The following is a 57671-nucleotide window of genomic DNA, read 5'->3' as shown; positions in this document are numbered from 1 at the left end:
CGCGCGGATCCTGAAGGTCGACGACGAGGGCCTGGACCTCGAGGTGCCCGGCGTGAAGGGGCGCAAGCCCACCGCCCGCAGGCTCACCTTCGACGACATCGCCAAGGCGCGTGTCCAGGTCGAGTTCAACCGTAAGAACAAGAACGAAGAGAATGCAGAGGAGGCGTAGCCGTGGACATCGACATGAGTGCCCTGCGGGGTCTGGTGCGGGAGAAGGAGATCTCCTTCGACCTGCTGGTCGAAGCGATCGAGTCGGCCCTCCTCATCGCCTACCACCGCACCGAGGGAAGCCGTCGCCACGCGCGCGTGCGCCTCGACCGTGAGAGCGGACATGTGACGGTGTGGGCGAAGGAGGACCCGGCGGACCTCGAAGAGGGCCAGGAGGCCCGGGAGTTCGACGACACCCCGTCCGACTTCGGCCGTATCGCCGCGACGACCGCGAAGCAGGTCATCCTGCAGCGGCTGCGCGACGCCGAGGACGACGCGACGCTCGGCGAGTACGCCGGCCGCGAGGGCGACATCGTGACGGGCGTGGTCCAGCAGGGCCGCGACCCGAAGAACGTGCTCGTCGACATCGGCAAGCTCGAGGCCATCCTGCCGGTGCAGGAGCAGGTCCCGGGCGAGGAGTACCAGCACGGCATGCGCCTTCGTTCGTACGTGGTGCGCGTCGCGAAGGGTGTGCGCGGTCCTTCCGTGACCCTGTCGCGCACGCACCCGAACCTGGTGAAGAAGCTGTTCGCGCTCGAGGTCCCCGAGATCGCCGATGGCTCCGTCGAGATCTCCGCCATCGCGCGCGAGGCCGGGCACCGCACGAAGATCGCGGTCCGCTCGACCCGCTCCGGCCTGAACGCCAAGGGCGCCTGCATCGGCCCGATGGGCGGCCGTGTGCGCAATGTCATGGCCGAGCTCAACGGCGAGAAGATCGACATCGTCGACTGGTCCGACGACCCGGCGGACATGGTGGCCAACGCCCTGTCCCCGGCGCGCGTGTCCAAGGTCGAGGTCGTGGACATGGCCGCCCGCTCCGCGCGGGTGATCGTGCCGGACTACCAGCTGTCGCTCGCCATCGGCAAGGAGGGCCAGAACGCCCGCCTCGCCGCGCGCCTCACCGGCTGGCGGATCGACATCCGTCCGGACACCGAGCAGCAGCCGGCGGAGTAGCCACCACAAAGATCACGACAACAACCGTTCGATTTTTGCCCCAAAGGGGTGAGGTCGGTACGGGGAGGTAGACTTAAGCGTGTCTGGCCGGACGCATGCCCGTGCATGCCCAGAGCGCACGTGTGTGGGGTGCCGGGAGCGAACGGCCAAGAGCGATCTGCTGCGCATCGTGGTGATCGAGGGTGAATGTGTCCCCGATCATCGCGGTACGCTGCCCGGCCGGGGTGCGTATGTGCATCCCGCCCTGGTCTGTCTCGACCTGGCGGTCCGCCGCCGGGCGTTCCAGCGGGCGTTCAAAGCCCCTGGACCGTTCGATACGGAGGCCCTGCGCCACCGCGTCGAGCAGGTAACACCGTAGAACGTGCCGTACGGGACCCCGTGCGGTCCTGGTACCCCCGCGAGTTGGAAGTAGGTCGAGATTGCGATGAGCACTCGATGAGCACGCGATGAGTACGCCCATGAAGTAGCGACGGTCCGGCGTAACCCGGACCTAAAAGGAGCGAAGTGGCTAAGGTCCGGGTATACGAGCTCGCCAAGGAGTTCGGGGTGGAGAGCAAGGTCGTCATGGCCAAGCTCCAAGAACTCGGTGAATTTGTCCGTTCGGCGTCCTCGACGATCGAGGCGCCTGTAGTACGCAAGCTGACTGACGCCCTCCAGCAGGGCAGTGGCGGCGGCAAGCCCGCCGCCCGCAAGGCCGCGCCCGCGAAGCCCTCGCCGGCCCGTCCGACCCCGTCTCCGGCGCAGGCCGCAAAGCCTGCTGCTCCGCGCCCGCCGGCTGCGCCTTCTCCTCGGCCGTCCGCCGCGGAGAAGCCCGCTGCCGCCGCCCCGGTGACCCCGGCCGCCGGTCAGCGTCCGACGCCCGGCCCGAAGCCGGCTCCGCGTCCCGCGGCTCCGGCCCCGGCCGCGCCCGAGTTCACGGCGCCGCCCGCGGCTCCGGCCGCTCCCGCTGCCCAGGCCCCCGCGGCCTCCCCGGCAGCCGGTCCGCGTCCGGGCGCCCGTCCCGGTGCCCCCAAGCCCGGTGGCGCCCGTCCGGCCGGTCCCGGCCAGGGTGCTCAGGGCCGCGGCGACCGCGGCGACCGTCAGGGTGCCCCGCGCCCCGGCGGCCAGGGTCAGGGCCAGCGTCCCGGCGGTCGTCCCGCAGGGCCGCGTCCCGGTAACAACCCGTTCACCTCTGGTGGCTCCACCGGCATGGCGCGCCCCCAGGCGCCCCGTCCCGGCGGTGCCCCGCGTCCCGGCGGCGGCCAGGGTGGCCCCGGCGGCCCGCGTCCGCAGGGCGGCCCCGGTGGCGCCCCGCGTCCGCAGGGTGGTCAGGGCGGCGCCCGTCCGACTCCGGGCGGCATGCCCCGTCCGCAGGCCGGCGCTCCGCGTCCGGGTGGTGCCCCCGGTGGTAACCGTCCGAACCCGGGCATGATGCCGCAGCGTCCCGCTGCCGGCAGCCCGCGTCCCGGTGGTGGCCCCGGCGGTGGCCGTGGTCCCGGCGGCGGCGGTCGCCCGGGTGGCGGCGGCGGTCGTCCCGGTGGCGGCGGCGGTTTCGCCGGTCGTCCCGGTGGTGGCGGCGGCGGTTTCGCCGGTCGTCCGGGTGCCCCCGGTGCCGGTGGCGGCGGCGGTTTCGCCGGTCGTCCCGGTGGCGGCGGTGGCCGTCCCGGCTTCGGCGGTCGTCCCGGTGGTCCGGGTGCCCGCGGTGGCACACAGGGTGCGTTCGGCCGTCCCGGCGGGCCCGCCCGTCGTGGCCGCAAGTCGAAGCGGCAGAGGCGCCAGGAGTACGAGGCCATGCAGGCCCCGTCGGTCGGCGGCGTCATGCTGCCTCGCGGCAACGGACAGTCCGTCCGTCTGTCGCGTGGTGCCTCCCTCACCGACTTCGCGGAGAAGATCAACGCCAACCCGGCGTCGCTCGTCGCCGTGATGATGAACCTCGGCGAGATGGTCACTGCCACGCAGTCCGTCTCCGACGAGACGCTGAAGCTGCTCGCGGATGAGATGAACTACATCCTCGAGATCGTCAGCCCCGAGGAGGAGGACCGCGAGCTGCTCGAGTCCTTCGACATCGAGTTCGGCGAGGACGAGGGTGGCGAGGAGTTCCTCGTCGCGCGTCCGCCGGTCGTGACCGTCATGGGTCACGTCGACCACGGTAAGACCCGACTGCTCGACACCATCCGCAAGACGAATGTCGTCGCGGGCGAGGCCGGCGGTATCACGCAGCACATCGGTGCGTACCAGGTCGCCACCGAGGTCAACGACGAAGAGCGTCGCATCACCTTCATCGACACCCCGGGTCACGAGGCGTTCACCGCCATGCGTGCCCGTGGTGCCAAGTCGACCGACATCGCGATCCTCGTGGTGGCGGCCAACGACGGTGTGATGCCCCAGACGATCGAGGCGCTGAACCACGCCAAGGCGGCCGACGTGCCGATCGTGGTCGCGGTCAACAAGATCGACGTCGAGGGTGCCGACCCGACCAAGGTGCGCGGTCAGCTCACCGAGTTCGGTCTGGTGGCCGAGGAGTACGGCGGCGACACGATGTTCGTCGACATCTCCGCCAAGCAGGGTCTGAACATCGACTCCCTGCTCGAGGCCGTGGTCCTGACCGCGGACGCCTCGCTCGACCTGCGGGCCAACCCGGAGCAGGACGCGCAGGGTATTGCGATCGAGTCGCACCTCGACCGTGGCCGCGGTGCCGTCTCGACGGTCCTGGTCCAGCGCGGCACGCTGCGCATCGGCGACACCATGGTCGTCGGCGACGCGTACGGCCGTGTCCGCGCGATGCTCGACGACAACGGCAACAACGTCGAGGAAGCGGGTCCGTCGACCCCCGTCCTGGTCCTGGGTCTCACCAACGTCCCGGGCGCCGGCGACAACTTCCTGGTCGTCGACGAGGACCGTACGGCCCGTCAGATCGCCGAGAAGCGTGCCGCTCGCGAGCGCAACGCCAACTTCGCGCGGCGTGGCGTCCGGTTCTCCCTGGAGAACCTGGACGAGGCCCTCAAGGCCGGTCTGGTGCAGGAACTCAACCTCATCATCAAGGGCGACGCGTCCGGTTCGGTGGAGGCTCTCGAGTCCTCGCTGCTCCAGCTCGACGTCGGCGAAGAGGTCGACATCCGCGTCCTGCACCGCGGCGTGGGTGCCGTCACCGAGTCGGACATCGACCTGGCGACCGGCTCCGACGCGATCGTCATCGGCTTCAACGTCCGCGCTGCGGGCCGCGCGGCGCAGATGGCGGACCGCGAGGGCGTCGACGTCCGTTACTACTCGGTGATCTACCAGGCCATCGAGGAGATCGAGGCGGCCCTCAAGGGCATGCTCAAGCCGGAGTACGAAGAGGTCGAGCTCGGCACGGCGGAGATCCGCGAGATCTTCCGCTCGTCCAAGCTGGGCAACATCGCCGGTGTGCTCGTCCGGTCCGGCGAGGTCAAGCGCAACACCAAGGCGCGCCTGCTGCGCGATGGCAAGGTCATCGCGGAGAACCTCAACATCTCCGGTCTGCGTCGTTTCAAGGACGACGTCACCGAGATCCGCGAAGGCTTCGAGGGCGGTATCAACCTCGGAAACTTCAACGACATCAAGATCGACGACGTCATCGCGACGTACGAGATGCGCGAGAAGCCGCGCGCCTGATCCGCGCACGGCTCAAGGTCGGGGCCGGTCGGCGGGACGAAATCCCGTCGATCGGCCCCGGCCGTTCCGTGTACGGTTCGAGTGTCCCCGCCAAGTGGTTGGCGGGGCCACGAACCCGAACCGGCGGGACATCCGGACATACATGTATGTGGGGACTCTGTCCTTTGATCTGCTCCTCGGCGACGTCCACTCGCTGAAGGAGAAACGCTCCGTGATCCGCCCGATCGTCGCCGAACTCCAGCGCAAGTACGCGGTGAGTGCGGCGGAGACCGGGAATCAGGAACTTCACCGCAGGGCCGAGATCGGCCTGGCGATGGTCTCCGGGGACACGGGGCACCTCACCGACGTACTGGACCGGTGCGAGCGTCTGATCGCCGCCCGTCCCGAGGTGGAGCTGCTCTCCGTTCGACGCAGGCTCCACGGCGACGAAGACTGATTTTCAAGAGCAAGGCGAAGAAGGAGACGGCGCAGTGGCCGACAACGCGCGGGCGAAAAGGCTGGCGGACCTCATCCGAGAGGTGGTGGCCCAGAAGCTCCAGCGCGGGATCAAGGACCCGCGGCTCGGTACGCATGTGACCATCACGGACACCCGGGTGACGGGTGACCTGCGGGAGGCGACCGTCTTCTACACGGTCTACGGCGACGACGAGGAGCGTGCCGCTGCCGCGGCCGGCCTCGAGAGCGCCAAGGGTGTCCTCCGTTCGGCGGTGGGCCAGGCGGCCGGTGTGAAGTTCACGCCGACCCTGGCCTTCGTGGCGGACGCCCTGCCGGACAACGCCCGGGCCATCGAGGACCTCCTCGACAAGGCCCGGATCTCGGACGAGAAGGTCCGGGAGGTGTCCGCCGGTGCCGAGTTCGCCGGGGGCGCGGACCCGTACCGCAAGCCCGAGGACGACGACGCCGCCGGCGCGGACGAGGACGGCGAAGCCTAGGAATGACGCAGAAGAACACCCCGACGCCCGACGGTCTTGTCATTGTCGACAAGCCGTCGGGCTTCACTTCGCACGACGTGGTGGCCAAGATGCGCGGGATCGCGAAGACCCGCCGCGTCGGCCACGCGGGCACGCTCGACCCCATGGCGACCGGTGTCCTGGTCCTCGGTGTGGAGCGGGCGACCAAGCTGCTCGGCCATCTCGCGCTGACCGAGAAGGAGTACCTGGGCACGATCCGGCTCGGCCAGAACACGCTGACCGACGACGCCGAGGGCGACATCACGTCGTCCACCGACGCGTCCGGCGTCCGGCGCGAGGCGGTCGACGCGGGCATCGCCAAGCTGACCGGCGCCATCATGCAGGTCCCGTCCAAGGTCAGCGCCATCAAGATCAACGGCGTGCGTTCCTACAAGCGGGCCCGCGAGGGCGAGGAGTTCGAGATCCCGGCGCGGCCGGTCACCGTCTCGTCCTTCACCGTCTACGACATCAGGGACGCGGTCGCCGAGGACGGCACCCCGGTCCTCGACCTGGTCGTCTCGGTGGTCTGCTCGTCCGGGACGTACATCCGGGCCCTCGCCAGGGACCTGGGCGCCGGCCTCGGCGTCGGCGGTCACCTCACGGCGCTGCGGCGCACGCGGGTCGGCCCCTACAAGCTGGACTCCGCGCGCACCCTCGACCAGCTCCAGGAGGAGCTGAGCGTGATGCCCGTCGCGGACGCCGCGACCGCCGCGTTCCCCCGCTGGGACGTGGACGCGCACCGCGCCAGGCTGCTGCTCAACGGGGTCCGTCTGGAGGTGCCCGGCGAGTACGCGGGCGCCGGGCCGGTCGCCGTCTTCGACCCCGAGGGCGTGTTCCTCGCGCTCGTGGAGGAGTCGAAGGGCAAGGCGAAGAGCCTCGCCGTCTTCGGCTGATCTCTTCGCCGGCCCCCCCGCCGTGGAGCGGCGCGCAGTCAGCCGCGTGCTGCTCCACGATCCCCCTCCCCAAGGGTCTATCCATCACCCCCGATCTGTTCACCCCTTCGGGCGGGCGCTCGGAGTGAACCGAGGGAGTGGAAGGGGGCGCGTTCGCTCTGACGCCTGTTCCGCTGATCATCACGCGCCTACCGTCGGTCCTACGGGGCGTGGCGGGAGGTTCGACGATGGCGGGACTGGGCCCCTGGGCCGGAGACGGGGACACGACGGGTCCCGGGACCGGTCCGCCCCTCGTCCATGTCTTCGATCTGGCCGGACGCCCGCGCGGCGCCGGCTTCGTCGCAGACGACCACGGGACCGTCGTCACGAGCCATGAAGTCGTGGACGGACTCGGCCGCGTCGTCCTGCGCGCGCCCGGCGGGATCACCCGTGTCGTGGGCGCCGCCGATGTCGTCCCGCTGCCCGAGTCGGCCCTCGCGCTCATCCGCACCGACGCGACGGAGGGCCTCGGCATGCGCCCGCTGCCGGTGGCCGTCCGGGGCCCGGCCGGGGCCGGGGCGTACGTGCGGATCGCCGCCGGGGGCTGGCGTGAGGCGCGCGTCCTCGGCCGTGCCGACGTCACGTACACCGCGACCGACGGCTTCCATCTCGTCCCCGGGGCCATGGAGCTGGCCATCGGTACGGACGGCCGCGACGCGCTGCGGCTCGGGGGAGGGGCCGCCGGGGGGCCCGTCGTCGACGCCGCTTCAGGCTCCGTCCTCGCCGTTCTCGGCACGGCGCTCGATGCCGGACACCGCGCCGCCGGGTTCGCCGTGCCGCTGCGGGAGGCCGCTGCCGCCGACCCGGACGGGCCGCTCGCCGCACTCCTCGCGCGGAACGCGGCCACCGTGCCCGTGTACGGGGACGCACTCAATCTGGCGGGCGCACTCCAGCTGACGGCCACGTCGGTCGGGTCCGACGGGCCGAGTGCGGTCCTCGACCCGGAGCCGGTCGAACGGCCCGAAGTGGCAAGGGAGTTCGCCGAGTTCGAGGTGTCCGACGCGGCGGTCCTCGCCCTCGTGGGAGCGCCGGGCAGCGGCCGTACGACGGAACTCGCCGCGTATGCCGCGCGACGCGGACGGGGCGCCCACCCCGCCCCGACCCTCTGGCTGCGCGGCGCGGATCTGCAGGGCGATGACCGGAGCGTGGCGGACGCCGCGCGGCGGGCGCTGGTCAGGGCCGGGCGCATCGTCGCGGCGTCACTGCCCGGGGCCGTCCCCGTACGGACCGGGGAGCCCGACGGCCAGGAGCCCGGCGGCGCCGGCGTCGGTGATGTGTCGCCGGAGCGGATCGCGGCGCCCGCACGCGCCGCCGGCCGGCCCCTCGTGCTGCTGCTCGACGGGCCCGAGGAGATGCCGCCCGTACTGGCGCACCGGCTGGCGGAGTGGACCGAGGGCACGGCGCGCTGGCTGCGGGAGACCGGCGTGCGGCTCGTCGTGGCGTGCCGGGGGGAGTACTGGGAGCGCGCGGGCGAGCTGTTCCCGGCCCGTGTGCTGTACGGGCGGACGGGGCGGCTGCCCGCCTGTGTTCCGCTGGGGGAGCTGACCGGGGACCAGGCCCGCGTGGCGTGTGAGCGGTACGGGCTGCCCGAGGAGGCGCTCGCCGGCCGCGACGCACGGCATCCGCTCGCGGTGCGGCTCCTCGCCGAAGTACGGGCCGCGCTGCCCGGACCCGTGCCGGGCAGCGCCGACCGGGACGCCGTCTTCGCCGCGTATCTCGACCTCATGTGCCTGCGCGTGGCGGTGCGCCTCGCCGCTGTGAACGGGCTGCGCGGCACGGCCGTGCGCAGGCTCGCGGCCCGGGTGTCGGGGCAGGTCCACGAGGCGGCGCGGCGCTGCCTGGGGCCGGGGCAGGGGGAGTTGGACCGCGAGGCGTTCGAGGAGGTGTTCCCCTGGGGCGCGCTGCCGGGGCGGCGCGGCGGGGGCGTCACGGCGTGGGCCCCGGCCGTCCTCACCGAAGGCGTACTCGTCCCCGCGGGGCGCGGCTACCGGTTCGCGCACGAGGAGGTCGCCGACTGGATCCAGGGTATGCACCTGGACCTGGACGAGGCGCTGCGGGCGCTCGTGTACCGCGACCGGGAAGCCGGCCGGGCCGCGCGCGCGGTGCCCGTCCCCCGGCACCGCGCGGGCCCCGTCGTCCAGGCCCTCCTCCTCGTCGAGCGGCAGCAGGGTCCGGCCCAGCTCGGCGGGCATCTGGCCGAGTTGGTGCTCAGGTCCCTCACCCCCGGCGACGCCGACGCCTCATGGTGGGCGGCCCACCTCGTCGAGGAGGCGCTCCTGCGCGTGCCCGACGCCACTCCCTATCTCGGGGTGCTCGAACCGCTCGCCGACCGCGGACGCCTCGACCCCTCGTTCTGGCGCCGGATCCCCGTCACGGACGCCGACCGCCTCGGTCTCCTGCGCCGCCTCGTCGTGCACGATCCGCCGCCCGGGAGCCACGCCCGTCACCTGGACACCGTCGCCGACCTGCTGGCCGCCGACCCGGCCGGCGTCCAGGTCCACCTCACCCGCTGGTTCGACGACACGCGGCCGCTGCCCGCCCTGCCCGACGCGACCGTCGCCACCGCGGCCCAGGCTCTCCTGCACACGCACCGGCACCGCGCCGTGGACGACCTCACCGAGGCCCTCGCCGACTGCGCGCACCCGCACGCCGACGAACTCCTCGCCGTGCTCGCCGACGAGGAGCCGTCCGCGCTGTGCCGCGCCGTCGACCGCTGGGCCCACGACGAGCGCCCCGCCCGCCGCGCGTCCGCCGTCGCCTGCGCCCTGCGGGTCGCCCCGCACGTCACCACCGACGCCGACCGCAGCCTGCTGCGTTACGCCGCGCTCGCCCTGCTCGCCCGCACCGCCGACGGCGCCCGGCACGGCACCGCGCTCGCCCTCCTCGTGCGCGACCCGCAGACGCGTGGCACCTATCTGGCGCGCGCCCTGGAGCGGTTCGCGGACGGCGATCCGCAGCTGCCCGTGAGCGCGCTCGCCGCCGCCCTGGCCACGCACCCCGAGCCCGTCCTGCGCGCCTTCCGGGACCGCGCGCGGGAGCCGGGCGGTGCGGGCGGCGTGCTGGAGGCCCTCGCCGACGTGACCGCGCCCGCGCTCGCGCGGCGGTCGGCCGCCCTCGTCGAGGACCTCTCGGCGGACCGGCCCGACGCCGCTCAGGACATCGCCGCGTACGTCGACCGGTGCCTGGAGCACGGGCCGGCCGGGCGAGCTGTCCTCTTCCCTCTCGTCACGGGGCTGCTCCGCACCTGTCCGGGCCCCGGGCGGGCCGCGCTCGCGCCCGTCCTCGCCGGACCCGGCACCGGCGCCTCACGCGCCCTGCGCGGCGAGCTCCTCGACGTGCTGCTCGCCCACGAGGACGACCCGGACGTGCTCGACGCCGTCCTGCGGACCGCCGCCCGCAGCGCTGAGGGAGCCGGGGCGACCCGTACCCGTGACCTGGTGCGGCGCACCGGACAGCGGCTGGTCCGCACCCCGGAGGGAGCCGCACGCTTCGACCGCGGGCTCGTCGAGGCCGCCGACGCGGTGCCGGGGTTCGCCGCCCTACTCGTCCAGTGGCTGGAGGGGGCGCCGCGCGAGTGGGCCGCCCTCGTCGGGCCGAGTGCCCGCCGCGTGATCGAGGCCCTGGCCGGAGTACGCGTGCCCGCCTGACCTGCACATGCCGGTACGGCGCCTCCCGATGCGGGGCGTGGGCGCTCGGCATGGCACTCTTAGACCTGCGTATTCGGCAAAGAGACGTAACAGTCGTACACAGGTTCGCGAGGAGCAATCACCGTGCAGCGCTGGCGTGGCTTGGAGGACATCCCCCAGGACTGGGGGCGCAGCGTCGTCACCATCGGCTCCTACGACGGAGTGCACCGCGGCCATCAGCTGATCATCGGCCGGGCCGTCGAACGGGCCCGTGAGCTCGGTGTGCCCGCCGTCGTCGTCACCTTCGACCCGCACCCCAGCGAGGTCGTGCGCCCCGGCAGCCACCCTCCGCTGCTCGCCCCGCACCACCGGCGGGCGGAGCTGATGGCCGAGCTCGGCGTCGACGCCCTGCTGATCCTTCCGTTCACCACCGAGTTCTCGAAGCTGTCGCCGGCCGAGTTCGTCGCGAAGGTCCTGGTCGACAAGCTGCACGCGCGCCTCGTCGTCGAGGGGCCGAACTTCCGCTTCGGCCACCGCGCCGCGGGCGATGTCGCGTTCCTCGCCGAGCAGGGGACGACGTACGACTTCGAGGTCGAGGTCGTCGATCTGTACGTGAGCGGCTCGGCGGGCGGCGGCGAGCCCTTCTCGTCCACGCTGACCCGGCGGCTCGTCGCCGAGGGCGACATGGAGGGCGCGCGCGAGATCCTCGGCCGCCCGCACCGCGTCGAGGGCGTGGTTGTGCGCGGCGCCCAGCGCGGCCGCGATCTGGGCTTCCCGACCGCCAACGTCGAGACGCTCCCGCACACCGCGATCCCGGCGGACGGCGTCTACGCGGGCTGGCTGCACGTGGGGGACGAGGCGATGCCCGCCGCGATCTCCGTGGGCACCAACCCGCAGTTCGACGGCACCGAGCGCACCGTCGAGGCGTACGCCATCGACCGGGTCGGCCTCGACCTGTACGGCCTGCACGTGGCCGTGGACTTCCTCGCCTATGTGCGCGGGATGGCCAAGTTCGACTCGATCGACGCGCTGCTGGTCGCCATCGCGGATGACGTGAAGCGGTCTCGGGAGCTTATTGAGGCGTACGAGGGGGAGTAGGCGGGGTCTGGGTAGGCGTCGCGGGGGCGCTGCCCCCGGAGCCCCTGGTCCTCAAACTCCCCCAGACTCCGTCCGGGGGGACCCCCACGGGCTGGGTTTGCCCGTCGTGGTTGCGGTCGCCCAGTGGCAGGCCACCTGTGTCGTGCTCGCGCCCGACAGCACCGGCAGGTCCTCCCCGCGGCAGCGGTCCGCCACGCCCGACCGTTCCGCCTCGCCCGACGCCAGGATCTGGCAGCGGGCGTGGAAGCGGCAGCCGGACGGGATGCGCGACGGGTCCGGCGGCTCGCCCGTCAGGACGACCGGATCACCCGGCGCTTCCGGCAGAACCGACAACAGGGCCTGCGTGTACGGGTGTTGAGGTGCCGTCAGAACCTTCTCCACCGTTCCCGTCTCCACGATCCGGCCCAGATACATCACCGCCACCCGGTCCGCGATGTTCCAGGCGAGACCCAGGTCGTGCGTCACCACGAGGGCGGACAGGCCCAGTTCGTCGCGCAGCCTGAGCAGCAGCGCGAGGATCTCGCCGCGCACCGACGCGTCGAGGGACGCCACGGGCTCGTCCGCGACGATCAGTTCGGGGTCGAGGACGAGCGCGCCCGCGATGACGACACGCTGCCGCTGGCCGCCCGACAGCTCGTGCGGGTAGCGCAGGAAGAAGCGCTCCGGGGGGCGGAGTCCGGCGCGCGACAGGGCGTTCGCCACCGCCTCGCGCTCGTCGCCCGCGTACCCGTGGATGCGCAGGCCCTCGGCCACCGCGTCGTACACCGTGTGCCGCGGGTTCAGCGAACCGCTGGGGTCCTGGAGGACCAGCTGCACGCGCTTGCGGTACGCCTTGAGGGCGCGCGTGGAGTAGTCGAGGGGCTTCCCGTCGAACGTGACCCGGCCGGACGTCGGCGGTACCAGGCCGAGCAGGGAGCGGGCGAGCGTCGTCTTGCCGCAGCCCGACTCGCCCACCAGCGCCACGATCTCGCCGGGCGCGATGTCGAGGTCGACGCCGTCCACGGCCCGCGCGGGGTCCGCGCCACGGCGGCCGGGGAAGGTGACGTGCAGCGCGCCGGCCGCGAGCAGGGGGGACGTACTGGTCATGCTGTGGTGCTCCTTGCCTCGGCGCCGGCGGCGTCGTCCGGATCGGTGGCGCCGCCCACGTGCACACAGGCCGCCAGCCGGGCCGTGCCCGCGTTCCGCAGCTCCTGGTCCTCAGTGATGCAGCTGTCGAGCGCCACCGGGCAGCGCGGGTGGAACGTGCAGCCCGGTGGCAGCGCCGACGGGTCGGGCGGGTCGCCGGGCAGACCGCGCGGCGCGAACCGGGACGCGATGTCGCCGATCCGCGGGAACGCCGCCGACAGGGCCTTCCCGTAGGGGTGTTGCGCGTTCTCGTAGACCTCGCGGGCGGGGCCCTCCTCGACGACGCGGCCCGCGTACATCACCGCGAGGCGGTCGCAGGTGTCCGAGAGGACGGCGAGGTCGTGGCTGATCATGATGAGGCCGAGGTCCTGGTCGGAGACGAGCTGCTCGATCAGGCGGAGGATCTGCGCCTGGATCATCACGTCGAGGGCCGTCGTCGGCTCGTCCGCGATGATCAGGCCGGGGTCGCAGGCGAGCGCCATCGCGATCATCACGCGCTGGCGCTGGCCGCCGGACAGCTCGTGCGGATACGCGTCCGCGCGGGCGGCGGGCAGGCCGACGTGCTCCAGGAGCTCCGCGACCTTCTTCTTCGCGCCCGCCGGCGTCGCCTTCCTGTGCAGCAGGATCGGCTCGGCGATCTGGTCGCCGATGCGGTGCACGGCGTTGAGCGAGTGCATCGCGCCCTGGAACACGATCGAGGCACCGGCCCAGCGCACGGCCCTGACCTGGCCCCACTTCATCGTGAGGACGTCCTCGCCGTTCAGCAGGATCTCGCCGGAGACCTTCGTGCCGGCCGGCAGGAGACGCAGCAGCGCGAGGGCGAGCGTGGACTTGCCGCAGCCTGACTCGCCGGCGATGCCGAGCTTGTGGCCCGCGTCGACACTGAGGTTCACGCCGCGCACGGCCCGCGCCCCGCCCGCGTACGTCACTTCGAGGTTTCTGACGTCGAGAAGGCTCACCTGGCCACCCCCAGCTTCGGATTGAGGACGGCTTCGACGGCACGGCCGCACAGCGTGAACGCGAGTGCGACCAGGGCGATGGCGAGTCCGGGAGGCGCGAGGTACCACCAGTCGCCCGCGCTGACCGCGCCCGCCTCGCGCGCGTCCTGGAGCATGCCGCCCCACGACGTGATCGTCGGGTCGCCGAGGCCGAGGAACGCGAGCGTGGCCTCGGTGAGGATCGCGCTGGAGATCACGAGGGTGGTCTGCGCGAGGACGAGCGGCATCACGTTCGGCAGGACGTGGCGCAGCATGATGTGCCCGTGCCCGCCGCCGAGCGCGCGGGCCCGCTCGATGTACGGCCGTGACTCCACGGCGAGCGTCTGGGCGCGGACCAGGCGGGCCGTCGTCGGCCAGGTCGTCACGCCGATCGCCAGGATGACCGTCCAGATGGAGCGGGACATCACGGTGGCGAGCGCGATCGCGAGGACCAGCGTCGGCATCACCAGGAACCAGTCGGTGACCCGCATCAGGACCGTCGCATACCAGCCGCGGAAGTGGCCGGCGACGATGCCGACGACCGTGCCGATCGCCACGCACAGGAAGGCGGCAAGGAGCCCCACGGTGAGGGACACACGCGCCCCCCACACCAGGAGGGCCAGCACACTGCGGCCGAACTGGTCGGTGCCGAGCGGGAATTCACCGCTGGGAGCTTCGAGCGCGCCGCCGGGTGCGTCGGTGACGCTCTGGGAGTCCGCGCCGACCAGCAGGGGCGCGCAGATCGCGATGAGCGCGATGAGGACCAGCCCGGCGAGACCCCACAGCCCGCTCCGGTGGGCCCGGTACTCGCGCCAGAAGCGGGCGGCGGAGCGGCGCTTGCGGGCGCGCGCCAGGGCCCGCGCGCTCTTCTCGGCCGGCGGCGGGAGCTGGGCGGTGTCGAGATCGGTGTTCATGTCGGCAGTCATCGGCCCACCCGGGGATCGAGCAGCGGATACAGTACGTCGGCGAGGGTGTTCGCCAGGATCACCGCGGTGGCGAAGACGAAGAACAGCCCTTGGACGAGTGGCAGGTCGGGCACGCTGAGTGCCGAGTAGAAGAGGCCGCCGAGGCCGGGCCAGGAGAAGACCGTCTCGACGAGGATCTGACCGGCCACGACGTGCCCGAGGTTCACGAACATCAGCGTGAACGTGGGCAGCATCGCGTTCGGGACGGCGTGCTTGCGGCGTACGACGTCGTCGCGCAGGCCCTTCGCGCGCGCCGTCGTCAGATAGTCGCTGCCCATCTCGTCGAGCAGCGAGGAGCGCATCACGAGGAGCGTCTGCGCGTAGCCGACCGCCACCAGCGTGATCACCGGCAGGACCAGATGGTGCGCGACGTCCATGACGTACGCGAACCCGCTCTCGCCGCCCGACTCAAGACCGCCTGTCGGGAACAGACCCGGGATCGGGCCGAGCCCCACCGAGAACACGATGATGAGCAGCAGACCGAGCCAGAACGACGGGATCGAGTAGAGCGTGAGCGCGAACGCGGTGTTGAAGCGGTCGCTGCGCGATCCGTTGCGCCAGGCGGTGCGCGTGCCGAGCCAGATGCCGAGCGCGGTGTAGAGGACGTACGCCGTGCCGGTCAGGAGCAGCGTCGCCGGGAGCGCCTCGGTGATCTTGTCGATCACCGGGGCGTGGAACTGGTACGACGTGCCGAAGTCGCCGGTCAGCGCGTCACCGATGTAGTTGGTGAACTGCTGCCACATCGGCAGGTCGAGGCCGAACTGGTGGCGGAGCGTTTCGAGCTGCTGCGCCGAGACCCGGCGGCCTCCGGTCATCTGTTTCACCGGATCGCTGGGGATCAGGCGGAACAGGAAGAAGCTGGTGACCAGGACCGCGAAGAGCGAGACGACCGCCCCCGCGATCTTGCCCGCCACGTACTGGAGATAGGCCTTGGTGTTGCGCGCGCGTGGACCGCGGGCCGCCGACGGCCCGGCTTGTGCCGGGCCGTCGGTGTCCGCACTCTGCACGAGCGCCGGAGTGCTCTCTGCTGTCATGTGGAACTCTCGTTACTCGTGCGGTACTTGCGACGCCTGCGGACGGACCTGACGCGCCTTCTTCTGACCGGGTGCTGCTACTCGCGGTCGTCCGCCGAGGTGCGGCGGCGCCGCGCGAGGAGCAGCCCGCCGCCGCCGAGGATGACGACGGCCGCGACGATACCGATGATCACGCCGGCCGAGCCGGAACTGCTTCCGCTGTTCTTCGCGTCGCTCGTGTCGCCCGCCGGAACGGCCGACCACCAGCTCCAGTACCCGTCCTGGCCGTAGATGTTTCCGGCCTCGGTCGGCATGGTCTGGATCGACTTGATCTGGTCGGTGCGGTACGCCTCGACGGCGTTCGGGTACGCGATGACGTTCATGTACCCGGAGTCGTACAGCCACGACTCCATCTGCTTGACGATGTCCGCGCGCTTGACCGGGTCGTACTCGGCGAGCTGCTTCTTGTACAGGTCGTCGTACGTCTTGTCGCAGATGAAGTTGTCCGTCGCCGCGCTCTCCTTGGCCTTGACGGGCAGGGCGGCGCAGGTGTGGATGCCGAGGACGAAGTCCGGGTCGGGGTTGACCGACCAGCCGTCGAACGCGAGGTCGTACTCACCGGCGTACCAGGGCACCGAGACGTCGTCTAGGCAGTCGACCTTCAGGCCGATGCCGAGCTTGCCCCACCACTCCTTGAGGTACTTGCCGATCGCCTTGTCGTTCGGGTCCGTGGCGTGGCACAGGATGCGGAAGTTGAGCGGCTTGCCGTCCTTGCCGACGCGCTCGCTGCCCTTCATCTTGTAACCGGCCTCGTCGAGCAGCTTGCCGGCCTTGTCGGGGTCGTACCCGAGGGCCTGGCTGCCGGACGGCTTCCAGAAGTAGTCGCCGAAGCGCGGCGGGATGTAGCCCTCGCCCTCGACGGCGTGACCCTGGAAGACCTTGTCGACGATCGTCTTGCGGTCGATCGACAGGAACAGCGCCTGGCGCACCTTCTGGTCGAGAAGGGCCTTGTTGCCGTTGCCGAACTTCTTGCGGTCCTTGGTTTGCGCGCCCGGGTTGGTGGCGAGCGCGAAGAAGCGACGGCCGGGGCCCTCGTTGACCTTGATGTTCTGCTCGCCCTTGAGCGACGCCGCCTGAGCGGGCGTCAGGGCGGGGGAGCCGGCCACGAAGGAGACCTCGCCCTTGCGCAGGGCGGCGACCGCGGCGTCCTGGTCCTTGTACGTCTTGAAGACGACCTCGTCGAACTTGGGCGCGCCGCGCCAGAAGTCCTTGTTGGCCTTCAGCTTCACGTACTGGTCGACCTTGTAGTCGGTCAGCACGAACGGGCCGTTGCCGACGACCGGGAAGGTCTTGTCGTTGTTGAACTTCGAGAAGTCCTTGACGTTCTTCCAGATGTGCTCCGGAACGATCGGGACGTCGAGCGCGGCCATCGTGGCCTGCGGCTTCTTCAGCTCGATGACCAGCTGGGTGGCGCTGGGAGCGGTGACCTTCTTGAAGTTGGAGACGAAGCTGCCGTTCGCGGTCGCGGCGCCCTCGTCCGTCATCATCTTGTTGAAGGTGAAGGCGGCGTCGGCGGCGGTGGCCTGCCGGCCGTCGGACCACTTCGAGTCGGACCGGATGGTGTAGGTCCAGGTGAGCTTGTCCGCGGACGGCTTCCATTCGGTGGCGAAGCCCGGGACGGTGTGGTTGTCCTTGGGGTCGTAGTTGGTCAGGTACTCGTACATCATCCGGTGGATGCTCGTACTGACCAGTCGCTGAGCGAGGAACGGGCTCAGCGAGTCGACGCTCTGGGCGAGGGCGACGGTGAGGACCTTCTTGCCGCCGTCGGCCGCCTTGGCTTCGTGGGGTGCGGGGTTGAGCGGCGTGGCGAGGCCGGCCGTCAGGGTGAACGCCGCGGCGCCGGCGGCCAGGAGGACCCGCAGGGTCCGGCGGGGCGCGCGCCGTGGGGAACGGGAGAAGAGCGGAGCGTGTGCTCTCTGGGGCTGATCTTTTGTGTCCATGGGTCGGTGACCTCGCGTCGTTGCTCGCGCAGGAGTGGCAGGTTGATCATGGGACGCCAGCTGGTTGATGTGTGTGTCTATCAGCGGCGGTCTGCGCACGTCAACGACACATGAACCCCATGTGGCCTGCGGAAATAACGAGTTGACCCGGAATTCACGCACATTGGTCGAGACCTCTGACGCTTTGCAGGCCAGGGCGTGATGCCCGTACCGCACAACAATGCGTATCCAGTGGGTATTTGAGCGGTTTTCGGCGGACACGGGAAAGGCCCGCACCGTGGTGTCGGTGCGGGCCTTCTGTGTGTCCTGGAGGCCGGGGTTCGGCGCTGTTACTGCTGAGGCGGCTGGGGCTGTGCGGTGTACGGGGGGAGGGGTTGGCCGGGGGCGGGCTGGGCCGGCGCGGGGGGTTGCTGCTGCCACATCTGCGGGGGGCCGGGCTGGCCCGGCTGCTGGGGCTGGCCGGGGGCGCCGGACTGGGCCTGGCCGGGCTGCTGCGGATATGGCTGGCCGGGGTACGGCTGGGCCGGGAACTGCTGCCCCGGAGCGGGCTGTTGACCCGGCGCGGGCGGCTGGGGCGCGCCCGGCTGCCCCGGATACGGCTGACCCGGATACGGCTGACCCGGGTAAGGCTGCTGCGCGGGGTACGGCTGCTGCTGGTGACCCGGCACCGGGGGAGCCATGGTGGGCGGCGGATTGCCGTCCGACGTCCACAGGCCCTGCTGCTGCTGGGCCCGCGGGAAGTCCTCCGCGACCATCGCCGAGAGGTTGAAGTACGCCTCGCGCACCTTGGGCCGCATCATGTCGAGGTCGACCTCGGCGCCGGCCGCCAGGTGCTCGTCGAACGGCACCACGACGACGCCGCGGCACCGCGTCTCGAAGTGCGACACGATGTCGTCCACCTTGATCATCTTGCCGGTCTCGCGGACCCCGGAGATGACCGTGATGGAACGCGACACCAGATCCGCGTACCCGTGCGCCGACAGCCAGTCGAGCGTCGTACTGGCGCTGCTCGCGCCGTCGACGGACGGCGTCGAGATAATGATCAACTGGTCGGCGAGGTCGAGGACGCCGCGCATCGCGGAGTACAGCAGACCGGTGCCGGAGTCGGTCAGGATGATCGGGTACTGCTTGCCGAGCACGTCGATCGCGCTGCGGTAGTCCGTGTCGTTGAACGTCGTCGAGACCGCCGGGTCCACGTCGTTCGCGATGATCTCCAGGCCGGACGGCGCCTGCGAGGTGAACCGGCGGATGTCCATGTACGAGTTGAGGTGCGGGATCGCCTGCACCAGGTCTCGGATGGTGGCGCCGGTCTCACGGCGCACACGGCGGCCGAGCGTGCCGGCGTCCGGGTTGGCGTCGATGGCGAGGATCTTGTCCTGGCGCTCCGTGGCGAGCGTCGAACCGAGCGCCGTCGTCGTGGTCGTCTTGCCCACGCCGCCCTTGAGGCTGATGACGGCGATCCGGTAGCAGGACAGGACTGGCGTGCGGATCAGGTCCAGCTTCCGCTGCCGTTCGGCCTCCTCCTTCTTGCCGCCGAGCTTGAAGCGCGCGTTGCCGCCGCCGGGGCGGGTGCTCTTCGCCTTCTGCTTCTTGTTGCTGAGCAGCCGGTCGGCCGACAGCTCCACGGCCGCCGTGTAGCCGAGCGGCGCACCGCCGACGTTCGTGGGCGTGCGCTGGTCGTGCTGAACGGGCTGCGGCCAGGCGCCACCGGCACGCGGGTCGGCCGTTCCCGGGGGCACCTGCCCCGGGTACGGCTGGCCGGGCTGGCCCTGGAACTGCTGATCGGGCTGCGGCTGGCCGGGGTGGCCGGGGTGGCCCTCGGGGTGCGGGGCCGGGGCCTGCGGCGCGGGCGGCTGCGGGTGCGGCTGCTGTCCGACGGGGGGCTGGGGGCCGGGCTGCTGTGTGTGCGGTGCCGGCGGCTGCTGGGGGTGCTGCTGCGCCGGGAGGTGCGGGGCCGGGGTGTTGGGCGCGGCCGGGTGTCCCTGAGCCGGGGCTCCGGGCTGCGGCTGCGGGAACCCGTAGCCCGCGCCGGGCTGGGGCTGCTGCTGCGGGAACCCGTAACCGCCTTGCGGGGCGGGCTGGTTGGGTGTGCCGGGCTGGGACTGCTGCGGGAATCCGTAACCGCCTTGCGGGGCGGGCTGGTCCGGTGCGGCGGGTGCGGGCGGCGTCGGCTGCGGGAACCCGTAGCCCTGCTGCTGCTGCGGCGGTGCCGGAGGCGCGGGTTGCTGCGGGTCGCCGGGGACCGCTTGCTGCGGGAATCCGTAACCACCCTGCTGCGATGGCGGGGTGTTCTGCGCGGGCCAGGCCGGCGGGGCGGGCGTGCCCTGGGCCGGAACCGGCGCGCCGGGTTGCGGCTGCTGCTGCGCGGGCCACTGGGGGGCCGGCGTGGGGGCGGCGGGCTGGAACGCCGGGGGGAGCGGCGGAATACCGTCCTGCGGCACGGGCGGCGGGGCCCAGGCGGCGGGGGTGTTCTGCGCGTCGGCCGGTGCGTTCTGCGCGTCGGCCGACGAGTCAGAGCCGGCGCTGGTGCCGGTGTCCGCACTCGCTTCGGCCGGTGTTTCCGCAGGAGCGGCTTCGGCGGTCTCGGGGCCGGTGTCGCCCGAGTCGTCCGAACCGGTCGGCCCTTCCGCCTCGGACGCGTCGTCAGAAGCGGCCTCGGGGTCGGTGTCATCGGTCGAGGCCTGAGTGGCGTCGGTGTTGGCGTTGGCGTCGGTGTCTCCGACGCCCGCAGCGTCCCCGGAGGGCCCGGCAGCGGCGACCACGGGGAAGTCACCGGACTCACCGGAGCCGGCGTTCTCGCCGTCAGCACCCGCCTGCGCGTCGGCAGACGCGGCGTCCCCGCCCTGCTCCTCGGTCGTCGGCTCGGTCGTCGGATCGGCCTTCTGTTCGCCCTGCGCGGCCAGCTCGGCGAACTCCCGCTTCAGCGCGGCCGCGGAGAACCGCATCGTCGCGCCGCTCTCCAGATCCCCGTTCCCGGAACCCGCGTCCGGCTCGACGGCCGAAGCGGCGGGCGTGTACGGCGTGTAGGGCGCGGGCGGCGCCTGGGGCGCCACGGGTGCGGGCGCCGGTGGCGGAGGCGTGGCGGGAGTGGCCGAGGGGGTCTCGCCCGTGCCCGACGACGCGTTCTGCGTGTACCAGGCCGGTGGGGCGTAGTCGATGGTGAACTCGCCCGTCGTCTCAGTGGCGGACTCCGCGTCGGAGTGATCATCGACGGGTGTGTCCCAGCCCCCGCGGATCTCGTCCCGATCGCTGTTCACAATGCCTCCTGGTGTGGTCGAGCACCCTCGTGCCGTGGTGGGGGGCGACCGTTCCTGTCGTCCGATCCGCCGCGCTCTTCCCCTGGGACGCGTACGAGCCGTTCGTGGGTTCACGCGCGCGTCCTTGTCCCAGCCTAATCACCAAAACCACGTGCACGGCAGGCCCGTCCGTCCCCCCGGCGCCGTCCGATGGGTCACACCCGGCCAACAAGTGATGCCCAAGCGATACGGAAGTGACGAACACCCCCCGGTCCGCCACGCGCAAACTGCCCGAATAAGCCGCAAAGGGGAACGAGTTCGATCGCCGGAACGCTCCGCGGCAGACTGCGGGCCGGCCTCAGTCCATCCGGCGCGCGTAACCCAACAATCCGGTCTCGGCGTCCGTCGCCTGAGTCATCACGTACTGCCGGTCGCGGTCGGTGCACCACAGAGTGACGCCGTCCGCGAGCGTCGGCAGGGACTCCCACTCGCCGCGGGGCAGTCCGATGACGCGGCCGATCTCCGCCGCCTCGTCCGGCGAAACGCGCTGGACCCCGACGAGCCGCGCCTGACGCATCAACCGGGGCGCCACCGGGCTCAGATAGGGCAGCAGCGTCAGTACGGACTGCCACGGCGCGGACGCCACGCGCCCGCGCGGCGGACGCATGCCGCAGTCCCGCACCACGAGCACCGGGCCACCGGCGGACGCGCCCTGCGGCGGCACCCGCCCGACGTCGTGGACCGTCATCCCGGACTGGCCGCCACCGACCGCCTGCACCAACTGCGCCCAGGCCTGCGCCCGTCCGGTCTCCACCGCGACCCGCGCGCCGGTCGCCGCGGCCCGCAGCGCGAGCACCTGGGCCGTCCACAGGCCACCGATGAGCACCATGTCGTACGGCGTCGGCCGGTTCACCCCGAGCACGGCGGGCTGGCCGTCGGCATCGACGCCGACGACGACACCGTCGTCCCCGATGGGCAGCGCGAGGGTGTCCAGCTGTTCGACGGAGAGCGTGTGGCGCTGGTGGCGCGGCCCGAAGAGCCCGAACCCGGTACGGGAACGGTCACCGGCGGCCGGCGCGGGAGCCCCGCCCGGATTGCCGTTCGCGTTCCCGTTGCCGTTGCCGTTCCAGGAACTTCCGTCCCAGGATCCTGCCCCGGCCGGGGGAGATGACGTCATGGCCATCAGCGCGCACCTCCGAGGGGCAACGTGGCGAGAACTCCGGGCAGTTGTTCGCGGTCGAGCCGGACGAGACCCGTCTTGGCCTGCCGCGCCGCCGTCTCCAGGGACCGCCGCGCCGTGGTCAGCTCGCTCTCGCTGCGTCCCGTGATCCGCATGTGGCCGCAGAGCTGGATGTCCCGCTGGTCACCGCGGGACAGCGTCAGGCTGAACGTCGTGGCCAGCGCGGGCACCGTGGTCAGGAGTGCGACCAACTGGTGCAGAGCGGGCCCGGATCCGCCGAGCTGCGGCCAGCGCCGCACCCAGTACGTGGTGTGTCTGCGGTTGTCGCAGCGCCAGCTGCGGCCGGACTCCTCGGTCCTGCGCTGCGGCAGCTCGCTCCGCCCGGCCTGCGCCGTCACCATCGGGTTGGCGCACGCCGACGTGGCGACGGCGGCCGTGAGCTCCTCCTCCGTCAGCACGCTGGCGCGGAATCCCGCACCGGTCAGCCGGCTCGCCAGATGCTGGGCCGCGCGGGCCACGCACTTCTGCGCTCCCACGGTGCCGCCGCCGCGCGCGGCCACGGCCTCCGGGCACAGCTCCGGGTCGAGCTTCAGGGCGATCCACGTGATGCGGACGGCGGGGGAGCCGGTCTGGGCCTGCAGCGGCGCGTAGTTGCTCACCGCCACGGACTGCTGCGGCAGGTGCAGCGCGGGCGCGGGCTGCGTGTGCAGCACGATCTGCGCCGACTCGAGCTGGATCCCGTCGACGTCGAGGGCGTCCCGCACGATCCCTATGGGCAGCGGCCGCCGGGAGCGCTCCGCCCGCAGGGCGGTGGCGTCCGACTCGACCTGGAGCACGGCGGTCAGGAAGCCGCCGTCGCCGACGATGCCGATGGGCCGCTGGTCGCGGTCGTCACCGCGGCTGTAGCTGTACGTCCGCAGCGAGGGGTCGCACTCGACGGCGGGCGCGAGGCCCGGCTCCGTGCCGGGCGGGACCGGCGTGCTCGCCGCACGGCGCTTGCGCGCGCGCAGCGCCAGGACGGTGCCGAGCCACTCGGGCAGCGACCGCCCCCGGCGTCGTACGAGGGCGAACAGGACGAGGATCACGGCGACGACGCCCGCGGGCACCAGCGCCAGCTTGTCGACGACCGCGGCGCCGACGACCAGCGCGGCGGCGACCTCGATCATCACCATCTGCTGGAGCCGGAACGACCCGGCCCGTCCGGAACGCGACTTCAGATGAAGTGAGACCGGACCGGCGGGCGCCGCCGGAGAGCCGGCCCCACCGCCGGACCGAGCCGCCGGCGCACCGTCTCCAGGTCCCGGCCGACCGCCCGACCGCGACCGGGATTGCGACCGTGACCGTGTCCGCGTTGCGGAAGCCATCACTCCAAACCCCCCGAACTCTCCCGAAAATCCCTGACGCACAGGGTCTTTGAAGGCCCCAGCACCCTACCCGTCCCACACGCACAACCACGCAACAGGCATAGTAGGGGCCGGGTCTGACAACGGAGGGCGGGGGACGCAGGTACCCCCGAGCGCTGCACGGGGAGAAGCGGACACAGATGGCATCACGGCGGGACGAACTCAACGCCTACACCTTCGCGAAGCGTCGTACGCTCGCGTCCTTCCTCCAGCCCTCACCCTCCGGTTCGGAGGAGGGGGCGCCGAAGCCACTGCGTGCGGTGCTGCCGGGCGTCATCGTCGGCATCGTCGTCCTCGCGGTCTTCGGGGCGTGGGGGATGTTCAAGCCGACGGCGCCGCCCAAGTGGGATGAAACGGCGAAGAACGTGATCGTCGCGGACAAGTCGACGACGCGCTACGTGGTCCTGAAGACGGACGGCAAGGTCCAGCTGCACCCCGTCCTCAACATGGCGTCGGCCAAGCTCCTCGTGGCCCCGAGCGACAACCCCATCGTGACGGTGTCCGAGAAGGTGCTCGACAGCGGCAAGATCCCGCACGGCGCCACGATCGGCATCCCGTACGCGCCCGACCGCCTGCCGCCGGACTCCGAGGCGGAGTCCGCCAAGCGCTGGGCCGTCTGCGAGCGCCCGGGCGAGGGCGGTCGTGCCATCCAGAAGGCGGCGTTCGTCCTCGCGAAGCGGGACGAGATGAGGACCGAGGGCAGGGACGCGAAGCTGCGCCGCGGGGACCTGATGTACGTCGTCGGCCCGGACAAGGCCAAGACGGAGTACGTCGTCGACGCGAGCGGCACGGCCTACCGCATCGCCGCCCGGCAGGACGACAGCGAACAGCTCCTGCGCGCCCTGCGCATCGACCAGGCGAACCAGGAACCGCAGCGCGTCTCCAGGAACTGGCTGGACACGCTCCACAAGGGCACGGCGATCTCCTTCCCCACGCTGCCGGGCAAGCCCGGTGACCCCGCCGGCCTGAACAGCACGCTGCTGGACGACTCGGCGAACAAGGTGGGCATGGTCCTCAAGACGCCGGACCAGTTCTATGTCGTCCTGCCCGGCAAGGTCGCCCCGATCACCGACTTCACCGCGCACCTCCTCCTGGGCAGCCCCGACCTGGTGTCCCTGGGACAGCGGGGCGAGGCGCTCAAGGTGAGCCCCGGTGCCGTAGCCGCCAGTCAGCCCTTCGGACCCGCCAACTGGCCGAAGTACGAGCCGAAGACGGTCAACGAGGCCTCCACCGCGGCCGGCAGCCGGAACACCGTGTGCAACGTCCTGAACAAGGTCGACAGCGACAACGGCCGCACCACCCTGAGCACTTGGGCGGGGACGAAGTTCCCCGCGCCCCTGCCCACCGGCTCCTCCAGCGCGTACGTCACCGCCGGATCCGGCCAGCTCTACCGCCAGTTCCAGGGCACCGAGACAACCGCGGGCCCCGTCTTCCTGGTCACCGACACGGGCCTGCGGTACGCGATGCAGTCCAACAGCGACAGCGGTGCGGACGACGCAGGCATCGGCACCACGGAGAAGCAGCGCAAGGCGCAGCGCGAGGAGGCCAAGCTGGCGGTGACCAGCCTGGGCTACGACAAGGTGGACCCGGCGCCGATCCCGTACGCCTGGTCGCAGTTCCTGCCCACGGGCCCGCGCCTGTCCACGACAGCGGCCCGCCAGCCGCAGGGTTCCTAGGGCCGGGGGAACCACGATGGCGTACGCATCCAGGGAATCCGCAGCCGCATGGACACGTAAGGCGGCACTTGTCGCCGCGCTGGCCGTGACGGTGACGACCACCGCGCTCCTGCCCGCGGGGCCCGCGGCCGCCGACGGTGAGCAGTGCACCTTCGGCCCGAAGAACCCGAAGTACGCGGGCCGTCCCTGGTCGCTCCAGCGCGTCCTCCTGGACGACCTGTGGAGCGAGACCAAGGGCAAGGGCGTCAAGGTCGCCGTCATCGACACGGGCGTCGACGTCAAGAACCCGCAGCTCACCCATGCCGTGGACACGTCCAAGGGCAAGAACGTCCTGCCCAAGAACCTCAAGGACGACAACGGCGACAAGATCGCACGCGGCAAGGAGAACGGAACCACCGACACCGTGGGCCACGGCACGCGCGTCGCCGGCATCATCGCCGCGCGCCCGGCCGCGAAAACCGGCTTCGTCGGCCTCGCCCCCGAAGCCACGATCATCCCGATCCAGCAGAACGACGCGGAGGGCCACGGCACGGCCGAGTCCCTCGCCGACGCCATCCTGTACGCGAAGTCCGTCGGTGCCCAGGTCATCAACATCTCCCAGGACACGGCGAACGCGGTCAAGCCCGCCCCGAGGCTGGAGGCGGCGGTCAACTCCGCCCTCGCCGCCAAGATCGTGGTCGTCGCCTCGGCGGGCAACGACGGCCTGGACGGCAAGGTCAAGGAGACGTACCCGGCCTCGTTCCCCGGCGTCCTGGCGGTCGCGGCCTCGGACCGGAACAACGAACGCGCCTCGTTCTCCCAGTCGGGCGACTTCGTGGGCGTGGCCGCGCCGGGTGTCGACATGGTCTCCACGGTCCCGGGCGCGGGCCACTGCTCGGACAACGGCACCAGCTTCTCCGCCCCCTACGTGGCCGGAGTCGCGGCCCTCGTCAAGGCGAAGCACCCCGACTGGACGGCGGCGGAGGTCGTCGCCCAGATCGAACAGACCGCGGAACGTTCGACCTCCGGCCACGACCGCCTGGTCGGCTGGGGCGTCGTCGACCCCGTCCGCGCGGTCACGGAGGACCCGGATCACCCGATCGAGTCCCCGGCCCCCGACGAGGGAGTCACCCGGGCGAAGGCTCCTACGGCGGCGAAACTCCACTTCGGCGAGACGGCGGAACAGCGCAACACCCGCCTGGCCACCTACACCGTAGTCGGCACGGCGGTACTGGTGGCGGGCCTGGGCGGGGCGGCCGTCGCCGTACGGGACGCGCGGCGGCGGGGCCGGAAGTCGGCGAGCGGGGCGTGAACGCGATGCTCGTGATCAGCTTCGGTATCGCCACCGCGCTGTTGTTGGCCGCATGCGTCAAGGCGGACCGTGTCCGCGGCTGGCGCCAGAGCCTCAACCCGTCGGCGCCCGAGGTCCCCGACGCGGCCTTCGTCGTAGCCCGCGTGATCTTCCTCGTCCTGGCCGGCGTCATGGTGTTCGAGGGTTTCAACCTGCTGAAGGTCTCCTCCGACTCCGACTGGAGCGACGACGAACTGACCAGAGCGGCACGCCAGGCCACGGACGACCTGGACGGCTGGATGTACCGCGACGACGGACTCACCACGGACTCCGCCTACTTCGACGACTACGCGTCCCTGCTCGAGGACAAGGTCATCCGCTACGGCGGCGGAGGAGCACCCGAGTCCGGCGTGGCCGCCGACCCAGCCGACGCGAACACGGACACGGACGCGTACTTCACGGTGCAGGCGAACGGCGCGGACGCGGCCTTCTGCACCCACATCGAACGCACCCGCCAGAAGAAGGACGACTACACGCCCCCGGGCATCGCGGGCGGCGAAGGAACGATCACTGAACGCGCGTACCGGTTGGCGGTGACGACGAGGGAGGGCGCGTGCTGATGTGTCAGGCCTCGCCGCAACCGCCGTTCCGGGCCACGGAGTTCGCGTACTCCTTGATGAACCGGAGCATGTCCGCCGCATCCGCATGATCCGAAACGCGGGCCGTCACCCAGAACGAGCTGTCCGCACCGGCCGGCTTCGTGCACTCCACACGACCGACAGCCCCGGTCTTCGAGTAGATGAACCGCCCGCCGCCCGCACCGGTGTCGTTCGGATTGACCCCCAGCGCGGACGTGGCGACATCACGCGCCGAGGTGTCGCCGCCCAGCTTCTCCACACTGCTGGAGAACACGACCTTCCCGTCGACCTCAAGACGACAGCGCTTCACACCGACCGCCGACGCGGGCTGGGCCGAGATCTTCTTCCCCGGCGGCAGCAGGGGCTGCAAGGAACCGGCGGACACCTTGGTCCCGCACAGCTCCTTCGGAGTCGCGTAGCCACGCTCGGTCGCGGACGAAGAACAGCCGACCGCCGAAGCGACGAGCAACGCCGCACCGAGTACCGCCGTCCAGCCCGAACGCGCTCTGCCCCGCGGGAGTTCTTGCATGACGTCTTCCATCGCCTTCGGTGATCGTGCCGGTGAGTCGCGCGGCATCAGTCGGGGATCTCGGTGTCGAGGTCCTTGGCCATCGCGTGAATATCGGTGTTGGCGTCGTTGAAGCCCGTCGCGGTGCCTTCACTCACCCAGGTGTCGATCTGGTCCGAGTAGCCCGCGTGGTGCGCCTTGGCGGCCTCCGTGGCCGCCGCGTAGTTGACGTTCGTGGTGGTGTCCTTGATCGTCTCCCACCGTGTCGCGATGTCATGACCGGCTTCCGAGCGGTACTGGCCCGAATCGTCCTTGAAGAACGCCTCCATCACCACCGATGTCACCGTGCCGGCGGCGCCGCCCGCGGCCGCGCCGACCACGGGGGAGGCGATGAAACTCGTACCGATGCCGACGCCCGTACCGACGATGCCCGAGATGACGTTCTTCTTCTGGCTGACCGCGTAGTCGAAGTCGCCGTCCTTCTCGTTCGCCGGGCCGAGCACCGCTTCCTGCCGGCCCTGGGCGAGCAGACCGCTGAACTCCCCGGACTTGCGCGACAGGCTGGTGATCGTGTCCTTCGCGTCGTGCGGGTAGCGCTGGTCGTCGGGGAGGTCGGGGTTCAGGTGATAGTCCATCAGGTTGGCGGTGTACGCCTTCTCGCCGACGCTCAGCGCGCTGTACCCCTCCGGGTTCTGGCTCGCGGTGACCAGGAAGCGGGACACGGCGCTGTGATCGAGCTTCGCGTCCGCGCCGTCGTTCGGGTACAGCAGGTTCCAACCGGACTTGTCGCCGTCACCGACCGTCGGGCCGTCGGCCATCGCCCGGTGGATGTCGGGCAGGTACTCGGACCCGATCTGCCCGATGCTGTCCGACATGTAGTCGTGGTCCTTGAGGCGGTTCGGGTCCTCGGAGATGGAGTTGACGAGGTCCCGCATCAGCCCGGCCTGATCGGCGGTGTGCGCCGGAGTGTCCGCCGTCGGCAGTTCGCCCGCCGGATGCCCGGTCGTTCCGGCCTCCAGCGCCAGGGCGAGGTTGTTGCGCCCGGTGTTGAGGTCGTCGCCGTGCATGTCGGACTCCTGCGGCCACTCCCGGTCCTCGAAGAGGTACTTGAAGTTGCTGGCCGCCGCCTTGTCGCCGTCCTTCGGCGTGTACTCCTCGTTGAAGAACGAGGTAGCCGCGTCAGGGCTGTTGGACAGGCCCTTCAGGTAACCGGTGAGCGGATCGGAGCCGCTGTCCTCGCCGATCCGGTTGAGCCAGGGGTCCATGCCCATGTGCTGCCATGCCATGTTGCGGTGCTCGCCGTCGCCGGTGAGCTTGCGCTCGGTGGCCATGAGCTTGGTGCCATAGTCCTCCATGAACCGGTCGTCGTAGTCGCCGGTCCGCATCAGGTTGCTCATGACCTGGAAGCCCATCGGTCCACCACGATCGCCGTACAGCGGCTTGTCGCCCAAGTCGATCATCTTGGACTTCCACTCGTACATCGCCGTCGAGTCGCTCTGCGTCGCGTGAGCCAGCGACAAGCCGAGGTTGCGCTGGAGGTCGTCGAACTGGTCGAGCCGCTCGTGACCCAGCTCGTAGTTCCCGCGGGCCGGGTCGTTGATCCCCGTCCAGAACTCAAGGATCTTCTGCGGGCCGACCTTCGTGGCGAACTGCTCGGAGAACAGCTCGTCGTTGGCGTACTTCTTGAACCCGGCGTTGAGCCGGTCGAACTCCTCGACCGACAGGTCCTTGGGGTCCTTCTGCGCGAGTTTCGCCAGCTCGTCGGCTTCCTTGACGGCGGCGGCCGCGGAGTCGCGGTCCGAGTAGGTCGCGTCGGAGAAGCCCATGGACGTCTGGTTGACCAGCAGCCTCAGGACTCTGGTGGCCGTGTCGTCGCTCTCGCTCGCCCCGTCGACGATCTTCTGGATCTGGTCGCGGACCCCCGTGACATCGCCGTCGGTCGGCTTGGGGTCCTTGGCGTCAGGCTTGGCACGGACGGTGAAGCTGCCCTTGCCCGACGCCGTGACACTGATGTCCCTCGTGCCCGCGTTCTGTATCGCCGTCGTGAGATTGCCGTGATACGTCCTGAGTTCACCCGCGGTGTCCCGGAGAATGTCGTAGATCGACTTCGCCTGGGTGTGCGCGTCGTCGAATTCACCGACCGTCTTGCCGATGAATTCCTTGGAGACGGTCGCATTCGCCCCGGCCCAGACGGCCTTGGCCGCGGAGGCCTTCATGCCCGTACGGGCTTCCTTCGCGAGCGCGTCGAGATTCTTGACCATCGTCGACCAGTCCTCGACGGCATCGTCGAGGAGCTTGAAGTTGGCGTGGAGGAGCGCCTCGAAATGCATCAGTCGTCCTTCTTCTTCGGCTCGCCGTACACCGGGTTCTTCTTGCCGGGGTCACCGACGCGCTCGTCGAAACCGGCGTCCAGCATGTCGATGCTGCTCATCTGACGCTGGATGAAGTCCTCGTCGTCCCCGTGCAGTTTCTTGGTGCGGTGCATGTGGTTGGCGATCTGCGCGGTGGCGTCCATCAGCGACCGGAGCTGCTCCTCCCAGCGGTTCGACACCTCCTGCAGGCCCCCGCCCAGCGCGAAACCCTGCGCGGACAGGTCCGACGCAGCCGAGTCGCTGGAGGGAACGGCCACCCGGGCCTTGTCCCACATCTGGCTGTAGAGCTTGTGGGCATCCGAACCGACCTTCTCGAGGTCGCCGTGCCCGACCGCGAGGTCGCCGTACTGGGAAGGGGGCGGCCCGCCGCCCTCGTCGTCCGGTACGCGGTTCAGCTGCATCTGCGTCGACTGACGCCCCGCCGCCTCGGCCTTCAGTTGCTCCCACTCGTCCCACGCCATGAGTGAGCTCCTTCCCCCGCGTGCGCATTGTCCGGCGCCGATGGACGGCAGCCGTCCGGTTCAAGTTAGCAACTCGGCGAGTCCGAGCCACTACTCGGACCGGCACCAAGAGGCACGCGAAGTGAAGATGTTGTGGAATTCGCGGACTGCGTGCGTGTGTGCGCGTGCGCGCTTTCTCAGGCGGACGCCGGTGCCCATGCCGTCTCGGGAATCCGGTCGAGTACGTCGCACAGGTAGTTCAACCGATCCTCGATCTCCTGCCGGGACAGCGTGCCGGTGTACCACGTGAACAGTTGGTCGTCGCGTACCCGGAGCGGGTTCTTCTCGCCACGCGGATCCGAGAGGAGAAAGGCCCGTACGTCGTCAGTCAGGACGTTACGGACGAACGTTTCGTCATGTGAGTCAACTCGGAACTTCTCATCGAATCCCGGTACGCCGAGCAGGGTCCTGGGTCCTCGACCCATCACCCTGTCCAGCTTGCTCGGACGCCCCACCTGCATGAACGGCGTACCCGAACCGGGTGCCGAGACGAGGAACACCGACTCGAAAGTGAGCTTCCTGCTCTCGTCGATCCCGGCGCCGCCGGACAAGGGATTGTGGTAGCGGTACTCGAAGCATGTGAAGGAGCGGCCGCGGAACTCTCCCGTGGTGTAGTGCCACGCGGTCAGGTTCGAGCCTTTGCCCGGCATGGGACCCACGCCGCAATACTCGGTGGCGCGTCCACGCGCGCGACGCTCATAGGTCCAGCCACGCGCAGGGGCGCCCACTTCGAAGGCCGCCCATTCCGTCCGGATCCGCTCGTCCTCTCGTTTACCGCGTTTGACCGTCCTGATGGCCAGTACGATCACTCCCGCAATGAACGCGGCCATCAAGACCTGCACCAGGATTCCCACCATCTGTCCCATGGGCCGAGATTATTGCGGGCGCCGTGTGCACCTGTGAACCGAGTTCGAACTCGTCACCGGCCTTGTGGTGCAGCACCAGGCACAGGGAGGGCGAGATGGGGAGTTTGCCCATGTAAGACCGGTACGGGGAGCGCGTTTCGTAACTGACCTAGCACATAGGTCAGTTGGTTCCGTCGTACAGCGTGACTACAGTGGTAAAGGCGCGATGAGGGACCCTCGCGCCACCGCGCTCCGGGCGCGGACTGATGGACCGACGGGGAACGGGGAAGGGGACACGTCGTGCTTCCTGCTGACATGGCGATGGGCGGGGTGTCGGCTGCGGCTGCCGCAGACCTGAAGGTCGGTGCGGGAGTACTCCAGACGTTCAAACAGCGCGTCGACAAGCTGTTGAGCGAGTTCGAGGGCTCGGACGGAGCGCCGTCCAAGGTCGGTGGCCAGCGGATCGCGCCGACCTCCCTGCGTGGTGCCGGTACGACTTTCCCCGAAGCCGACGGTCTCTACCACCAGTACAACGTCGTTCACGAACGGCTCACCTCGCTGGCGAAGACGCTCAGCCTGCAGATCGAGGCGATGGGTATCGCCGCGCATGGCGCGGAGGTCGGCTACGACAACCTCGAGGACGAACAGCGACGCCGGTTCTGGGCCATCCAGTCGAAGATCGAGCATGACCAGCTGGCTGCCGAGCGCGAGAAGGCCGGCGCGCCTGAACAGCCGCGGAACGACAAGAAGCAGTCGAAGAAGGGATTCGGGCTGTGACTGGGAAGGACGACTGGAACGAGCTGTCCGGCCAGGAACAGGCCAACGTCCAGGTCGGCGTCACCGATATGACCAGTCGGGTGTCCGAGCTCATGCACGACGCGTTCGGGTTCGGCAGGTTGCGGGCCTCTGGACAGTCCAACTTTGAGGGCCATGACCTCAACGACATGATCGACATCGTCGAGAACACGAACCCGTCAGACCTTGAGAGCGCCGGCGAGGCCCTTTGGAAGGCGCAGAAGGCCATCTCGGACGCGGCGACCGAACTGCGCGGTCACTTGACGGCCGCCGAGGACGACTGGAAGGGCGAGGCGGGCAAGGCCTTCCAGGTCTGGGGCAAGGGACTCGCCGGACACGCGGACGATCTCGCCGACTACGCGAAGGCCGCAGGCGTTCAGATCACGTCCGCCGGCACGGGCCTTGCATCTGTGCGCAGCGCCATGCCGCCCCGGGACAGCCGTCTCGTGCGGAAGTCGGTCGACGACATCCCGGTGGTCGCGCGGGTCGAGACCAACGACGACTACACCGCGGCTACGAAGGTTGAGGGCCATCGCCAAGAGGCCATCAACCAGATGAACCGGCTGTCGTCGTTCTACACCGTGTCCGAGGAGTCGCTGAAGGGGCTGGAACCTCCGACGTTCGAGGCGATGCCCAATGTGGGGGTGCCGAAGCCCACGGGCGGAGGGTGGAGCAGTCTTCCGAGTGAATCTCAACCAGGGACATTCCAGCATCACGCGTCGAGCACCGAGGGCACGACTGAGCAGCGCCACACGACCGTCGCACCGCACGCGGACATCGGCCTGCATCCGGTCAAGGACGTTCCCGACTCGACCAGCCATCCGGTCCGAGAAGTCGGAACGGCAATCGACAGCGTCGACACGCTCCCTCAGCAGACGCCGACGAACCCCGTGACCGCCACCACTCACCCGACCACGACGCCGACAACCGGCCCGCAAGGAGTCCCCCTTCCTTCCTACGCCCAGGGTGTTCCGAATCCCCTAGGTAAGGGTCCGGTGGGACGGGCCCTCGGTACGACCGGCGTGCCGAGGAATCCCGCGACCGCAAAGGGGCGAGCCGGAACCCCCGGACCCGCTTCAGCTCGAGGCCTGGGCCAAGGCGGCACGAACCCGATGGGACGCCCGAACGCGACCGGCCAGCCGGGTGTCAAGGGCGGCATGCCGGGCGGCCGTCCGACCTCGGGAGTCACCGGAGGCACGCCCAAGCAGGGAGGCACGTCGGCCGGTCGCCAAGGCCTGGGGCCGAGGGGCGCGGGTCGGAGCAACGGCGGCGTCATAGGCGGAAGGCCCACCTCGACCGGTGCGTCCGCGAAGTCGGGCCCCAAGATGCCGAGGGGCACCGTCATCGGAAGCGAGGGAGCTGCCGGTTCACGGACTTCAAGTGGTGGGATCAGCCAGCGAGGAGTCATGGGGGCGCCGAGTACAACGAACGGCGCCGCCAGGAACCAGACGCCCGGGCGCGGTTCCATCGGTAACCCCGACGGCGTGACGGGTGCTCCCGCAGGGCGCAACTCCGCCTCCCGCGCGGGCAGGAACGGCTTCACCGCCGGCGGCTCCGGTCTCGTACGAGGTTCCGAGGGCAACCAGAGTTCCGATCAGGAAGAGGGCGCACAGCGGCCCGATTACCTGGTCGAGGACGAGCAGACCCATCTCCCCAAGAAGCCGCAGCGCGATGTGCCCCCGGTGATCGACCAAGCATGAGCGAGGACAGACGAAGCATGAAGTCAGGGACCAGCCGACGCGGCAGCTGGACTATGCCCTTCCTGGGGCGGGTCGGGAGACGCGCGTCAGTGGTGGGCGCAGCAGTTGGCGTTCTTGCCGTCATGTCCACCGGGCTGGCCCCAAGCGCCTTTGCCGACGATGTGCACGCCAAGCAGTGGTACTTGGACGACATGCTGGCCGAGCGGTTGTGGAAGGTGAGCACGGGCAAGGGCATCAAGGTTGCGGTCATCGACAGCGGCGTCAACCCGTCCACTTCCTCGTTGACCGGGAAGGTGCTGGAGGATGAGGTCCCTGCTGCTGCGGCTTATGGAGCGACAAAGGACTACGGCGGTCACGGTACGAGCATGGCGGAACTCATTGCGGGTTCTGGGGCCGGCGGAGGTTTGCAGGGCCTTGCGCCAGGGGCCCGGATCATTCCGGTGCGCGCAAAGCTGGACCAGCTCAAAGACAAGGCCGAGCGCAAGAAGACCGCTTCGATTCCCCAGGCGATCAGGGCTGCTGCCGACACGGACGCACAGATCATCAGCATGTCGTTCGGCTCCGAGTTCCAGAACGACGAAGAGACAAGCGCGATTGAGTACGCGGCCAAGAAGGGCAAGCTCATGTTTGCCGCGGTTGGGAACTCCGGCGACAAGGACAACTTCATCGGTTTCCCGGCCGCACTCCCCGAAGTGGTTGGGGTCGGTGCCTCCGATGCGACGGGAACGGTAGGCAAGTTCTCGCAGTCCGGTGACTACATCGATCTGGCGGCGCCTGGCGTTAACGTACCCACCTGGTGCGATGCGACCTTCAAGCAGTACTGCCAAGGCAAGGGAACGAGTCAGGCAACCGCCATTGCCTCGGCCTCGGCCGCCCTGATCTGGTCGGCACATCCCAAGTGGACGGCGAGCCAGGTCCTCCGGGTCCTGATCGACACTGCCGGTCGTGACTGGCCCAGGAATCAGCCGAGCAAGTATCTCGGCTACGGGCTGATCAGGCCCGCCCAGAACTTGATCGCCGGTAAGGGAAACCCGGGCGCCCCCGATGTGGATCCGATCACCAACGAAAAGACGTCGGTTGCCGGGTCCACTACCGGCGCTACCCCCTCCGCCTCCGTACCAGCCTCGTCACAGCCCTCGAAATCCACTTCAGGTGGTGAGACCTCGGCGGCAGGATCTAGTGCGAAGTCCTCGGACGGCAATGACCAGTTGTGGATTGTCCTCGGTGCCGCTGCCGCGGTGGTGGTGATCGGAGGCGGGGCGTTCGCGGTGGTGCGGGCTCGGCGTTCTGGCTGAGCGGCAGTTACACGACGTTTGTCGAGTGAGGGAAGAGTGCTTCCCCGCGAGACAGTATCGGGAAAGTTCCAGTAGTAATCCAGGAGAGGAAGGCCGAACATGGCAGACGGACAGCGGCTCTCAGACGATGAGATGGTGCGGCTCGAGCGGAAGATCGCCGAGAAGTTCGAAAACATCAAGTCCACGGTGCACCGCCTTCAGGGGACGATCGACAGCCTGGAAGGCAACTGGAAGGGCATCGGCGCGAACGCCTTCAACACGAAGCAGCACGAGATCAACACGTCGATGAAGAACATCGGCAACATCCTCGTGAAGTTCCTCGACGCGATGAGCGGTACCCGGAAGATCAAGGACGACTCCGAGGACAAGGTGCGCCAGGCGGTGAACGCCATCAACGTGTACGACGGCGCTCCGAAGTCCACGCTCAGCAGCTACTGAGCGAACCAGCCGTGCGCCAGCAGTAAAAAAACTCAGGGGAGATGGAGTAGATCATGGGTCTCAATCACGACGAGATGGTCGTCAAGTACGGCGCTCTCGACACCGCGGCCACCGAAATCGGAACCATGGCCAAGCAGCTCGAGGCCGACCTGCAGGAGATCAAGCAGCTGGTTGCCGGCACCGTCGCCTACTGGGAGGGTGAGACGCAGAGCACCTACGGGGACGAGCAGCGGAAGTGGGACAAGGAAGCCCACGACATCCACCTCGCGCTGCAGGGCATCGGCCACGTGGTACACCAGGCCGGCGGTGACTACATGGGTGGCGACAAGAAGGCCGCCAGCTTCTTCCTGTAGAGCGAGAAGTACGGATGCGGGGTGGGCGCGCGCGGGAGGCGCCCACCCTGTCCCATTGGTCCGGCGGGTGGAACACGAAGTATCGGTTCGCGCTCGTCGTTGAAGGGAAAGCAGTTCATGTCATTCGGGCCGGCGCCCTCTCCGTTCACACAGTCTCTGCGTGCAGCAAAGGATCGCAAAAAGCAGCGTGTGAAGCGTTGGCTGTCCATCTGCGGCGTTCTAGTCGTAGTGATCGGCGTTGGCGGGTGGTTTGTGTGGGGTGGAGGCCCGGCGGAGAAGGACGCCAAGTCGACCAACGCGCCGAGTTCTCGCCGGCAAGCCCCGGATGAGGTGAGCGAGGCTGATGGAAAGACTCCGGTCAATCCTGAAGCCCGCATGGCAGTCGAGTACAACGACAAGAAGCTGAAGCCGGACGAAACCTCCTACCTGCCGGGTACTTGGGCTACGTCCAAGACTTTCGCCATGGCACAGGGAAGCACACTCACGGGGTACCGCTTCAGGCAATGGGAGCCCGCCTGGAGCACCAGGTTGAGCGGTGCCATCTGCTCGACGACGCGGCATGTGACAGTCGATGGCCGAACTGCCGTCGTTGCTCAGTCTGGTCGCGGGGGCAAGGTAAACGCCAAGTCCGCATGTAACTTGCTCGTGGTATTCAACGTGGACACCGGCAAGAAGATATGGCAAGTGACGCTGCCCCACTCCGACAATGCGTACGCGACCAATATGAATGTGACGCTGACGCGAGGCGTAGCCGTGACGGCTTGGGGGTCGGGTTCGGCAGCGTACGACCTGCGTCAGGGCAAGAAGCTCTGGGAGGCTCCAGGCAAGGAAGCCTGCAACGACAGCGGTTTCGCAGGCGGACGTGACTTGCTGGCGCTGCAGACCTGCGGAAGCAGTGATGACGACACCTCATACCGCGTCCAGAAGATTGACCGACGTACAGGAAAGCCCGAGTGGACGTACAAGGTGGGCCGAGGTATCGGGGCAACCTACTTGGTGTCTTCGAATCCGCCGGTAATCGCTGTCGCCGCAGGTGCGGACTCAGTGACGGACCTCATCGTTCTTGACGCGCACGGCAAGCACAGATCGACGGTGGGGCTGGGAGTTGACCGCTACGTCACGGACTGTGGCGGCTCACTTTTCGGGACTGTAGAGTCCTGCGGCTCGGTGATCGTGGGGAGCCGTCAAGTATTCGTGGGAGGAAAGCCGTCCATCGACGCCCTCTTCACCGATCGTCCCGCGAACTCGATTACATCTTTTGACCTGCGTTCGGGGAAGCCTGTTCGTAAGTTTAAGTCCAAGGCCCGTCGTGCCATGTATCCCGTCCAGATGGGCGGTGACAGGCTCCTGGCGTTCCGGGCAAGTGACGACAACCGAGCGCCGTCGGCGGTCGTGAGTATCGATCCGAAGACGGGCAGGGAACGTCCTTTTCTCCTGTTCCAGATGCCTGCCGCCATGTCGGCGCTCGGAGAGCCGGAGTCGCTGGACGTGATCGTCAGCCACGGCCGGGTTTTCTTCGCGTTCAAGCAGATTCAAGTGCATGACTCGGCCGCCGATTCAGGTCTCGTTCCCGGCGCTGTCGGTTACGAAAGCGCCGGCTAGGAGCGGCAGGCCTCCTCTACCCGGCGTCCGACCCCGCCGCATCCTCCAGATCGAACTCCCCGTCCCGAGCCCCCAGCACGAACGCAGTCCACTCCGCCTCCGTGTAGCGCAGCACCGTCTCCGGTTCCATCGAAGAACGCATGGCCACGGCGCCCGCCGGCAGGTACGCGATTTCGACGCGTTCCTCGTGATCCTCGGTGCCGGGGGCGCTGTGCCAGGTGACGTCGGAGATGTCGAGGGCGTAGAGCTCGTTCTTCTCCCGCTCCTTGCGCGCCGCGACGTCCTCGGGGGACTCCCCGGCCTCGTTGGTTCCCGCACCCTGCTCGGCGTCCTGCGCTGCCTCGGCCATGATCCGGGGCCCCTTCCCGATATACGTACCTGCCGTGCGGCAAGCCTACTTGGGGCGGCCGGGGGCGCGCGGCGCGTCACGCGACTTGCACCCCCACGGGTACTCGGCTTCAGCCGCAGCCCACGTCCTTCATCGCCGCCGGAAGATACGCCTTCAGGAGGGCGCGGAGCGCGTCGCGCCGCTTGGGTACGTCGTCGGTCGCCTGTTGCTTCAACTCGATGTTCGCGACGAACTGCTGTTGTTTCCCGCCGTACACGCATCTGTCCACGGCCAGGGCTCCGCGGTCCGCGATGCGGGCGGTCCGGCCGATGTCCGCGCCGGCGGGGTGGCCGAGGCCCCGCATGCCCCGCTCGTTCACGGCGATGACATCGGTGCCGGCCGGCACCACGTCGCCGGAGAAGTACACGACGAGGTTCCCGTCGACCTTCAACTGGCAACGGGACTGCGTGGGACCGAAGTTGTAGTCCCGTTCTGTGAGTTTCCCCCCGTCGGGGAGGAGAGGGGACAGCAGGCCGGACCTCACCGGGACTCCGCATACGGCCTTGGGCACCGCGTAGTCCTTCCCGGACGAGCCCGTGCAAGCCGAAGCCGTGAACACCGCCAGGATCGCGACGGCACCCAACGCCTTGGACAGACCACCCTGCCTCACTGATCGCCCGCCAGTCCCCGAGCCCGCGCGTTGCCGTCAAAGGCAGCCGCGTTGATCTCGTTGGTCAACGTGTAGGAATTGTTCTCGGTCTGGCCGGGGTTGGCCGTGGCCCAGATCTTCGCCAGGGATTCCAGCTGGCCTTCACGGCCCGTGAACGTCTTGCCGTTCTGCTGGTGGTTCTCGTCGTCGATGCGGCCCTGTTCGTCCTGCTGCCACTGATAGGTCAGTGCGTCGACGCCGCGCTGTGCGGCGTCGCCGACCACCGGAATGAAGTTCACCGCGCCGCCGATGCCGTGGTAGGCCCACTTCGCCTTCCAGGACGGGTCTTCCTTGTCGGTGTCCAGCGCCTGGTAGCGCGCCTCCTCCAGGAAGCCGACGGTCGCACCGGCCCGCTGCAGCGTCTCCTTGGGATCACTCGGGTGATCGGTGTTGATGTCGTGGACGATCTCGCGGTTCAGCCCGTCGTTCAGCAGTCCGTAGGAGTCCTGGTCACGGGAGATCTGCTTGGTCACTTCGAGGAGCTGGTGCCGGTCGAGCTGCCTGGGGTCGTCGGGATGGTCGGCCTGGGAACTCATCGTGTTGTGCGTTTCGTCCCCGTAGTTCACCAGGACCTTCGCCATGTCGTCGCGCATCTCACGGGGGAAGTCGTCGCCGGTCTCGGACAGGTACTTGAGTGACCGGTCGAGGGCCTGGCGGTTCTCCGGAGTGTGCTCCACGTACGTGGCATTGGGGTCGTTCGGATTCATGCCGCTCGTGGCCGCGAGGAGAGCCTTGCCGGTCGCGTCCCGTGAATGGTTCCCGTCCCCGTCGTCGAGCGGGGTGTCGTCGAACGTGTGCCGCTCCTTCAGTACCCATTCCGCGTTGTCCTGCGGATGCGTCTCGTTGAAGAACTCGGTCGCAGCGTCCGGACTGTTGGAGAGACCGGTCATGAAGCCCGTCATCGGATCACGGCCGAAGTCCTCACCGATGAAGTTCATCTTCGGCATCGGCGGCCCGCCGGCTCCCTGCCAGTAGTGGTCGGGGAGCTTCATCTTCTTCTCGGTCGCGACCAGCGCGTTGCCGTACTTGTTCATGAAGTCGTCGTCGTAGTCACCGGTCCGCATGATGTTGCTCATCAACTGGAAGCCGTAGACGTTGCTGCCCCTCGTCTGGACCGTCTGGCCCCCGAGGTCGACCATGCGGTCCTTCCAGGACTGCATGTCGGCCGAGTCGGACTGCGTCGCGCCGGCGAGCGTCATGCCGAGATTCTTCTGGAAGTCGCCGAGCTGGTCGTGGCGGGCTCGCTGCAGGTCACCGCCGTCCGAGGGGTCGGAGAGGTCGGCCCAGAAGTCGAGGGTGCCCTTGGGCCCGAGGGTCTTGGCGAACTCTTCCTGGAACAGCGGGTCGTTCTTGTACCTGGCCATGGAGGCGTTGAGCCGGTCGAACTCCTCGGGGGACATGTCGTCCCCCTTGTTCTTCATCAGGTTGGCCAGGTCATCGGCTTCCTTCATGGCCTTCGCGGCCCCGTCCCGGTCGCTGTAGTCAGCCCCGGAGAAGCCGTACGTGGCCTGGTCCACGATGAGATTGAGGGCCTTGGCGGCAGTGTTGTCGCTCTCCGTGGCGCCACTCATGATCCGCTGTACCTCGTCGCGGAGGTCGGTGACGTCCTGCACGGAGTGCTCAGGAACCGACGTGCCTTTCGCGGCGCGGTCGGGATGGATGTTCATGGTGACGGTGAACCCGCCGTTCCCGGAGTCCACCACCGTGAGGTTCTTCTTCATCCCGCGGTCTATCGCGTCGTTCAGCTGCTGCCGGTAGTCGATCAGTTCGCCACGGGTGTCGCCGAGGATTTTGGCGATGGAGTTGGCCTGCGTATGCGCATCGGCGAACTCCCCGGCGGTCTTGTCCACGAACTCACGCGACACCGTGGCGTTGGCGCCGTGCCAGTTCGCTCTGTCGGCCTTGGCCTTGAGATCACGCTCGGCGTCGTCCTGGAGGGACTTGAGGTTGACGACCATTTCCTCCCAGTCGCCGACAGCCTCACCCAGGGCGGAAAAGTTGCCGTAACGGAGCGCATCGAGGTCCATCAGTTGCCTCGCTTCTCGTCAAAGCCCTTGTCCAGGGTGGAGATGCTGCTGATGACGCCGTAGATGTGCTCCTCGTCGCCCTTGTGCGCGCCCTTGGTGTAGTCGAGGTGGTTCGAGATGTGGGCGCAGGCGTCGAGGAGGGACTGCACCTGGTCCACCCAGCGCTCAGCCACATGGTCCAGGGCCTTGCCGACGGCGAACTCCGACTTGAGCCCCCCGGCGGCCTTCATCGAGGAGATCCGGGCGTGGTCGCTCTCCCGGTCCATGCGGGTACGCAGCCGGAACGCGGCATCTCCGATCGCGGCCAGATCAGGGAAGTCGACCGTCAGGTCGCCCTGAGGACTCCCCCCACCGCCGCCGCCCGGGTCGGCAAGCTGGTTCAACTGCATCTGGGCGTTCCCCTTGTGCAGGGCTTCCGCCTTGAGCTGTTCCCACTCGTCCCAGGCCATCTGCTGACCCCTTCCCCGTGTCACTGTTGTGCTCCCCTTGCGCCCGTCTCCCTCGTGGAAGGAGACGGGCACTTCACAGCACATCCAACTGACCAGAGCGACCTGGTCAGTTCAAGCGACCTTGCCCAACCATGACGATCTCAATACATCACTGGTCGGACGGGACCAGTCCCGTCTGGACCAACGGCTTCCCCCGCTTGCGCGAGACGAACACGCCACGCCCCGCCGGCATCGGCCGGGGCCGCACTCCGCCGATCAGGTCGCCCTCGCCGGGGTCGCCCGCGAGGACGAGGCCCTGGGCGCCGAGCTCCTTCATCCGCTGGATGAACGGCTCGTACGCGGCCCGGCCGCCGCCCGCCGAGGAGCGGGCGATGATGAAGCGGACACCGACGTCCCGCGCGAACGGGAGCAGTTCGGTGAGGCCCGACAGCGGGTTCCCGCTCGACGTGGACACCAGGTCGTAGTCGTCGATGATCACGAAGACGTTCGGACCGCGCCACCAGCTGCGGTCCCTCAGCTGCTGCGCCGTCACCTCGGCCGTCGGCGTACGCCGCTGCATGAGGTCGGCGAGCGCGTCCATGTGGTGCCCCATCGAGTTCGACATGGGGATGTACTCCGCCAGGTGCGAGGGCGGGGTCACGTCCAGCAGGGCGCGGCGGTTGTCGACCACGAAGAGCTTGCAGGAGTCGCCGTCGTAGCGCTCGGTGAGGCGCTTGATGAGCAGGCGCAGCAGGTTCGACTTGCCGGACTCGCTCTCTCCGAAGATGAGGAAGAACGGGTCCTGTTCGAAGTCGAGGAACACCGGCTCCAGGTTGTCCTCGTCGAGCGCGAAGGACACGCCGCGGTCCGGGAACAGGTTCCCCGGGGGCAGCCGGTCCGCCGCGAACTCACGTGGGAGCAGCCGCACTTCGGGGGCGCCGGGCGCCGTCCAGTGCCGGGTCACCTCGGCGGTCAGCGCCGCCGTGGCCTCGGCCAGGTCCGTGTCCGACGAGAGGCCGTCGATCCGGGGGACCGCCGCCATGAAGTGCTGCTTCTGCGGCGACTGGCCGCGGCCGGGCACGCCCGTCGGCACGTTCGCCGCGACCTTGCGGTCGAACTCGGAGTCCATCGTGTCGCCGAGCCGCAGCTCGAGGCGGTTCATGAGGTGGTCCTTCATGTTCGCCCTGACCTCCATGGACCGCGAGGCCGTCAGCACCAGGTGGATGCCGTAGCCCAGGCCGCGGGCCGCGATGTCGAGCACCGCGGGCTCCAGACCCTCGTAGTCCGTACGGAAGTTGCCCCAGCCGTCGATGACGAGGAAGACGTCACCCCACGGCTGGTCGGTGACGGAGATGTCGCCGCGCGCCCTGCGTGCGCGGAAGTCGCCGATCGAGGCGATGCCGGAGGAGCGGAAGTACTCCTCGCGGCGCATCATCACGCCGTAGACCTCGGCGACCGTGCGGCGCACCTTCTCGGGGTCGAGGCGCGAGGCCACCCCGCCGACGTGCGGCAGCCCGGCGACGGCCGACAGACCGCCACCACCGAAGTCGAGCCCGTAGAACTGCACTTCGTACGGGGTGTGCGTCAGGGCGAACGAGGCGATGAGTGAACGCAGCAGTGTCGACTTGCCGGACTGCGGGCCGCCCAGGATCTGCATATGGCCGGCCGCACCCGAGAAGTCGCACCACAGCGGGTCGCGCCGCTGCTCGTACGGCTTGTCGACGAGGCCGGCCGGGACGATGAGCCGCCCCGCGCCCTCGTAGCCGGGCTGCGTGAGCCCGCGGCCCTGTACGGCGGCGAGGCCGGGAAGGAGGCTGTCGAGCGACGGCGGGCTGTCCAGCGGCGGCAGCCACACCTGATGGGCCGCCGGACCCTGTGCCTCGAGCCGGCGCACGATCACGTCGAGCACGGTGTCCGAGAGCGCGTCGTCGGTCGTGGGCGTGGTCTCGGCGCGCTGCTGGGGCACGGCCACGTACTGCACCGGCACCTCGGCCGCCGTGAACAGCACCGGGCGCCGGTCCACCGGGAGCGGCCCGCCCGCCACCGCGGTCTGCGCGGAACCGGAGCGATAGGTCCCGGACACGTACGCCGCCTTGAAGCGGACCATCTCGTCCGTGCCGTACTTCAGGAAGCCGGAACCCGGCACGTTCGGCAGCTCGTACGCGTCGGGCACGCCGAGCGCCGCGCGGGACTCGGCGGCGGAGAACGTCCGCAGACCGATCCGGTACGAGAGGTAGGTCTCCAGGCCGCGCAGCCGGCCCTCTTCGAGGCGCTGAGAGGCGAGGAGCAGATGCACGCCCAGGGACCGGCCGATGCGGCCGATCTGCACGAACATCTCGATGAAGTCGGGCTTGGCCGTCAACAGCTCGCTGAACTCGTCGATCACCAGGACGAGCGACGGGATCGGCTGGAGCGGGGCGCCGGCCGCGCGCGCCTTCTCGTAGTCGTGGATGTTCGCGTAGTTGCCCGCGTCGCGGAGCATCTCCTGGCGGCGGTTGAGCTCACCGCGGATGGAGTCGCCCATGCGGTCGACGAGCGTCAGGTCGTCCGCGAGGTTGGTGATGACCGCGGCGACGTGCGGCATCTGGGCCATGCCCGCGAACGTCGCACCGCCCTTGAAGTCGGCGAGTACGAAGTTCAGCGTCTCGGAGGAGTGCGTGACCGCGAGGCCGAGGACGAGGGTGCGCAGGAGCTCCGACTTTCCGGAACCCGTCGCACCGACACACAGGCCGTGCGGGCCCATGCCCTCCTGGGCCGCTTCCTTGAGGTCGAGCATGACGGGCCGGCCGTCCTCGCCGACGCCGATCGGCACGCGCAGCCGCTCCGCCTGCGAGCGCGGGCGCCACGTGCGCTTGGTGTCCACGGACGCGGCGTCGCCGAGGCTCAGCAGATCCGTGAAGTCCAGGTTCGCCAGCAGCGGCTCGTCGTCGTCGCCGCCCGAGGCCATGCGCAGGGGCGCCAACTGCCGCGCCAGCGCGTCCGCGGCCTCGTACGACAGCAGGTCGGGCGTGCCCTCGTAGACCATGCCGTGCGCCGACTCCAGCGTCAGGGAGCGGGGCTGAACGACGATCGAAAGGTCGCCGCGGCCCGCCGTCAGGTCACCGGGAACGACCTCGACCACGGACACACCCTGCAGGCCCTCGGGGCTGGCCAGCATCGACATCGGCGGCAGGGACACGCCGTCGAGCACGACGACGAGGTGCGGCTGCTCGGGGACGGGCGCACCACCGGGATGGAAGCGCGGACGGCCCTGGAGGCGCGTGGTCAGCATCGCCTCCAGCTCCATCGGGTCGGTGGTGATCAGACGGCGGCTGCCGGCGCCGTCCGTCTGGCCCGCGGCCTGGCTGTGCGGAAGCCACTTGGCCCACTCCCACTGCGGCGCGGCCTCCCGGCCCGTCGCCACGGCAATCACCAGGTCTTGGGGGGAGTGCAGCGACGCGAGCGAGGCGACGACGGCGCGGGCCGTGCCGCGCACCGTCTGCGGCTCACCGCTGACCGTCACGTGGTAGAAGGCCCGCAGCGAGACCGCCATCGGCAGGTCCTCGAGCGTGCCGTGCGCGGCGAGGAAGCGCTGCATGGCGCCCGCCGTCAGCGGCTCCAACTCGTCCACGGGCGCGGTCTGCGGGGGCACCAGCGGAGTGGCGAGCCCCTGCGGGCCGAGGCCGACGCGCACCTGCCCGAAGTCCTCGTCGCCCGTGCGCCGCTCCCAGACGCGGCTGCCCTCGGCGACGAGCGCCCACAACTGCTCGGGGGAGGGGTGCAGGTAGTACTGCGCGTCGCGTTGCTTCCTCGCGGTCTTCGTGGCGTCGCGCCGGGTTTGCGACAGATAACGCAGATAGTCACGGCGCATGTCCGACATCTGGCCCTGCGAGCCGCGCCGGTAGCGCACCAGCATCGCGATGCCCATGCCCAGGGTCGACGCGATCATCACCATGCCCATGATCTTCATGAACGGCTGCGCGCTGGGATTGAAGAAGAACACGACGGATCCGCCCATGCCGAGCATCGGCAGGAGCTGCATCATCGCGCCTTCCTGCTGCCCCCGTGGCAGCTCGGGCGGAGGCTGCAGGACCACCTCTTCTGTGGGCACTTCGGACGGCAGCGCCCGAGGCGGGCGCTTCACGACGATGTGACTCACTAAGCACCAATTCCCTTGCCGGACCGAGGTGTTCCGTCCGCCGCCCCGTGTCAGGCGGACGTCGATCGTGATTTGCGATCCTACTGACGGTCACTGACAACGGTGGGCGGTAGGGTGCCGGAGGTGCAGTCGAGGGCCGTGGATCGCCCGAGAAATCAGGGCATTTCACGCGGTCGGGAGCGAGCGGGACCTTCAACGCCGGTCCTGGAAGCCTCGTTGACGGGCAGCGGGGACGCGCGCGAGCGGCGTACACAACACCTCCACATCCGGCTGCATCACCGGACACACCAACCGAGGGGGAACAGCAGGTGAGCATGACGGCTTCCGCTTCCGCGACGGCCGGCGCGACCGGCGGAGCGGGCACCGGAGCCCCTTCGGGGGCCGGCACGGGCCTCGGCTTCTGCCGCGTCACCATCGTCGCGCCCGACAGCCGGATCGACGTGGCACTGCCCGACGACGTCCCGGTCGCCGACCTCAATCCGGAAATCCTGCGGCTCTCCCAGCAGAGCCCCGCCGAGGGCGCACCGGTCGGCTACCACCTCGTACGCCGTGACGGCACCGTCCTCGACAGCGCCCGGTCGTTCGCCGCGCAGCGGATCCTCGACGGCGAGCTGCTCACCCTGCGCCCGTTCTCCGAGTCGCTGCCGCCGGCCGTCTTCGACGACGTCTCCGAAGCGGTCGCCTCGGCCGTCACCCGCGACCGCACCCTGTGGAACGGCGACCTGACCCGCGGCGCCGGACTCATCGGCGGCGGTGTCCTGCCCGCGCTCCTGGCCTTCGTCACGTGGACGGCCGAGCCGCACCACAACATGCACAGCCTCCAGGGTGTCCTCGCCGCGGTGGCCGGCCTCCTCCTCGTCGTCCTCGCCTGCGTCCGCGCCAGGGTCTACGACGACCGCGGCTCGGCCATCGCGCTCGGCCTCGGCGCCCTGCCGAACGTGGCGGTGGCGGGCTCCGGCCTGCTGCCCCTTGCCGACCACCAGGGAATCGGCAGGCTCCAGTTCCTGCTGGCCTGCACGGCCGTACTGCTCGCCTCCGTGGTCCTCACCCTGGTCTCGCCGGGCGGCGACGGTCCCTTCGTGGCCTTCGTCTTCGCGTCGGCAGTCGGCGTACTCACGACCTTCATCGCCATCCTCACGGACCTGACGGCCGTGGAGACCGCCGGCCTGTGCGCGCCGCTCTCCGTAGGGGCCCTCGCGTTCCTGCCGGGCCTGTCCATGCGCTTCGCCCGCCTGCCCATCGGCTTCGAACCCCCGAGCATGGCCCGCGGCGAGTACGGCGACGACCCCGCGAACCAGGAGCCCGTCGAGGCCGACCGCATCGCGGCCCAGGCCCGCCGCGGCCACGAGCTGCTCGTCGGCCTGGTCGGCGGCTGCGCCCTGGTGTCCGTCGGCGCCGCTGCCGTCCTCGGCTTCTCGCACGACGTATGGGGCCAGCTCCTCGCCTTCGCCACCGGCGTCGCGATGCTGATGCGCGCCCAGCTCTTCCGCTACACCGCGCAGGTCGCCTCCCTCCTCGCGGCAGGACTCGCCGCCCTCGTCCTGCTGGGCCTCGGCCTCTCGCTCCACCCGCCGCTGGACTACCTGGACGACTTCTTCAGGAAGGGTGACAGCACCGCCCTCGACATCCGCACGGTCTGGCTCGTCGCGGTGATCGCGGCGGCCACGGCACTGATCACATCGATCGGCCTGATCACGCCCCGCCGCGGAGTGAGCCCCTTCTGGGGACGCTTCATGGAGATCGCGGAGACGTTCGTCCTGCTCACGCTGGTCCCGCTGACGCTCGCCGTCTTCGACGTGTACGCGAAGGCCCGCTCCATGACCGGCTGACCGGACGGTCGGGTCCACACGGAGCGGCTGGTACGCTGTGTGACGGCCGTTTGTGTACGCGCCCTCAGGTCTCCGGTTCTCCGGAATCTGAAGACTGCGCCCAGCGGACCTCGCCTCCCGAGTAACGGAAGCTCCCCTGAGATGTGGACCAGGGGCACTCGGTGGCCACGAAAAGACTACGAGGAGTACGCGTGTCGCTCGACGCCGCTACGAAGAAGCAGATCATCACCGAGTTCGGCCAGAAGGAGGGCGACACCGGCTCCCCCGAGGTCCAGGTCGCCATGCTGTCCCGCCGGATCTCGGACCTGACCGAGCACCTCAAGACGCACAAGCACGACCACCACTCCCGTCGTGGTCTGCTGATCCTGGTCGGCCAGCGTCGCCGCCTTCTGCAGTACCTGGCCAAGAAGGACATCCAGCGCTTCCGTACGCTGGTCGAGCGCCTCGGCATCCGCCGTGGTGCGGCCGGCGCCCGCTAAGACGCCGTGAAGGGAGCGGTTCCCACCGACAGGGGGCCGCTCCCTTTGCTGTACGTGCGAAGTGTCACAGCCCCTTTGTAGTCTGGACACGCGAACAAAAGCACCACCGCACGCATCACCACATGCATGCGTCGCTTCGATGCACCGCACCCAGTTGCACCGCATCACCGCGACGCATCACCGCACGAGGAGAAGCGCACCCTCGCCGCCGCCGGTCCTCGGTAGTGGCCCCCGGGAGACGGATCCCGTCCACCCCGGGTGCTTCGATCGAAGACCGGCCCGCACACAAGGCGCGCGCTTCTCCGGCCCCGTCCCTCCGCCACACGGGCGGAACGGGACAAAAGACGAAAAGTAACGGAGAAAACGCTAGTGGAGAACGAGACCCACTACGCCGAGGCCGTCATCGACAACGGCACTTTCGGCACCCGCACCATCCGCTTCGAGACGGGCCGTCTGGCCCGTCAGGCCGCCGGCTCCGCCGTGGCGTACCTGGACGACGACACCATGGTGCTGTCGGCCACGAGCGCTTCGAAGAAGCCCAAGGACCAGCTCGACTTCTTCCCCCTCACGGTGGACGTCGAGGAGCGGATGTACTCGGCCGGCAAGATCCCCGGCTCCTTCTTCCGCCGTGAGGGCCGTCCCTCCGAGGACGCGGTCCTGACCTGCCGCCTCATCGACCGCCCGCTGCGTCCGTCCTTCAAGAAGGGCCTTCGCAACGAGATCCAGGTCGTCGAGACGGTCATGGCGCTCAACCCCGACCACCTGTACGACGTGGTCGCCATCAACGCCGCCTCCTGCTCCACGCAGCTGGCCGGCCTGCCCTTCTCCGGCCCGGTCGGCGGCACCCGTGTCGCGCTGATCAAGGGCCAGTGGGTCGCGTTCCCGACGCACACCGAGCTCGAGGACGCCGTCTTCGACATGGTCGTCGCCGGTCGCGTCCTCGAGGACGGCGACGTCGCGATCATGATGGTCGAGGCCGAGGCCACCGAGAAGACCATCGAGCTCGTCAAGGGCGGCGCCCAGGCGCCGACCGAAGAGGTCGTCGCCGCCGGTCTCGAGGCCGCGAAGCCCTTCATCAAGGTCCTCTGCAAGGCCCAGTCGGAGCTGGCCGCCAAGGCCGCCAAGCCGACCGGCGAGTTCCCGATCTTCCTCGACTTCGAGGACGACGTGCTCGAGGCCCTCACGGCCGCCGTCAGGACCGAGCTCGCCCAGGCGCTCACCATCGCCGGCAAGCAGGACCGCGAGGCCGAGCTGGACCGCGTCAAGGGTCTGGCCGCCGAGAAGCTGCTCCCGAAGTTCGAGGGCCGCGAGAAGGAGATCTCGGCGGCGTACCGCGCGCTGACGAAGTCCCTGGTCCGCGAGCGCGTCATCAAGGACAAGGTCCGCATCGACGGCCGGGGCGTCACGGACATCCGTACGCTCGCCGCCGAGGTCGAGGCCATCCCGCGCGTGCACGGCTCGGCGCTCTTCGAGCGTGGCGAGACCCAGATCCTGGGCGTCACCACCCTCAACATGCTCCGCATGGAGCAGCAGCTGGACACCCTTTCCCCGGTGACCCGCAAGCGCTACATGCACAACTACAACTTCCCGCCTTACTCGGTCGGCGAGACGGGCCGCGTCGGCGCCCCGAAGCGCCGCGAGATCGGCCACGGCGCGCTCGCCGAGCGCGCCATCGTGCCGGTCCTGCCGACGCGCGAGGAGTTCCCGTACGCGATCCGTCAGGTCTCCGAGGCCCTCGGTTCCAACGGCTCGACGTCCATGGGCTCGGTCTGCGCCTCCACCATGTCGCTGCTGAACGCCGGTGTGCCGCTGAAGGCCCCCGTCGCCGGTATCGCCATGGGCCTGATCTCCCAGGAGATCAAGGGCGAGACGCACTACGTCGCCCTCACCGACATCCTCGGTGCGGAGGACGCCTTCGGTGACATGGACTTCAAGGTCGCCGGCACCAAGGACTTCGTCACCGCCCTCCAGCTCGACACCAAGCTGGACGGCATCCCGGCCTCCGTCCTGGCCGCGGCCCTCAAGCAGGCCCGCGACGCCCGCCTCCACATCCTCGACGTGATGATGGAAGCGATCGACACGCCGGACGAGATGTCCCCGAACGCCCCGCGGATCATCACGGTCAAGATCCCCGTGGACAAGATCGGTGAGGTCATCGGCCCGAAGGGCAAGATGATCAACCAGATCCAGGAGGACACCGGCGCCGACATCACGATCGAGGACGACGGCACCATCTACATCGGTGCCGCCGACGGCCCGGCGGCCGAGGCCGCCCGCGCCACGATCAACTCGATCGCCAACCCGACCATGCCGGAGGTCGGCGAGCGTTACCTGGGCACCGTCGTGAAGACGACGACCTTCGGTGCGTTCGTGTCCCTGCTCCCGGGCAAGGACGGCCTGCTGCACATCTCGCAGATCCGCAAGCTGGCCGGCGGCAAGCGCGTGGAGAACGTCGAGGACGTTCTCGGCGTGGGCGCCAAGGTCCAGGTCGAGATCGCCGAGATCGACTCCCGCGGCAAGCTCTCCCTCATCCCCGTCGTCGAGGGCGAAGAGGGCGACGAGACGAAGGACGACACCGACAAGTGACGTCCCGTAGCTCCAAGGCGACGGCCCGCACCTCCTCGGAGGCGCGGGCCGTCGCCCGTACCCAAACCCTGATCAAGGGCGAGAACGGCATCGGTACGGTCCGTAGGACCACCCTCCCCGGCGGCCTGCGCATCGTCACCGAGACGCTGCCCTCCGTACGCTCCGCGACCTTCGGTATCTGGGCGAACGTCGGCTCCCGCGACGAGACGCCCACGCTGAACGGCGCGACGCATTACCTCGAGCACCTCCTCTTCAAGGGCACCTCCCGCCGGAGCGCCCTCGACATCTCCTCCATGATCGACGCGGTCGGCGGCGAGATGAACGCCTTCACGGCGAAGGAGTACACGTGCTACTACGCGCGCGTGCTCGACACCGACCTCCCCCTCGCGATCGACGTCGTCTGCGACATGCTGACCGGCTCCCTCATCGAGGAAGCGGACGTCGACGCCGAGCGCGGCGTGATCCTCGAAGAGATCGCGATGACGGAGGACGACCCGGGCGACTGCGTGCACGACCTGTTCGCGCACACCATGCTCGGCGACACCCCGCTCGGACGCCCGGTCCTCGGCACGGTCGACACGATCAACGCACTGAACCGCGGCCAGATCGCCCGCTTCTACAAGAAGCACTACGACCCGACGCACCTCGTCGTCGCTGCCGCGGGCAACGTCGACCACAACAAGGTCGTACGCCAGGTCCGCGCCGCCTTCGAGAAGGCCGGCGCCCTCACCCGCACCGACGCCGTCCCCATGGCCCCGCGCGACGGCCGCAAGCCCCTGCGCGCGGCCGGCCGCATGGAGCTCCTCGGCCGCAAGACCGAGCAGGCCCACGTCATCCTCGGCATGCCGGGCCTCGCCCGCACCGACGAGCGCCGCTGGGCCATGGGCGTCCTCAACACCGCCCTGGGCGGCGGCATGTCGTCCCGCCTCTTCCAGGAGGTCAGGGAGAAGCGCGGCCTCGCCTACAGCGTGTACTCGTACACGTCGGGCTTCGCGGACTGCGGCCTCTTCGGGGTCTACGCGGGATGCCGGCCCAGCCAGGTCCACGACGTGCTCAAGATCTGCCGCGACGAGCTCACCCACGTCGCGGAGCACGGCCTGTCCGACGACGAGATCGGCCGCGCCATCGGCCAGCTCTCCGGCTCCACCGTCCTCGGCCTCGAGGACACCGGCGCGCTCATGAACCGCATCGGCAAGAGCGAGCTCTGCTGGGGCGAGCAGATGTCCGTCAGCGACATGCTGGAGGAGATCGCTTCGGTCACCCCCGACGAGGTGCGCGCGGTGGCCCGCGACATCCTGGGGCAGCGCCCCTCGCTGTCGGTCATCGGCCCGCTCAAGGACAAGCAGGCGGCGCGCCTGCACGAAGCGGTGGCGTAGCCCACCCGTTCGCAACTCGCGTAAGGAACGAAGAAGATGAGCAAGCTGCGCGTGGCGGTCCTCGGCGCCGGGGGCCGCATCGGCTCCGAGGCCGTACGGGCCGTCGAGGCCGCCGACGACATGGAACTGGTCGCGGCGCTCGGCCGGGGCGACAAGCTGGAGACCCTCACGGAGTCCGGCGCCCAGGTCGCGGTCGAACTGACCACGCCCGACTCGGTGATGGACAACCTCGACTTCTGCGTACGCCACGGCATCCACGCCGTCGTCGGCACCACCGGCTGGACCGAGGACCGTCTCGCCAAGCTCACCACCTGGCTCGCGGACTCCCCGCGGACCGGTGTGCTCATCGCCCCGAACTTCTCCATCGGGGCCGTCCTCACCATGAAGTTCGCCGAGGCCGCGGCGCCCTACTTCGAGTCCGTCGAGGTCATCGAGCTGCACCACCCGAAGAAGGTGGACGCGCCCAGCGGCACGGCCGCCCGTACGGCGCAGCTCATCGCGGCGGCCCGCGAGAAGGCCGGCAGCGCGCCGCAGCCGGACGCCACGGCCACCGCTCTCGACGGCGCCCGCGGCGCGGACGTCGACGGCGTCCCGGTCCACTCCGTGCGCATGCGCGGCCTCCTCGCCCACCAGGAGGTCCTCCTGGGCGGCGAGGGCGAGACGCTGACCATCCGCCACGACTCGCTGCACCACAGCAGCTTCATGCCGGGCATCCTGCTCGGCGCCCGCCGCGTCGTGACCGCTCCCGGCCTCACCTTCGGCCTGGAACACTTCCTCGACCTGAACGTCTGACGGACCTCATGCGCGCAAAGCTCACCTACCTCGTCACCGCCCTCGTCCTGGTCTTCTACTTCGTCCTGGTCGGCAGCCGCGGCCTGCTCCTCATCGAGCAGGGCACCCTGCTCACCGTCACGTTCGGCGTGGCCGTGCTGATCCTGCCGGTGATCGGCCTGTGGTTCCTCTGGGCCAACACCCAGTTCGTCCGCAAGGCGAACCGCCTCGCCGAGCTCCTGGAGGCCGAGGGCGGCCTGCCCGTGGACGAGCTGCGGCGCGACCAGTACGGCCGCATCGACCGCGACTCCGCCGACGAGGTCTTCGCCCGCCGCAAGGCGGAGACCGAGGACACTCCGGGGGACTGGCGCTGCTGGTTCCGCCTCGCCGTGGCCTACCGCGACGCCCGCGACACCCCGCGCGCCCGCAAGGCGATGCAGCGAGCCATCGCCCTCCAGGAGGGCAGGACGGTCAGCGTCTGAGGACATGTGAGTCCCGAGTACACGTGAAGGGCCGCGCCGGTGTTCCGGCGCGGCCCTTCACGTATGCGTCGTTCAGGCGTGCTGCGGCCGGTACTCCTCGGCCCACACCTCGATCGTGTCCGCCGCCCGGTCGAAGGCCTCGGTCCTCGCGAGGAAGTCCGCGCCGTGACTGGTGACCAGGGCCGAGCTCTCATCGGCCTTGTCCCGCCGTACGAGGAGCAGCGCCTGCCCCTGCACCGTGCGGGGGAGTCCGAGCCAGCGGACCGGCTGCTGGACCGTGCGGACCGTCACGACCTGGGCCCACGGAACCGTCTGGGTCTGGAAGAAGGCCACACGGCGCAGGCCGTGCGCGCTCACCCACGTACCCATCCGCAGCAGCCGCAAGGCCGCTCCGATGATGAGCAGCGCGATGAGACCGCACGCCGCGCCCCCGCCGAGACCACCCGTGAAGGCGATGATCACCGCGGCGAACATGACGTACGAGGCGAGCAGCAGGAGCAGTGCGGCGAATCCCACGCGCCACGGCCCCGGCCGGTAGGGACGCCGCCATTGGTCGCGATCGTCGAAAGGCAGCGCGACGTCGTCGGCCACCTCGTCAAAAGCGCGGTCGGCCGTCAGGAAGGGCAGGGGCACGACTGGTCCTCACTCAATCCACGCTGTATTCGGGCTGTGCCCGGTGAGGCTACCTAGGCGTGCGCCTGCCTTCCACCCCTGGGGGGCCGGACGGGGGCAGGCCGGTCAGCGACCGTCGGACGCTTGGGACTGCTGCGTGTGTGCCGGTGCCTGACCGGACGACAGGGCGGGCATCCCCAGGAGCAGGGCGCCCACGAGCCCGGCGACGACGGTGAGGCCGACGAGCGAGCGACCGGCGATCTGGCCGGCCGACGCGCGTTCGCGCGGGGGCGGAGTGACGTTACTGCGGAACTTGTCGGCTTCGGCGATGAAGGCGAACGGAACGGGCTCGCGCCGACGGAACATGGGTGCTGCTTCTCCTCGTCAAGATCGAAACGTTCGGATCATGGAACGGCTCCGGCCATCGAGTGGGGTCAGAGCGCCGGGAGCGGCGAACGAACCGCCCCGCTACCCATACAGACGCACGGATGCCCCAAAAGGTGCCCAGTTTCGCCGAATTAGCAGAAGTTCGGCGATGTTCGGATCGGAATGTCGCGAGGCGCGACCGAATGCCCCGTTGTCAGAGCCTGCCCGTAGAGTGGGCGCCGCCCGAGCGAAGTGATGGAAGGACCCCTCGAACCGTGACCGAAACCCCTGCTGACGACCTCAAGCCGACCTTCCGCGGCGACGTGACGGTCGAGCTGGTCAAGCACACCGCGAGCGATACCGACGTGCTGTTCGCCGCCCGCGTCTCCACCGCGGGAGAGCAGTCCCTCGACGAGCTGACCAAGGACCCGGAGCGCTCCAAGGGCCTGATCAACTTCCTGATGCGGGACCGTCACGGCAGCCCCTTCGAGCACAACTCGATGACGTTCTTCATCAACGCCCCGATCTTCGTGTTCCGCGAGTTCATGCGACACCGCGCGGGCTGGTCGTACAACGAGGAGTCGGGCCGCTACAGGGAGCTCCAGCCGGTCTTCTACGTCCCGGAGGCCTCCCGCAAGCTGGTGCAGCAGGGCCGCCCCGGCAAGTACCAGTTCGTCGAGGGCACGCAGGGCCAGCAGGAGCTCACCGGCCGCGTGATGGAGGACTCGTACCGCCAGGCGTACGAGGCGTACCAGGAGATGCTCGCCGCGGGCGTCGCCCGCGAGGTGGCCCGTTCCGTCCTCCCGGTCGGCCTTTTCTCCTCGATGTACGCGACGTGCAACGCACGCTCCCTGATGCACTTCCTCGGCCTGCGCACCCAGCACGAGCTGGCCAAGGTCCCGTCCTTCCCGCAGCGGGAGATCGAGATGGTCGGCGAGAAGATGGAGGCGGAGTGGGCCAAGCTCATGCCGCTCACCTACGCCGCATTCAACGGGAACGGCCGGGTCGCGCCGTAGTCAGGGAAACGTGGATTCGGTACAGATGTACGGTTCAGCCGTGCGAAGCGTCCGTATTGCGGCATTTCGGAAAGTTCATCTAGCCTGATCAAACGGACCCGGCACTGCTTGAACCCCCGAGCAGGCAGTGCCGGGATCCACCCCCGCCACACCCCCTGACATCCCCCGAGGGGGGACCGCGCGCTGAGCAGCGAGTAGCGTATTACCCATGGCTCCGACCTCCACTCCGCAGACCCCCTTCGGGCGGGTCCTCACCGCTATGGTCACGCCGTTCGCGGCGGACGGCGCACTTGACCTCGACGGCGCGCAGCGACTCGCCGCCCACCTGGTGGACGCAGGCAACGACGGACTCGTCGTCAACGGCACCACCGGCGAGTCCCCGACCACCAGCGACGCGGAGAAAGCGGATCTCGTACGAGCCGTACGACAGGCGGTCGGCGACCGCGCCCATGTCATCGCCGGCGTCGGTACGAACGACACCCGCCACAGCATCGAGCTCGCCCGCGCCGCCGAAAAGGCCGGAGCGCACGGCCTGCTCACGGTGACGCCGTACTACAACAAGCCCCCGCAGGAAGGCCTCCTGCGACACTTCACCGCGATCGCCGACGCCACCGAGCTGCCGGTGATGCTGTACGACATCCCGGGCCGCAGCGGCGTACCCATCAACACCGAGACGATCGTCCGTCTCGCGGAGCACCCGCGCATCGTCGCCAACAAGGACGCCAAGGGCGACCTCGGCCGCGCCAGCTGGGCCATCGCCCGCTCCGGCCTCGCCTGGTACTCCGGCGACGACATGCTCAACCTGCCGCTGCTCTCCGTGGGCGCGGTCGGCTTCGTCTCCGTCGTCGGCCATGTCGTCACCCCCGACCTGCGCGCCATGCTCGACGCGTTCGTCAGCGGCGACGTGCAGAAGGCCACCGAGATCCACCAGAAGCTGCTCCCGGTCTTCACCGGCATGTTCCGCACGCAGGGCGTCATCACGACCAAGGCGGCACTCGCCCTCCAGGGCCAGCCCGCCGGTCCGCTGCGCCTGCCCCTCGTGGAGCTGACGCCCGACGAGACCGCCCAGCTCAAGATCGATCTCGCCGCGGGCGGGGTACAGCTCTAAACACAGACTTCACAACTGAATACGCACGCCCGCAGGACACAGCTCCTGCGCCCAACACAAGACAACTGCTACTGCACGAACGTCACGCGCGCCACGTGCCTAACAGGTACGTGGCGCGCGTGGTGAGGAGAGTCTTTTGAGTCATCCGCATCCTGAACTCGGCGCCCCGCCGAAGCTCCCGAAGGGCGGCCTGCGCGTCACCCCGCTCGGCGGCCTCGGTGAGATCGGCCGCAACATGACGGTCTTCGAGTACGACGGCCGCCTGCTCATCGTCGACTGCGGCGTGCTCTTCCCCGAGGAGGAGCAGCCCGGCATCGACCTGATCCTGCCGGACTTCACGTCCATCAGGGACCGCCTCGACGACATCGACGGCATCGTGCTCACGCACGGCCACGAGGACCACATCGGCGGCGTCCCGTACCTCCTGCGCGAGAAGCCGGACATCCCGCTGATCGGCTCCAAGCTGACGCTCGCTCTCATCGAGGCGAAGCTCCAGGAGCACCGCATCCGCCCGTACACGCTCGAGGTCGCCGAGGGCGACCGCGAACGCCTGGGCCCCTTCGACTGCCAGTTCGTGGCGGTCAACCACTCCATCCCGGACGCGCTCGCGGTCGCCATCCGCACGCCGGCCGGCATGGTCGTCCACACCGGCGACTTCAAGATGGACCAGCTCCCGCTGGACCGCCGCCTCACGGACCTCCCCACGTTCGCCAAGCTCGGCGAGGAAGGCATTGACCTTCTGCTCACCGACTCGACGAACGCCGAGGTCCCGGGCTTCGTCCCGCCCGAGCGCGACATCTCGAACGTGATCCGCGGCGTCTTCGCGGGCGCTCAGAAGCGCATCATCGTCGCGTCCTTCGCCAGCCACGTGCACCGCATCCAGCAGATCCTGGACGCCGCTCACGAGTACGGCCGCCGGGTCGCCTTCGTCGGCCGCTCGATGGTGCGCAACATGGGCATCGCCCGTGACCTCGGTTATCTGAAGGTCCCGCCGGGCCTGGTCGTGGACGTCAAGACGCTCGACGACCTCCCGGACAACGAGATCGTCCTCGTCTGCACCGGCTCGCAGGGCGAACCGATGGCCGCGCTGTCGCGCATGGCCAACCGCGACCACCAGATCCGGATCGTCTCCGGCGACACGGTGATCCTGGCGTCGTCCCTGATCCCGGGCAACGAGAACGCGGTCTACCGCGTCATCAACGGCCTGACCCGCTGGGGCGCGAACGTCGTCCACAAGGGCAACGCCAAGGTCCACGTCTCGGGCCACGCCTCGGCCGGCGAGCTGCTGTACTTCTACAACATCTGCAAGCCGAAGAACCTGATGCCGGTCCACGGCGAATGGCGCCACCTGCGCGCCAACGCCGAACTCGGCGCCCTCACCGGCGTCCCGCACGACCGCATCGTGATCGCCGAGGACGGCGTCGTCGTCGACCTCGTCGGCGGCAAGGCCAGAATCGTCGGCAAGGTCCAGGCCGGTTACGTCTACGTGGACGGCCTTTCGGTCGGCGACGTCGGCGAACCCGCGCTCAAGGACCGCAAGATCCTCGGCGACGAGGGCATCATCTCGGTCTTCGTCGTGGTGGACTCCAGCACCGGCAAGATCACCAGCGGCCCGACCATCCAGGCGCGTGGCTCCGGCATCGACGACTCGGCGTTCAGCGCCGTCATGCCGCGGATCCAGGAAGTCCTGGACAAGTCGGCCCAGGACGGTGTCGTCGAACCCCACCAGCTGCAGCAGCTCATCCGCCGCACGCTGGGCAAGTGGGTCTCCGACACCTACCGTCGGCGACCGATGATCCTCCCGGTCGTCGTGGAGGTCTGACGCACCGTCGGAGCGGGGCGCCTCGATTTGCATCGAGGCGCCCCGCTCCAGTAGGTTTACGGCTCCGCCCGAGGGGAACCCGGCGCACTCACGTGCCCGATTGAAACTCCCCGAGTGGGCCGGAAATTCCGACTCAGAATCTCTGATAAAGTCGGAACCGCCGGAAAGGGAAACGCGAAAAGCCGAAAGGCCGGAGCGGAAACCTGAAAGGCGCCGAGGAAATCGGACACGAAAGAGTCTGATAGAGTCGGAAACGCAAGACCGAAGGGAAACTGCCCGGAGGAAAGCCTGAGAGAGTCTCTCGGGTGAGTACAAAGGAAGCGT

At 69.5% G+C, this 57671-nt stretch carries 46 protein-coding genes (1 of these 46 running past the window's edge); 27 read left to right on the top strand and 19 right to left on the bottom strand.

Going from position 1 to position 57671, the window contains the following annotated elements; translation table 11 throughout:
* The 9 genes from rimP to ACWIGU_RS40450 form a co-directional block, all read left to right on the top strand.
* Window positions 1-169, top strand: partial view of a ribosome maturation factor RimP gene (gene rimP, locus ACWIGU_RS40490; RefSeq protein WP_227297568.1) — the end only. 344 nt of this gene lie to the left of the window's left edge; 169 of the gene's 513 nt are visible here — the last part of the coding sequence; its start codon lies beyond the left edge, outside the window; its stop codon occupies window positions 167-169.
* A 2-nt stretch (window positions 170-171) separates the two neighbouring features.
* Window positions 172-1161, top strand: coding sequence for a transcription termination factor NusA (gene nusA / locus ACWIGU_RS40485; protein ID WP_326710889.1), 990 nt, complete (start codon window positions 172-174; stop codon window positions 1159-1161).
* A 79-nt stretch (window positions 1162-1240) separates the two neighbouring features.
* The gene (locus tag ACWIGU_RS40480; RefSeq protein ID WP_116509242.1) at window positions 1241-1519 is read left to right on the top strand and encodes a YlxR family protein; all 279 of its coding nucleotides are present in this window, start codon (window positions 1241-1243) and stop codon (window positions 1517-1519) included.
* Between the two features lie 146 nt (window positions 1520-1665).
* A complete protein-coding gene (gene infB, locus ACWIGU_RS40475) occupies window positions 1666-4773 on the top strand; it encodes a translation initiation factor IF-2 (RefSeq protein WP_454406828.1) in 3108 nt (1035 codons plus the stop codon).
* A 142-nt stretch (window positions 4774-4915) separates the two neighbouring features.
* On the top strand, window positions 4916-5209 hold the full coding sequence (locus ACWIGU_RS40470; protein WP_116509238.1) for a DUF503 domain-containing protein: 294 nt from the start codon (window positions 4916-4918) through the stop codon (window positions 5207-5209).
* Between the two features lie 34 nt (window positions 5210-5243).
* Window positions 5244-5705 (top strand): 30S ribosome-binding factor RbfA, encoded by a 462-nt coding sequence (gene rbfA, locus ACWIGU_RS40465; protein WP_454406827.1) that lies wholly within the window; start codon window positions 5244-5246, stop codon window positions 5703-5705.
* A 2-nt stretch (window positions 5706-5707) separates the two neighbouring features.
* Window positions 5708-6616, top strand: coding sequence for a tRNA pseudouridine(55) synthase TruB (gene truB, locus ACWIGU_RS40460; RefSeq protein ID WP_356282275.1), 909 nt, complete (start codon window positions 5708-5710; stop codon window positions 6614-6616).
* Between the two features lie 227 nt (window positions 6617-6843).
* Window positions 6844-10302 (top strand): serine protease, encoded by a 3459-nt coding sequence (locus ACWIGU_RS40455; protein WP_454406826.1) that lies wholly within the window; start codon window positions 6844-6846, stop codon window positions 10300-10302.
* A 123-nt stretch (window positions 10303-10425) separates the two neighbouring features.
* Entirely contained in the window at window positions 10426-11379 is a 954-nt protein-coding gene (locus tag ACWIGU_RS40450) for a bifunctional riboflavin kinase/FAD synthetase (RefSeq protein WP_454406825.1), read from the top strand.
* Window positions 11380-11430: 51 nt separating this feature from the next.
* Here the strand turns inward: ACWIGU_RS40450 and ACWIGU_RS40445 are convergent, their stop codons facing one another.
* The 8 genes from ACWIGU_RS40445 to eccE all read right to left on the bottom strand — a co-directional run bounded on the left by ACWIGU_RS40445 (window position 11431) and on the right by eccE (window position 23239).
* Window positions 11431-12465: an oligopeptide/dipeptide ABC transporter ATP-binding protein gene (locus ACWIGU_RS40445; RefSeq protein ID WP_454406824.1), complete on the bottom strand. Its 1035-nt coding sequence runs from the start codon at window positions 12463-12465 to the stop codon at window positions 11431-11433.
* Complete coding sequence (locus ACWIGU_RS40440) at window positions 12462-13463, bottom strand: ABC transporter ATP-binding protein (RefSeq protein WP_454406823.1); 1002 nt, start codon at window positions 13461-13463, stop codon at window positions 12462-12464. Before ACWIGU_RS40440 ends, ACWIGU_RS40445 begins: the two co-directional genes overlap by 4 nt.
* Window positions 13460-14407 carry an ABC transporter permease gene (locus tag ACWIGU_RS40435; protein WP_454406822.1) on the bottom strand — a complete coding sequence of 316 codons (948 nt, stop codon included), beginning with the start codon at window positions 14405-14407 and terminating at the stop codon, window positions 13460-13462. Before ACWIGU_RS40435 ends, ACWIGU_RS40440 begins: the two co-directional genes overlap by 4 nt.
* The gene (locus ACWIGU_RS40430) at window positions 14404-15480 is read right to left on the bottom strand and encodes an ABC transporter permease (protein ID WP_453777183.1); all 1077 of its coding nucleotides are present in this window, start codon (window positions 15478-15480) and stop codon (window positions 14404-14406) included. The genes ACWIGU_RS40435 and ACWIGU_RS40430 overlap by 4 nt, the downstream gene beginning before the upstream one ends.
* Before the next feature lie 77 nt (window positions 15481-15557).
* Window positions 15558-17459 (bottom strand): ABC transporter substrate-binding protein, encoded by a 1902-nt coding sequence (locus ACWIGU_RS40425; RefSeq protein WP_454406821.1) that lies wholly within the window; start codon window positions 17457-17459, stop codon window positions 15558-15560.
* 329 nt (window positions 17460-17788) lie between these two features.
* The gene (locus ACWIGU_RS40420; RefSeq protein WP_454406820.1) at window positions 17789-20716 is read right to left on the bottom strand and encodes an SCO5717 family growth-regulating ATPase; all 2928 of its coding nucleotides are present in this window, start codon (window positions 20714-20716) and stop codon (window positions 17789-17791) included.
* Window positions 20717-21053: 337 nt separating this feature from the next.
* Window positions 21054-21878: a hypothetical protein gene (locus ACWIGU_RS40415; protein WP_454406819.1), complete on the bottom strand. Its 825-nt coding sequence runs from the start codon at window positions 21876-21878 to the stop codon at window positions 21054-21056.
* Window positions 21878-23239 carry a type VII secretion protein EccE gene (gene eccE / locus ACWIGU_RS40410; RefSeq protein ID WP_454406818.1) on the bottom strand — a complete coding sequence of 454 codons (1362 nt, stop codon included), beginning with the start codon at window positions 23237-23239 and terminating at the stop codon, window positions 21878-21880. The genes ACWIGU_RS40415 and eccE overlap by 1 nt, the downstream gene beginning before the upstream one ends.
* Before the next feature lie 179 nt (window positions 23240-23418).
* Between eccE and eccB the strand changes: the two genes are divergently transcribed.
* Genes eccB through ACWIGU_RS40395 form a run of 3 tightly spaced genes read left to right on the top strand, consistent with a single transcriptional unit; the run spans window position 23419 to window position 26844 of the window.
* Window positions 23419-24954 (top strand): type VII secretion protein EccB, encoded by a 1536-nt coding sequence (eccB, locus tag ACWIGU_RS40405; protein WP_454406817.1) that lies wholly within the window; start codon window positions 23419-23421, stop codon window positions 24952-24954.
* Between the two features lie 16 nt (window positions 24955-24970).
* Entirely contained in the window at window positions 24971-26245 is a 1275-nt protein-coding gene (mycP, locus tag ACWIGU_RS40400) for a type VII secretion-associated serine protease mycosin (RefSeq protein ID WP_454406816.1), read from the top strand.
* Window positions 26242-26844 (top strand): hypothetical protein, encoded by a 603-nt coding sequence (locus tag ACWIGU_RS40395; protein WP_454406815.1) that lies wholly within the window; start codon window positions 26242-26244, stop codon window positions 26842-26844. Before mycP ends, ACWIGU_RS40395 begins: the two co-directional genes overlap by 4 nt.
* 4 nt (window positions 26845-26848) lie before the next feature.
* Here ACWIGU_RS40395 and ACWIGU_RS40390 read toward each other — a convergent pair whose 3' ends face one another.
* The 4 genes from ACWIGU_RS40390 to ACWIGU_RS40375 form a co-directional block, all read right to left on the bottom strand.
* On the bottom strand, window positions 26849-27391 hold the full coding sequence (locus ACWIGU_RS40390) for a hypothetical protein (RefSeq protein ID WP_454406814.1): 543 nt from the start codon (window positions 27389-27391) through the stop codon (window positions 26849-26851).
* Between the two features lie 47 nt (window positions 27392-27438).
* Window positions 27439-29700 (bottom strand): hypothetical protein, encoded by a 2262-nt coding sequence (locus ACWIGU_RS40385; RefSeq protein WP_454406813.1) that lies wholly within the window; start codon window positions 29698-29700, stop codon window positions 27439-27441.
* A complete protein-coding gene (locus ACWIGU_RS40380; RefSeq protein WP_454406812.1) occupies window positions 29700-30203 on the bottom strand; it encodes a hypothetical protein in 504 nt (167 codons plus the stop codon). Before ACWIGU_RS40380 ends, ACWIGU_RS40385 begins: the two co-directional genes overlap by 1 nt.
* A 176-nt stretch (window positions 30204-30379) precedes the next feature.
* Window positions 30380-31108: a hypothetical protein gene (locus tag ACWIGU_RS40375; RefSeq protein WP_454406811.1), complete on the bottom strand. Its 729-nt coding sequence runs from the start codon at window positions 31106-31108 to the stop codon at window positions 30380-30382.
* 294 nt (window positions 31109-31402) lie between these two features.
* Between ACWIGU_RS40375 and ACWIGU_RS40370 the strand changes: the two genes are divergently transcribed.
* The 6 genes from ACWIGU_RS40370 (at window position 31403) to ACWIGU_RS40345 (ending at window position 37270) form a co-directional block, all read left to right on the top strand.
* Window positions 31403-31864 (top strand): hypothetical protein, encoded by a 462-nt coding sequence (locus tag ACWIGU_RS40370; RefSeq protein WP_454406809.1) that lies wholly within the window; start codon window positions 31403-31405, stop codon window positions 31862-31864.
* Window positions 31861-33582 (top strand): hypothetical protein, encoded by a 1722-nt coding sequence (locus ACWIGU_RS40365; RefSeq protein WP_454406808.1) that lies wholly within the window; start codon window positions 31861-31863, stop codon window positions 33580-33582. Before ACWIGU_RS40370 ends, ACWIGU_RS40365 begins: the two co-directional genes overlap by 4 nt.
* 122 nt (window positions 33583-33704) lie before the next feature.
* Window positions 33705-34877, top strand: coding sequence for a S8 family serine peptidase (locus tag ACWIGU_RS40360; RefSeq protein WP_454406807.1), 1173 nt, complete (start codon window positions 33705-33707; stop codon window positions 34875-34877).
* A gap of 99 nt (window positions 34878-34976) precedes the next feature.
* Complete coding sequence (locus ACWIGU_RS40355; protein WP_453723774.1) at window positions 34977-35315, top strand: WXG100 family type VII secretion target; 339 nt, start codon at window positions 34977-34979, stop codon at window positions 35313-35315.
* A 53-nt stretch (window positions 35316-35368) separates the two neighbouring features.
* On the top strand, window positions 35369-35668 hold the full coding sequence (locus ACWIGU_RS40350) for a WXG100 family type VII secretion target (protein WP_453723773.1): 300 nt from the start codon (window positions 35369-35371) through the stop codon (window positions 35666-35668).
* Window positions 35669-35857: 189 nt separating this feature from the next.
* Window positions 35858-37270: an outer membrane protein assembly factor BamB family protein gene (locus ACWIGU_RS40345; protein ID WP_454406806.1), complete on the top strand. Its 1413-nt coding sequence runs from the start codon at window positions 35858-35860 to the stop codon at window positions 37268-37270.
* 16 nt (window positions 37271-37286) lie between these two features.
* Here the strand turns inward: ACWIGU_RS40345 and ACWIGU_RS40340 are convergent, their stop codons facing one another.
* The 5 genes from ACWIGU_RS40340 to eccCa all read right to left on the bottom strand — a co-directional run bounded on the left by ACWIGU_RS40340 (window position 37287) and on the right by eccCa (window position 44900).
* A complete protein-coding gene (locus ACWIGU_RS40340; RefSeq protein WP_454406805.1) occupies window positions 37287-37619 on the bottom strand; it encodes a DUF397 domain-containing protein in 333 nt (110 codons plus the stop codon).
* 109 nt (window positions 37620-37728) lie between these two features.
* Entirely contained in the window at window positions 37729-38169 is a 441-nt protein-coding gene (locus tag ACWIGU_RS40335) for a hypothetical protein (protein ID WP_454406804.1), read from the bottom strand.
* A gap of 95 nt (window positions 38170-38264) precedes the next feature.
* On the bottom strand, window positions 38265-40334 hold the full coding sequence (locus ACWIGU_RS40330; RefSeq protein WP_454406803.1) for a hypothetical protein: 2070 nt from the start codon (window positions 40332-40334) through the stop codon (window positions 38265-38267).
* Window positions 40334-40783, bottom strand: coding sequence for a hypothetical protein (locus ACWIGU_RS40325; RefSeq protein ID WP_454406802.1), 450 nt, complete (start codon window positions 40781-40783; stop codon window positions 40334-40336). The genes ACWIGU_RS40330 and ACWIGU_RS40325 overlap by 1 nt, the downstream gene beginning before the upstream one ends.
* A 148-nt stretch (window positions 40784-40931) precedes the next feature.
* Window positions 40932-44900 (bottom strand): type VII secretion protein EccCa, encoded by a 3969-nt coding sequence (eccCa, locus tag ACWIGU_RS40320; protein ID WP_454406801.1) that lies wholly within the window; start codon window positions 44898-44900, stop codon window positions 40932-40934.
* Window positions 44901-45214: 314 nt separating this feature from the next.
* Between eccCa and eccD the strand changes: the two genes are divergently transcribed.
* The 6 genes from eccD (at window position 45215) to ACWIGU_RS40290 (ending at window position 52423) form a co-directional block, all read left to right on the top strand.
* On the top strand, window positions 45215-46729 hold the full coding sequence (gene eccD / locus ACWIGU_RS40315) for a type VII secretion integral membrane protein EccD (protein ID WP_454406800.1): 1515 nt from the start codon (window positions 45215-45217) through the stop codon (window positions 46727-46729).
* A 191-nt stretch (window positions 46730-46920) separates the two neighbouring features.
* Window positions 46921-47208 carry a 30S ribosomal protein S15 gene (rpsO, locus tag ACWIGU_RS40310; protein WP_116509164.1) on the top strand — a complete coding sequence of 96 codons (288 nt, stop codon included), beginning with the start codon at window positions 46921-46923 and terminating at the stop codon, window positions 47206-47208.
* Between the two features lie 369 nt (window positions 47209-47577).
* Window positions 47578-49794: a polyribonucleotide nucleotidyltransferase gene (locus tag ACWIGU_RS40305; protein WP_454406799.1), complete on the top strand. Its 2217-nt coding sequence runs from the start codon at window positions 47578-47580 to the stop codon at window positions 49792-49794.
* Complete coding sequence (locus tag ACWIGU_RS40300; RefSeq protein ID WP_356282368.1) at window positions 49791-51170, top strand: M16 family metallopeptidase; 1380 nt, start codon at window positions 49791-49793, stop codon at window positions 51168-51170. The genes ACWIGU_RS40305 and ACWIGU_RS40300 overlap by 4 nt, the downstream gene beginning before the upstream one ends.
* A gap of 36 nt (window positions 51171-51206) precedes the next feature.
* Entirely contained in the window at window positions 51207-51962 is a 756-nt protein-coding gene (gene dapB, locus ACWIGU_RS40295; RefSeq protein WP_454406797.1) for a 4-hydroxy-tetrahydrodipicolinate reductase, read from the top strand.
* An 8-nt stretch (window positions 51963-51970) separates the two neighbouring features.
* Window positions 51971-52423 carry a hypothetical protein gene (locus tag ACWIGU_RS40290; RefSeq protein WP_329433839.1) on the top strand — a complete coding sequence of 151 codons (453 nt, stop codon included), beginning with the start codon at window positions 51971-51973 and terminating at the stop codon, window positions 52421-52423.
* Between the two features lie 72 nt (window positions 52424-52495).
* Here the strand turns inward: ACWIGU_RS40290 and ACWIGU_RS40285 are convergent, their stop codons facing one another.
* Window positions 52496-53056: a PH domain-containing protein gene (locus ACWIGU_RS40285; RefSeq protein WP_454406796.1), complete on the bottom strand. Its 561-nt coding sequence runs from the start codon at window positions 53054-53056 to the stop codon at window positions 52496-52498.
* Between the two features lie 105 nt (window positions 53057-53161).
* On the bottom strand, window positions 53162-53401 hold the full coding sequence (locus tag ACWIGU_RS40280) for a hypothetical protein (RefSeq protein ID WP_376537090.1): 240 nt from the start codon (window positions 53399-53401) through the stop codon (window positions 53162-53164).
* A 275-nt stretch (window positions 53402-53676) separates the two neighbouring features.
* Here ACWIGU_RS40280 and thyX point away from each other — a divergent pair, with 275 nt between their 5' ends.
* From thyX to ACWIGU_RS40265, 3 genes are all read left to right on the top strand, one after another.
* Window positions 53677-54417, top strand: coding sequence for an FAD-dependent thymidylate synthase (gene thyX, locus ACWIGU_RS40275; protein ID WP_100595173.1), 741 nt, complete (start codon window positions 53677-53679; stop codon window positions 54415-54417).
* Window positions 54418-54625: 208 nt separating this feature from the next.
* Window positions 54626-55525: a 4-hydroxy-tetrahydrodipicolinate synthase gene (gene dapA / locus ACWIGU_RS40270; protein WP_356282380.1), complete on the top strand. Its 900-nt coding sequence runs from the start codon at window positions 54626-54628 to the stop codon at window positions 55523-55525.
* A gap of 136 nt (window positions 55526-55661) precedes the next feature.
* Window positions 55662-57347, top strand: coding sequence for a ribonuclease J (locus tag ACWIGU_RS40265; protein WP_362908625.1), 1686 nt, complete (start codon window positions 55662-55664; stop codon window positions 57345-57347).
* The last annotated feature ends 324 nt before the right edge of the window (window positions 57348-57671 follow it).

This window comes from Streptomyces sp. NPDC055400, assembly GCF_053644375.1.
Note: the sequence above shows the minus strand (reverse complement) of the source record. Positions and strands in the feature narration are given on the sequence as shown.

What these genes read in the sequence shown, in the direction of transcription:
- ACWIGU_RS40445 (WP_454406824.1), bottom strand. Translation starts at nt 12,465, where the DNA reads ATGACCAGTACGTCCCCCCTGCTCGCGGCCGGCGCGCTGCACGTCACC.
- dapA (WP_356282380.1), top strand. Translation starts at nt 54,626, where the DNA reads ATGGCTCCGACCTCCACTCCGCAGACCCCCTTCGGGCGGGTCCTCACC.
- ACWIGU_RS40355 (WP_453723774.1), top strand. Translation starts at nt 34,977, where the DNA reads ATGGCAGACGGACAGCGGCTCTCAGACGATGAGATGGTGCGGCTCGAG.
- ACWIGU_RS40330 (WP_454406803.1), bottom strand. Translation starts at nt 40,334, where the DNA reads ATGGACCTCGATGCGCTCCGTTACGGCAACTTTTCCGCCCTGGGTGAG.
- ACWIGU_RS40390 (WP_454406814.1), bottom strand. Translation starts at nt 27,391, where the DNA reads ATGCAAGAACTCCCGCGGGGCAGAGCGCGTTCGGGCTGGACGGCGGTA.
- ACWIGU_RS40455 (WP_454406826.1), top strand. Translation starts at nt 6,844, where the DNA reads ATGGCGGGACTGGGCCCCTGGGCCGGAGACGGGGACACGACGGGTCCC.
- ACWIGU_RS40340 (WP_454406805.1), bottom strand. Translation starts at nt 37,619, where the DNA reads ATGGCCGAGGCAGCGCAGGACGCCGAGCAGGGTGCGGGAACCAACGAG.
- ACWIGU_RS40325 (WP_454406802.1), bottom strand. Translation starts at nt 40,783, where the DNA reads ATGGCCTGGGACGAGTGGGAACAGCTCAAGGCGGAAGCCCTGCACAAG.
- ACWIGU_RS40415 (WP_454406819.1), bottom strand. Translation starts at nt 21,878, where the DNA reads ATGGCCATGACGTCATCTCCCCCGGCCGGGGCAGGATCCTGGGACGGA.
- ACWIGU_RS40290 (WP_329433839.1), top strand. Translation starts at nt 51,971, where the DNA reads ATGCGCGCAAAGCTCACCTACCTCGTCACCGCCCTCGTCCTGGTCTTC.
- ACWIGU_RS40380 (WP_454406812.1), bottom strand. Translation starts at nt 30,203, where the DNA reads ATGGCGTGGGACGAGTGGGAGCAACTGAAGGCCGAGGCGGCGGGGCGT.
- truB (WP_356282275.1), top strand. Translation starts at nt 5,708, where the DNA reads ATGACGCAGAAGAACACCCCGACGCCCGACGGTCTTGTCATTGTCGAC.
- ACWIGU_RS40425 (WP_454406821.1), bottom strand. Translation starts at nt 17,459, where the DNA reads ATGGACACAAAAGATCAGCCCCAGAGAGCACACGCTCCGCTCTTCTCC.
- ACWIGU_RS40385 (WP_454406813.1), bottom strand. Translation starts at nt 29,700, where the DNA reads ATGCATTTCGAGGCGCTCCTCCACGCCAACTTCAAGCTCCTCGACGAT.
- ACWIGU_RS40435 (WP_454406822.1), bottom strand. Translation starts at nt 14,407, where the DNA reads ATGACTGCCGACATGAACACCGATCTCGACACCGCCCAGCTCCCGCCG.
- dapB (WP_454406797.1), top strand. Translation starts at nt 51,207, where the DNA reads ATGAGCAAGCTGCGCGTGGCGGTCCTCGGCGCCGGGGGCCGCATCGGC.
- ACWIGU_RS40280 (WP_376537090.1), bottom strand. Translation starts at nt 53,401, where the DNA reads ATGTTCCGTCGGCGCGAGCCCGTTCCGTTCGCCTTCATCGCCGAAGCC.
- ACWIGU_RS40370 (WP_454406809.1), top strand. Translation starts at nt 31,403, where the DNA reads ATGGCGATGGGCGGGGTGTCGGCTGCGGCTGCCGCAGACCTGAAGGTC.
- ACWIGU_RS40470 (WP_116509238.1), top strand. Translation starts at nt 4,916, where the DNA reads ATGTATGTGGGGACTCTGTCCTTTGATCTGCTCCTCGGCGACGTCCAC.
- ACWIGU_RS40430 (WP_453777183.1), bottom strand. Translation starts at nt 15,480, where the DNA reads ATGACAGCAGAGAGCACTCCGGCGCTCGTGCAGAGTGCGGACACCGAC.
- ACWIGU_RS40375 (WP_454406811.1), bottom strand. Translation starts at nt 31,108, where the DNA reads ATGGGACAGATGGTGGGAATCCTGGTGCAGGTCTTGATGGCCGCGTTC.
- eccB (WP_454406817.1), top strand. Translation starts at nt 23,419, where the DNA reads ATGGCATCACGGCGGGACGAACTCAACGCCTACACCTTCGCGAAGCGT.
- ACWIGU_RS40360 (WP_454406807.1), top strand. Translation starts at nt 33,705, where the DNA reads ATGTCCACCGGGCTGGCCCCAAGCGCCTTTGCCGACGATGTGCACGCC.
- ACWIGU_RS40350 (WP_453723773.1), top strand. Translation starts at nt 35,369, where the DNA reads ATGGGTCTCAATCACGACGAGATGGTCGTCAAGTACGGCGCTCTCGAC.
- eccE (WP_454406818.1), bottom strand. Translation starts at nt 23,239, where the DNA reads ATGGCTTCCGCAACGCGGACACGGTCACGGTCGCAATCCCGGTCGCGG.
- eccD (WP_454406800.1), top strand. Translation starts at nt 45,215, where the DNA reads ATGACGGCTTCCGCTTCCGCGACGGCCGGCGCGACCGGCGGAGCGGGC.
- mycP (WP_454406816.1), top strand. Translation starts at nt 24,971, where the DNA reads ATGGCGTACGCATCCAGGGAATCCGCAGCCGCATGGACACGTAAGGCG.